The 44,506-nt window shown below is 68.7% G+C and carries 29 protein-coding genes and 3 pseudogenes (1 of these 32 cut by a window edge); 22 read left to right on the top strand and 10 right to left on the bottom strand.

The window, feature by feature from the left end; all coding sequences use genetic code 11:
* A partial coding sequence (locus J7E87_RS14630; protein WP_215093866.1) for an SUKH-4 family immunity protein occupies window positions 1-1,340 on the top strand: 1,340 nt, incomplete at its 5' end.
* Window positions 1,341-1,541: 201 nt separating this feature from the next.
* The gene (locus J7E87_RS14625; protein WP_215093864.1) at window positions 1,542-2,432 is read left to right on the top strand and encodes a cellulose-binding protein; all 891 of its coding nucleotides are present in this window, start codon (window positions 1,542-1,544) and stop codon (window positions 2,430-2,432) included.
* A gap of 7 nt (window positions 2,433-2,439) precedes the next feature.
* Here the strand turns inward: J7E87_RS14625 and J7E87_RS14620 are convergent, their stop codons facing one another.
* Window positions 2,440-3,915, bottom strand: coding sequence for an MFS transporter (locus tag J7E87_RS14620; protein WP_374195172.1), 1,476 nt, complete (start codon window positions 3,913-3,915; stop codon window positions 2,440-2,442).
* 589 nt (window positions 3,916-4,504) lie between these two features.
* Here J7E87_RS14620 and J7E87_RS14615 point away from each other — a divergent pair.
* The 8 genes from J7E87_RS14615 to J7E87_RS14580 all read left to right on the top strand — a co-directional run bounded on the left by J7E87_RS14615 (window position 4,505) and on the right by J7E87_RS14580 (window position 26,143).
* Window positions 4,505-5,293 (top strand): ABC transporter ATP-binding protein, encoded by a 789-nt coding sequence (locus tag J7E87_RS14615; protein WP_215093860.1) that lies wholly within the window; start codon window positions 4,505-4,507, stop codon window positions 5,291-5,293.
* Entirely contained in the window at window positions 5,290-7,860 is a 2,571-nt protein-coding gene (locus J7E87_RS14610) for an ABC transporter permease (protein WP_215093858.1), read from the top strand. Before J7E87_RS14615 ends, J7E87_RS14610 begins: the two co-directional genes overlap by 4 nt.
* A gap of 1,165 nt (window positions 7,861-9,025) precedes the next feature.
* Window positions 9,026-12,556, top strand: a complete 3,531-nt coding sequence (mfd, locus tag J7E87_RS14605) for a transcription-repair coupling factor (RefSeq protein ID WP_215093856.1) — start codon at window positions 9,026-9,028, stop codon at window positions 12,554-12,556.
* A gap of 292 nt (window positions 12,557-12,848) precedes the next feature.
* On the top strand, window positions 12,849-13,634 hold the full coding sequence (locus J7E87_RS14600) for an HNH endonuclease family protein (protein WP_215093854.1): 786 nt from the start codon (window positions 12,849-12,851) through the stop codon (window positions 13,632-13,634).
* A 279-nt stretch (window positions 13,635-13,913) separates the two neighbouring features.
* The gene (locus tag J7E87_RS14595) at window positions 13,914-14,231 is read left to right on the top strand and encodes a hypothetical protein (RefSeq protein WP_215093852.1); all 318 of its coding nucleotides are present in this window, start codon (window positions 13,914-13,916) and stop codon (window positions 14,229-14,231) included.
* Window positions 14,228-14,842 carry a BMP family ABC transporter substrate-binding protein gene (locus J7E87_RS14590; protein WP_215093850.1) on the top strand — a complete coding sequence of 205 codons (615 nt, stop codon included), beginning with the start codon at window positions 14,228-14,230 and terminating at the stop codon, window positions 14,840-14,842. Before J7E87_RS14595 ends, J7E87_RS14590 begins: the two co-directional genes overlap by 4 nt.
* A gap of 235 nt (window positions 14,843-15,077) precedes the next feature.
* Entirely contained in the window at window positions 15,078-25,685 is a 10,608-nt protein-coding gene (locus J7E87_RS14585) for a LamG-like jellyroll fold domain-containing protein (RefSeq protein WP_251017426.1), read from the top strand.
* The gene (locus J7E87_RS14580; RefSeq protein WP_215093846.1) at window positions 25,664-26,143 is read left to right on the top strand and encodes a hypothetical protein; all 480 of its coding nucleotides are present in this window, start codon (window positions 25,664-25,666) and stop codon (window positions 26,141-26,143) included. The genes J7E87_RS14585 and J7E87_RS14580 overlap by 22 nt, the downstream gene beginning before the upstream one ends.
* Window positions 26,144-26,421: 278 nt before the next feature.
* Here the strand turns inward: J7E87_RS14580 and xerC are convergent.
* The 3 genes and pseudogenes from xerC to J7E87_RS14565 all read right to left on the bottom strand — a co-directional run.
* A pseudogene (gene xerC, locus J7E87_RS14575) lies at window positions 26,422-27,159 on the bottom strand (tyrosine recombinase XerC); the annotation flags it as partial.
* Window positions 27,159-27,383, bottom strand: a complete 225-nt coding sequence (locus J7E87_RS14570) for a helix-turn-helix domain-containing protein (RefSeq protein WP_215093844.1) — start codon at window positions 27,381-27,383, stop codon at window positions 27,159-27,161. The pseudogene xerC and the gene J7E87_RS14570, both read right to left, overlap by 1 nt.
* Complete coding sequence (locus J7E87_RS14565; protein WP_215093842.1) at window positions 27,383-28,813, bottom strand: replication initiator; 1,431 nt, start codon at window positions 28,811-28,813, stop codon at window positions 27,383-27,385. Before J7E87_RS14565 ends, J7E87_RS14570 begins: the two co-directional genes overlap by 1 nt.
* 490 nt (window positions 28,814-29,303) lie before the next feature.
* Here J7E87_RS14565 and J7E87_RS36145 point away from each other — a divergent pair, with 490 nt between their 5' ends.
* Window positions 29,304-29,462 (top strand): hypothetical protein, encoded by a 159-nt coding sequence (locus J7E87_RS36145; protein ID WP_308312936.1) that lies wholly within the window; start codon window positions 29,304-29,306, stop codon window positions 29,460-29,462.
* A gap of 9 nt (window positions 29,463-29,471) precedes the next feature.
* Here the strand turns inward: J7E87_RS36145 and J7E87_RS36140 are convergent.
* The 4 genes and pseudogenes from J7E87_RS36140 to J7E87_RS14545 form a co-directional block, all read right to left on the bottom strand.
* A pseudogene (locus tag J7E87_RS36140) lies at window positions 29,472-29,660 on the bottom strand (DUF2637 domain-containing protein); the annotation flags it as partial.
* A gap of 78 nt (window positions 29,661-29,738) precedes the next feature.
* Entirely contained in the window at window positions 29,739-31,127 is a 1,389-nt protein-coding gene (locus J7E87_RS14555) for a cell division protein FtsK (protein ID WP_215093840.1), read from the bottom strand.
* A gap of 1 nt (window position 31,128) precedes the next feature.
* Window positions 31,129-31,317: a hypothetical protein gene (locus tag J7E87_RS14550; RefSeq protein WP_215093838.1), complete on the bottom strand. Its 189-nt coding sequence runs from the start codon at window positions 31,315-31,317 to the stop codon at window positions 31,129-31,131.
* A complete protein-coding gene (locus J7E87_RS14545; protein ID WP_251017424.1) occupies window positions 31,314-31,490 on the bottom strand; it encodes a hypothetical protein in 177 nt (58 codons plus the stop codon). The genes J7E87_RS14550 and J7E87_RS14545 overlap by 4 nt, the downstream gene beginning before the upstream one ends.
* Before the next feature lie 118 nt (window positions 31,491-31,608).
* Here J7E87_RS14545 and J7E87_RS14540 point away from each other — a divergent pair, with 118 nt between their 5' ends.
* The 7 genes and pseudogenes from J7E87_RS14540 (at window position 31,609) to J7E87_RS14510 (ending at window position 37,714) form a co-directional block, all read left to right on the top strand.
* The gene (locus J7E87_RS14540) at window positions 31,609-32,856 is read left to right on the top strand and encodes a helix-turn-helix transcriptional regulator (protein ID WP_215093836.1); all 1,248 of its coding nucleotides are present in this window, start codon (window positions 31,609-31,611) and stop codon (window positions 32,854-32,856) included.
* A 158-nt stretch (window positions 32,857-33,014) separates the two neighbouring features.
* Window positions 33,015-33,353, top strand: coding sequence for a hypothetical protein (locus J7E87_RS14535; RefSeq protein ID WP_215093835.1), 339 nt, complete (start codon window positions 33,015-33,017; stop codon window positions 33,351-33,353).
* On the top strand, window positions 33,346-33,633 hold the full coding sequence (locus J7E87_RS14530) for a hypothetical protein (RefSeq protein ID WP_215093834.1): 288 nt from the start codon (window positions 33,346-33,348) through the stop codon (window positions 33,631-33,633). Before J7E87_RS14535 ends, J7E87_RS14530 begins: the two co-directional genes overlap by 8 nt.
* Before the next feature lie 1,280 nt (window positions 33,634-34,913).
* A pseudogene (locus J7E87_RS36435) lies at window positions 34,914-34,985 on the top strand (HNH endonuclease); the annotation flags it as partial.
* Window positions 34,985-35,467 carry an SMI1/KNR4 family protein gene (locus J7E87_RS14520; protein ID WP_215093831.1) on the top strand — a complete coding sequence of 161 codons (483 nt, stop codon included), beginning with the start codon at window positions 34,985-34,987 and terminating at the stop codon, window positions 35,465-35,467. The pseudogene J7E87_RS36435 and the gene J7E87_RS14520, both read left to right, overlap by 1 nt.
* 1,180 nt (window positions 35,468-36,647) lie before the next feature.
* Entirely contained in the window at window positions 36,648-37,067 is a 420-nt protein-coding gene (locus J7E87_RS14515; protein ID WP_215093829.1) for a hypothetical protein, read from the top strand.
* Window positions 37,068-37,393: 326 nt separating this feature from the next.
* Window positions 37,394-37,714, top strand: coding sequence for a hypothetical protein (locus J7E87_RS14510; protein ID WP_215093827.1), 321 nt, complete (start codon window positions 37,394-37,396; stop codon window positions 37,712-37,714).
* 167 nt (window positions 37,715-37,881) lie between these two features.
* On the opposite strand, the gene J7E87_RS14505 is transcribed toward J7E87_RS14510, so the two are convergent.
* Window positions 37,882-38,811, bottom strand: a complete 930-nt coding sequence (locus tag J7E87_RS14505) for a class I SAM-dependent methyltransferase (protein ID WP_215093825.1) — start codon at window positions 38,809-38,811, stop codon at window positions 37,882-37,884.
* A gap of 277 nt (window positions 38,812-39,088) precedes the next feature.
* Window positions 39,089-41,458: a YfhO family protein gene (locus J7E87_RS14500; protein ID WP_215093823.1), complete on the bottom strand. Its 2,370-nt coding sequence runs from the start codon at window positions 41,456-41,458 to the stop codon at window positions 39,089-39,091.
* Between the two features lie 124 nt (window positions 41,459-41,582).
* Here J7E87_RS14500 and J7E87_RS14495 point away from each other — a divergent pair, with 124 nt between their 5' ends.
* The 4 genes from J7E87_RS14495 to J7E87_RS14480 all read left to right on the top strand — a co-directional run.
* Complete coding sequence (locus tag J7E87_RS14495) at window positions 41,583-42,560, top strand: glycosyltransferase family 2 protein (protein WP_215093821.1); 978 nt, start codon at window positions 41,583-41,585, stop codon at window positions 42,558-42,560.
* On the top strand, window positions 42,557-42,982 hold the full coding sequence (locus J7E87_RS14490; RefSeq protein WP_215093819.1) for a GtrA family protein: 426 nt from the start codon (window positions 42,557-42,559) through the stop codon (window positions 42,980-42,982). The genes J7E87_RS14495 and J7E87_RS14490 overlap by 4 nt, the downstream gene beginning before the upstream one ends.
* 154 nt (window positions 42,983-43,136) lie before the next feature.
* The gene (locus J7E87_RS14485) at window positions 43,137-43,787 is read left to right on the top strand and encodes a SurA N-terminal domain-containing protein (RefSeq protein ID WP_215093817.1); all 651 of its coding nucleotides are present in this window, start codon (window positions 43,137-43,139) and stop codon (window positions 43,785-43,787) included.
* Between the two features lie 22 nt (window positions 43,788-43,809).
* Window positions 43,810-44,506, top strand: partial view of a nucleoside triphosphate pyrophosphohydrolase gene (locus tag J7E87_RS14480; RefSeq protein WP_215093815.1) — the 5' portion only. The gene runs 317 nt beyond the window's last position; only the first 697 of its 1,014 coding nucleotides appear in the window; it begins with the start codon at window positions 43,810-43,812; its stop codon lies beyond the right edge, outside the window.

Genomic DNA, 44,506 nt, shown 5'->3' with positions numbered 1-44,506 from the left:
GTGCTCCGCAGCCTCCTGGTCCGCCCGGCCCGCCCGGTGGCACGCCGCCGCCCGGTGGTGGCGCGCACCATGCCGCGACGATGCTGGCGGACCCGAGCCGGCTGGGCGGCCCCGGTGCGCCGCAGCCCCCCGGTCCGCCCGGCGCTCCCCGGGCACCGGGGCCGCCCGGTGGTGCGCCGACGCCTCCGGGTCCCCCCGGTACGCCCGGTGGCGGCGTGCACCATGCCGCGACCATGCTCGCCGGACCCGCCCAGATGGGCCCCGGCGCGCAACAGCCTCCCGGCCCGCCCGGCCCGCCGCCGGGTCCCGTACAGCATGCGCCGCAGCCGCCCGCGTACGGCTATCCGCAGCAGCCGCCGTCCGGCATGCCGACCGTCGGCCCCGGCTACCAGGCCGTTCTGCGCTACCGCGCGCCCGACGGCTCCGAGGCCCAGCTGATCCGCCGCTCGGCGCCCGGCACTCCGCACCCGGAGTGGCAGATCCTGCATGAGCTGCGCGCCATGAACGTGCCGCCGCAGCAGGTGCTGGAGCTGCACACCGAGCTGGAGTCGTGCGAGCTGCCCGGCGGCTACTGCGCCCGGATGATCCGGGAGACCTGGCCGCAGGTGCGGATCACCTCCGTCGCCCCGTACGGCAGGGATCACGCCAGCCGGCAGCAGGGTATGCAGCATCTGCTCACCCACCAGGGCGAGTTGCACCAGGTCGCGGACGGCCCGGCGCGCCCCGCCCCGATGCGGGCGCCGCTGCCGCAGGTGGCGCCTGCCCCGCCGATCCCTCCGGAGGGGGTCGCGCAGGAACTGGTGGGCGCGTTCGGGCCGCAGGGCATCTGCCGGTTCGACCAGCGGGCCGTCTCGCGTCAGGGAGTGCCGGACACTGTCGCGGCCACGCTGGTGTGGGCGGGGCTGCCGGGCGACTTCAACCCGTTCTTCTGGGCGCAGCCCGCCCAGCCGGTCGTCCCGACCCTCGCGGAACTCGCGGCGCAGCGGCAGATTCAGCCCGCCTCCGACGCGGGTTCGTACCTCGTGGTGGGCAGCGACTTCGGCCGGGCGATCTGCGTCCAGTACGGCACGGCGCACATCGTGGCGGTGCCGGTGGAGGCGGGCCCGGGCGGTCAGCCGGTGGCGCCGCAGTTCGTGAACAGCGGGCTGCCGGAGTTCACCCGCTGCCTCGCGCTGCTCGGCCGGATGTGGCGGCTGCGCTTCGGGCTCAACCCGGAGCAGGCCGGCCGCTGGACGGTCGACTTCCAGGCGCAGCTCGCCGCGCTGGACCCGGCGGCGCTGGCGTCGCCGGAGAGCTGGTGGTCGGTGCTGCTCGAGCAGATGTGGGACGGCCTGCTGTAGCGCCGTACGTGACGAATCACCGGGGCGCCCGGCCCGCACATCAGGCCGGGCGCCCCGTCGTTTCTCCCTATTCCGACTTCTTTCGCAAAGTGCCGCTTACCTGACCGATGTGCATGGGTGGAGTGTCGCGTTTTGGGCACTTCACTTTGGTCCGGGAGGATGTGCCCCAATCGCGTTGTGTGTCGGAGAGGGGCTTGAAGGATGAGTGCTGCGTCGGGGTCACCTCATGGATTCACCGCCGTACGTGGCCGTGGCTACCGGGCGGAGGAGACCGACGCCTATGTCACCTCCCTGTCCCGGGACCGCGACGACGCCTGGGAACGCGCCGCGCGCCTCACCGTCCTCGCGAGGGAGATGGAAGCGGAGGCGGCCGGCCTGCGCGAGAAGGTGGCGGCGCTCGCCCCGCAGACGTACGAGGCACTCGGCCGGCGCGCCGAGTATCTGCTGGCGCTGGCCCTCGAGCAGTCCGAGGAACTGCGGGCCACGTCCCAGGAAGAGGCCCGAGCCCTGATCGACGCGTCCGGCGCGGCCGCCCGCCAGGCGCGCGACGAGGCTCGCGACTACGCCGGTTCGGTACGGGCGGACGCCGAGGCGCGGGCCCAGCAGATCCTCCTGGCCGCGCAGGCGACGGCGGACGAGACCCGTATCGAGGCCCGCCGCGAGGTCAAGGAGCGGCGCGGCGAGGCCGTCGCCGCGGGCAAGGAGATGCGCCTGCGCGCCGAGAGGGCGCTGGCCGAGCTGCAGACGGAGCAGGCCGCCCGCTGGGAGGCGGTGGAGCGCGAACTGGCGGACCGCGAAGCCCAGTTGGACGCCCGCCACGCCGAACTCATCGCCCACGCGGAAGCCTGCCTCGCGGAGGCCAAGTGCACCCTCGCGGAGGCGGAGGAGGGCACCCGCCACGGCCAGGAGGACGCGGAGGCCCGAGCCGCCGAGTTGTTCGCCGAGGCCCGGGCATGCGCGGAGCGGATCGCGCGCGAGACGGAGCGGCTGTTGCGGGAACACGATGAGTCCCGCGAGGAGATGGAGGCGCACATGACGCACATCAGCAACAGCCTGGCGGCCCTGACGGGCCGCGCGGCGGCGGAGGGCTGACAGCCGGTCAGTTGTGTTCTCCGAGTACGGGGAAGCGACGCGGGGCGACGAAGAGCAGCGCCAGCAGGGCCAGTGCGGCAGCCCCCGCCGCACCCACGTAGACGTAGTCGACCGCAGTCGCGACCGCGCGCCGCAGGTTGTCCGCCGACTCGGCCGTCGCCAGTGTGCGCGCCACCGAGTCGAGGTCGCCGCCGCCGAGGCGGGCCACCAGTACTCCGTTCGCGATCGCGCCGAAGAGGGCCGCGCCCACACTCTGGCCGACCTGGCGGCAGAAGAGGACGGACGCGGTTGTCGTACCCCGCTCCGACCAGGGGACCGTCGACTGGACGCCGACGATCAGGGGGAGTTGGAAGAGGCCGAGCGCCGCGCCGAGGAGGAGCATGATCAGGGCCGGTTGCCATGGTTCGGCGGGGTGGGGGAGCAGCGGGAAGGCCAGCAGGATCAGCATCGCGAGGGTGATCCCGACGATCGCGGTGAGCCGGAAGCCGATCCGTGTGTAGACCCGGTTCGACAGCGCCGCCGAGATCGGCCAGCTCAGTGTCATGACGGAGAGTACGAAGCCCGCGGCGATCGGCCCGAGGCCGAGCACCGACTGCGCGTACGTCGGCAGGAACACGGTCGGGGCCACCATGAGCAGGCCCAGCGCCCCGAGTGCCAGATTGACCGCGGCGATTGTGCGGCGGCGCCAGACCCAGCCGGGGATGATCGGCTCCGCGGCCCGCCGTTCGATGACGACGGTCACCGCGAGGAGGACCGCGCTGCCACCGAGCAGCGCGAGCGACGGGGTGGAGAGCCACGGCCAGGCGATGCCGCCCTGCACGAGCGCGAAGAGCAGCAGGCTGCCGGTGAGGAAGACGGCCAGTGCGCCGGGCCAGTCGATACGGGGGCGGGGGCCCCGTTCCCGTACCGGCTCGGTGAGATGGCGGGCGACCAGCCACAGAGCCACCGCCCCGACCGGCAGGTTGATCAGGAAGATCCAGCGCCAGTCGGCGTACCCGGCGAGCAGCCCGCCGACGGCCGGACCCGCCACCGCCGAGACCGCCCACACCGTGGACAACTTCGCCTGGATCTTGGGGCGTTCCTTGAGCGGGTAGAGGTCGGCGGCGATGGTCTGCACCGTGCCCTGGAGCGCCCCGCCGCCCAGGCCCTGCACGACCCGGAAGGCGATCAGCGCGGCCATGTTCCAGGCCGCGGCGCACAGCAGCGAGCCGGCCAGGAAGAGGATGATGCCGGCGATCAGGACCGGCTTGCGGCCGAAGGTGTCGGAGAGTTTCCCGTAGACGGGGAGCGAGACGGTGACGGCGAGCAGATAGCCGGAGAAGAGCCAGGAGAAGACCGAGAACCCGCCGAGGTCGCCGACGATCTGCGGTACGGCGGTGGAGACGATGGTGCCGTCCAGCGCGGCGAGCGCCATGCCGAGCATGAGGGCGGCGACGACCGGGCCGCGGCGTTCGCGCGGGGCGGTTGCCGCGGATGCCTTCAACGCGGATGCCTTCAACGCAGCTGCCCCGGATGCAGATGCTGCGGATGCCCCCGATGCAGATGCCGCGGTTGCCCCCGATGCGGATGCTCCGGACGCGTCGTTTGCCTCCGACGCGGATGCCTTGGACGTCTCTGACGCCGCGGTCGCCGACCCGCTCGCAGACCCGCTCGCCGCCCCGGACGACTCACCGTCGGCGCTGCCGGCGCCTGTGCTGCCCGTACTGCCGCCCGTGGCGCTCACCCCTGAATCCTTTCCCCATGCATCTATTTCCCGGGCCAGCCTCTCACTTGAGCCTCACGCGGGGGGAGGGGGCAGGCTCGACCCGTGCCGGTCCGCCCGGAGGTGGAGTCCCCCTAGGGGCTCCTCCTTACTGATGGCCAGGGGTGGTTCGTTCCGGGGGACGACGAGGTGGCGGGCATCGATTCCTTAGCTTGGTCTTACGGCCGCAGCTGAGGCCCGCGCCACCGGGGGGTGGGGAAAACCCCCGGTTCAAGACTGCGCTGCGCACCAGCGCGCCGGACCGCTTCCGCCGACAGACTCGAATCCGTACGCGGCGACACCCGCTTAGCACTGACTTAGGAGACATACCGTGACAACGGCTGTGACCATTCCCCGGCATGGGGACACCGGAGGGCGTACGGCCGTCGCCGCGCGAGGGCGGCAGGTCGTCAAGGCCTACGGCTCCGGGGAGACCCGCGTCGTCGCGCTCGACCATGTCGACGTCGACATCGCCCGCGGGCAGTTCACCGCGATCATGGGCCCTTCCGGGTCCGGCAAGTCGACGCTGATGCACTGCCTGGCCGGCCTCGACACCGTCACGTCGGGCGAGATCTACCTCGACGAGACCGAGATCACCAAGCTCAAGGACAAGAAGCTCACGCAGCTGCGCCGGGACCGGATCGGCTTCATCTTCCAGGCCTTCAACCTGCTGCCGACGCTCAACGCCCTGGAGAACATCACGCTTCCCATGGACATCGCCGGCCGTAAGCCGGACTCGGCGTGGCTGAACCGGGTCGTCGAGACGGTCGGCCTCATCGACCGCCTCAAGCACCGGCCCACCCAGCTCTCCGGCGGCCAGCAGCAGCGGGTCGCCGTGGCCAGGGCGCTCGCCGCCCGACCCGAGATCATCTTCGGCGACGAGCCGACCGGAAACCTCGACTCCCGTGCGGGCGCCGAGGTGTTGGGCTTCCTGCGCCGCTCGGTCGACGAGCTGGGCCAGACCATCGTGATGGTCACGCACGACCCGGTGGCAGCCTCGTACGCGGACCGTGTCCTCTACCTCGCCGACGGCCGGATCGTCGACGAGATGCTCCGGCCGACCGCCGACGCCGTTCTCGACCGTATGAAGGACTTCGACGCGCGGGGGCGGACGTCGTGACTGTGTGGAAGACCTCGATGCGCAACTTCCTCGCGCACAAGGGGCGAATGGCGCTCTCGGCCGTGGCGGTGCTGCTGTCGGTGGCCTTTGTGTCGGGGACGCTCGTCTTCACCGACACGATGAACACGACGTTCGACAAGCTCTTCGCCGCGACCGCGTCCGATGTCTCCGTCAGCCCCAAGGGCTCCGGCGACGACGACAACCCGGGGACCGGCAAGCCCGAGTCGCTGCCCGCCTCGCTCGTCGAGAAGGTGGCGAAGGCCGACGGCGTGAAGTCCGCCCAGGGCGCGGTCTCCAGCATGAGCGTGACGGTCGTCAACTCCAAGAACAAGGACATGGGTTCCAGCAGCGGCGCTCCCACGATCGCCGGCAACTGGACCGAGAACGCCCTCAAGTCGATGGAAATCACCTCCGGCCACGCACCGCGCGGCCCCACCGAGGTGATGGTCGACGCCGACACCGCCGAGAAGCACGGCCTGCGGCTCGGTGACGAACTGCGCACCATCGCCGTCACCGGCGACCTCACCGCCAAGATCTCCGGCATAGCCTCCTTCAAGGTCACCAACCCGGGTGCGGCCATCGTCTACTTCGACACCGCCACCGCGCAGCGTGAACTGCTCGGCAAGGAAGGCCTCTTCACCCATATTTCCGTCACCGGCACCGATGGCGTGAGCGACGAACAGCTCAAGCGGAACGTCGCCGCGACCCTCGACGGGCCCTTCAAGCTGCAAACGGCGAAGGAAGCGGCCGACGCGGGCCGCGAGGAGGTCGGCTCCTTCCTCGGCGTGATGAAGTACGCGATGCTCGGCTTCGCCGGTATCGCGCTCCTCGTGGGCATCTTCCTGATCGTCAACACCTTCTCGATGCTCGTCGCTCAGCGCACCCGCGAGATCGGCCTGATGCGGGCCATCGGCTCGAGTCGCAAGCAGATCAACCGTTCCGTGCTCGTGGAGGCGCTGCTGCTCGGCATCGTCGGCTCGATCGCGGGGGTCGCCGCCGGCGTGGGCCTGGCCGTCGGCCTGATGAAGCTCATGGGCTCCATGGGCATGCAGCTGTCCACCCAGGACCTGACCGTGAAGTGGACCACCCCGGTGGTCGGACTCGTGCTGGGCATCGTCGTCACCGTTGTCGCCGCGTATGTCCCGGCCCGCCGGGCCGGCAAGGTCTCCCCGATGGCCGCACTGCGCGACGCCGGTACGCCGGCGGACGGCAGGGCCGGCTGGATCCGGGCCGGGATCGGCCTCCTCCTCACGGCGGCCGGCGCTGCCGCGCTCCTGGTCTCCACTCAGGCCGACAAGGCGAGCGAGGGCTCGATGTTCCTCGGCCTGGGCGTGGTGCTCTCGCTCATTGGCTTCGTGGTCATCGGCCCGCTGCTCGCGGGCGTCGTGGTGCGGGTGATCAGCGTGGTCGTCCTGCGGATGTTCGGCCCGGTCGGGCGGCTCGCGGAGCGCAACGCGCTGCGCAACCCGCGCCGCACGGGAGCGACCGGCGCCGCCCTGATGATCGGGCTCGCCCTGGTGGCGTGCCTGTCGGTGGTCGGCTCCTCCATGGTCGCGTCGGCGACGGACGAACTCGACAGGTCGGTCGGCGCGGACTTCATCGTCCAGTCGGGCAAGGGCCAGCTGATCATGCCGCAGGTCGAGAAGGCGCTGAAGTCGGCCCCGCACATCGAGCACGTCACCAGCTACAAGGGTGTGGAGGCGAAGCTGACCGCGCCCGGCGGCAAGGCGGAGGACGAGGAAATCGTCGCCGCCGACCCGACGTACGCGCAGGATCTGCGCCGGGAGACCGTCGCGGGCGAGCTCTCGGCGGCGTACGGCAAGAACGCGATGTCGGTGGGCGAGGCCTACGCCAAGAGGCACGGCGTCAAGGTCGGCGACACGATCAAGGTCGCGTTCAAGCACGGCCGGACCGCCGGGCTGAAGCTCGCGGCGATCACCTCCGACGACGGGAACGTCGACAAGGGCGCGATGTACACCAACATCACGACTGCCGCGCAGTACGTCCCCGCCGACAAGATGCCGCAGAACATGATCATGTTCGCGAAGGCGGAGGACGGCAAGGAGAAGGAGGCGTACGCGGCGCTCAAGGCGTCGGTCGCCGAGTACCCGCAGTACAAGGTGCAGAACCAGACCGACTTCAAGCAGGACCTCAAAGACCAGATCGGCCAGCTGCTGAACATCGTCTACGGCCTGCTGGCGCTCGCGATCATCGTCGCGGTGCTGGGCGTGGTGAACACCTTGGCTCTGTCTGTGGTCGAGCGGACCCGGGAGATCGGCCTGATGCGCGCGATCGGCCTCTCGCGCCGCCAGCTGCGCCGCATGATCCGCCTGGAATCGGTGGTCATCGCCCTCTTCGGCGCGCTGCTGGGCCTGGGCCTCGGCATGGGCTGGGGCATGACGGCACAGAAACTGCTGGCGCTGGAGGGCCTGGGGGTCCTGGAGATCCCGTGGCCGACGATCCTGACGGTGTTCGTGGGCTCGGCGTTCGTGGGCCTGTTCGCGGCGCTGGTACCGGCGTTCAGGGCGGGCCGGATGAACGTGCTGAACGCGATCGCGACGGAGTAGGGGGACGGCGGCGCGTTACGGCACGGGGGGCCCCGGGGGCGGTTTCGGGTGGCGGCTCAGGCCGGCCGTGGGGTGCGGGCGTCCGCGGTGGGGGGCGCGGGCGTCCGGGGCGGGGGGCGCGGGCGTCCGGGGCGGGGGTCTTGGGGTTGCCCGGTGGCGTGGGGTGCGGGTTCCGGTGGCCCCTCCGGGCTCGACTCCTCGGGGTCGGCGGCGAAACGGGGTTCGTATTGGTCACTGGGTCCGGCCGCCGATCCCCTGCGGGGACGACCCTGCACGGCCCCTCCCCGGCGGCATGCCACAGACCCCGTCACCCCGGTGGCGTGGGGTGCGGGTTCCGGGGCCCCTCCGGGCTCGACTCCTCGGGGTCGGCGGCGAAACGGGGTTCGTATTGGTCACTGGGTCCGGCCGCCGATCCCCTGCGGGGACGACCCTGCACGGCCCCTCCCCGAAGCGATGCCACTGAGGTGCGGGGGCGCCGGGCCTGGGGGTTGCCCGGTGGCGTGGGGTGGGGGTTCCGGGGCCCCTCCGGGCTCGACTCCTCGGGGTCGGCGGCAAAACGGGGTTCGTGTTGATCACCGGGTTCGGCCGCCGATCCCCTGCGGGGACGACCCTGCACGGCCCCTCCCCGACCCGATGTCACAGACCCGGTCGGCCCGAGGGGTAGGCAGCCCGCGTTGGTGCCGGGGGTCGGGCGGCGGGGGTCGCTGGCCCCCGCTTTCGTGGGCCCCCAGGCGTAGCCGGAGCGGTCGGCGGCGTCGGCTCTGCCTTTCTGGGCCGTGCGCAGCTGTCGCGTGGTTTGTCCACCCCCCTTTACCGCGCCGCGAAGCTGCCCCCGCGTTCCCCTTCCCCCCTGTGGGGGGAGGGCGGGGTGAGGGATGAGTCCCGGCCCGCGCCCTGCTTACCCCTCCAGCCGGGATACGCCCACCTCACGCGGCGGAGCCGCAAATGGCCTCGGGCACGCGGCCGGGGGATTGTCCGCCCGCACCCCGCACCCCGCACCCCGCACCCCGCCCACCGCCACCGCCCCCACCGCCCCCACCGCCCCCACCGCGAGGATTCCGGACGCAGCTGTCACAGCCGCGTCGTACGCTGGAGACCCCCGGCCCGTTTGACGTGTCGGGTGGTTCGCGTTGCCCACCCCCCGCCCCCGGATGGAAGCACCTTCATGAGCCTGCACGGTCTGCTCGATGCCGTCGTACGTGACCCGGCGCTTGTCGGCGCGGTGAAGGCTGCCGGCGACGGCCACCGTATGCATGTCGACCTGGTCGGCCCGCCCGCCGCCCGCGCCTTCGCGGTGGCCGCGCTCGCCCGCGAGACCGGGCGGCCGGTGCTGGCCGTCACCGCGACCGGGCGCGAGGCCGAGGACCTGGCGGCGGCGCTGCGCTCGCTGCTGCCCGAGGAGGGCATCGCCGAGTACCCCTCGTGGGAGACGCTGCCGCACGAGCGGCTGTCGCCCCGTTCCGACACCGTGGGCCGCCGACTGGCCGTGCTGCGCAGGCTGGCCCACCCGGAGCAGGACGACCCGGCCGCCGGGCCGGTCTCGGTCGTCGTCGCGCCGGTCCGTTCCGTACTGCAGCCGCAGGTCAAGGGGCTCGGCGACCTGGAGCCCGTGGCGCTGCGCACCGGGCAGCAGGCCGATCTGAACGAGATCGTGGACGGCCTCGCCGCCGCCGCGTACTCCCGGGTCGAACTGGTCGAGAAGCGCGGCGAGTTCGCCGTCCGCGGCGGCATCCTCGATGTCTTCCCGCCCACCGAGGAGCACCCCCTTCGGGTGGAGTTCTGGGGCGACGACGTCGAGGAGATCCGTTACTTCAAGGTCGCCGACCAGCGCTCGCTCGAGGTCGCCGAGCACGGGCTCTGGGCCCCGCCCTGCCGTGAGCTGCTGCTGACCGACGATGTACGGCAGCGGGCCGCGGCCCTCGCCGAGCTCCACCCCGAGCTGGGCGAACTGCTCGGCAAGATCGCCGAGGGAATCGCGGTCGAGGGCATGGAGTCCCTCGCTCCGGTCCTCGTCGACGAGATGGAGCTGCTGCTCGACGTCATGCCGAAGGGCTCGATGGCTGTCGTCTGCGACCCGGAGCGGGTACGGACGCGGGCCGCGGACCTGGTGGCGACGAGCCAGGAGTTCCTGCAGGCGTCCTGGGCGGCGACCGCGGGCGGCGGGGACGCTCCGATCGACCTCGACGCGGCCTCGCTGTGGGGGATCGCGGACGTACGCGACCGGGCGCGCGAGCTCGGCATGATGTGGTGGTCCGTTTCCCCGTTCGCCGCGGACGAGGAACTGTCGGACGACACGATCAAGCTCGGGATGCACGCCACGGAGATGTACCGCGGCGACACGGCCCGCGCGCTCGCCGACACCAAGGGCTGGCTGGCGGACGGCTGGCGCACGCTGTACGTCACCGAGGCGCACGGCCCCGCGGCCCGTACCGTCGAGGTGCTTGGCGGCGAGGGCATCGCCGCCCGCCTGGACGCCGACCTCGCCGAGATCGCCCCGTCCCTCGTCCATGTGGCCTGCGGCTCGATCGACTACGGCTTCATCGACCCTGGCCTCAAGATCGCGGTGCTGACCGAGACCGATCTCTCCGGCCAGAAGGCGGCCGGCAAGGACGGTCAGCGGATGCCGGCCAAGCGCCGCAAGACGATCGACCCGCTCACCCTGGAGACGGGCGACTACATCGTCCACGAGCAGCACGGCGTGGGCCGCTACATCGAGATGGTGCAGCGCACCGTGCAGAACGCGACCCGCGAGTATCTGCTCGTCGAGTACGCCCCCGCCAAGCGCGGCCAGCCCGGCGACCGGCTCTACATCCCTACCGACCAGCTGGAGCAGGTCACCAAGTACGTCGGCGGCGAGGCTCCGACCCTGCACCGGCTCGGCGGCGCCGACTGGACGAAGACCAAGGCGCGCGCGAAGAAGGCGGTCAAGGAGATCGCCGCCGACCTGATCAAGCTGTACAGCGCCCGGATGGCCGCCCCCGGCCATGCCTTCGGCCAGGACACACCCTGGCAGCGGGAGCTGGAGGACGCGTTCCCGTACGTCGAGACGCCCGACCAGCTCTCCACGATCGCCGAGGTCAAGGAGGACATGGAGAAGACGGTCCCGATGGACCGGCTGATCTGCGGCGACGTCGGCTACGGAAAGACGGAGATCGCGGTGCGGGCCGCGTTCAAGGCCGTCCAGGACGGCAAGCAGGTCGCGATCCTGGTGCCGACGACGCTGCTGGTGCAGCAGCACTTCGGCACTTTCTCCGAGCGCTACTCCCAATTCCCGGTGAATGTACGGGCGTTGAGCCGATTCCAGTCGGACGCGGAGGCGAAGGCGACGCTGGAGGGCCTGCGGGACGGCTCGGTCGACATCGTCATCGGCACGCACCGGCTGTTCTCGTCCGAGACCAGGTTCAAGGACCTGGGACTGGTCGTCGTCGACGAGGAGCAGCGCTTCGGCGTCGAGCACAAGGAGCAGCTGAAGAAGCTGCGCGCCAACGTCGACGTACTGACGATGTCCGCGACACCGATCCCCCGCACGTTGGAGATGGCGGTCACCGGCATCCGCGAGATGTCGACCATCACCACGCCGCCGGAGGAGCGCCACCCGGTGCTCACTTTCGTGGGGCCTTACGAGGAGAAGCAGCTGGGCGCGGCGATCCGCCGTGAACTGCTGCGCGAGGGCCAGGTCTTCTACATCCACAACCGCGTGGAGTCGATCGACCGGGCGGCGGCCCGGTTGCGCGACATCGTGCCCGAGGCCCGCATCGCGACCGCCCACGGCCAGATGCCCGAGTCGGCGCTCGAGCAGGTCGTGGTGGACTTCTGGGAGAAGAAGTTCGACGTGCTCGTCTCCACGACGATCGTCGAGTCCGGGATCGACATCTCCAACGCGAACACTCTGATCGTCGAGCGCGGCGACAACTTCGGTCTCTCGCAGCTGCATCAGCTGCGCGGCCGGGTGGGCCGGGGCCGCGAGCGCGGTTACGCCTACTTCCTCTACCCGCCGGAGAAGCCGCTCACCGAGACCGCCCACGAGCGCCTCGCGACGATCGCGCAGCACACCGAGATGGGTGCGGGAATGTATGTCGCGATGAAGGACCTGGAGATCCGCGGCGCGGGCAATCTGCTGGGCGGCGAGCAGTCCGGCCATATCGCGGGCGTCGGCTTCGACCTGTACATCCGCATGGTGGGAGAGGCGGTGGCGGACTACCGCGCCGCGGTCGACGGTGGCGTGGAGGAGGAGCCTCCGCTCGAGGTCAAGATCGAGCTCCCGGTCGACGCGCATGTCCCGCACGACTACGCACCGGGCGAGCGGCTGCGCCTGCAGGCGTACCGCGCGATCGCCTCGGCGAACTCCGAGGAGGACATCAAGGCGGTCCGTGAGGAACTCACCGACCGCTACGGCAAGCTTCCGGAACCGGTCGAGAACCTGCTCCTGGTGGCGGGCCTGCGGATGCTGGCCCGGGCGTGCGGGGTCGGCGAGGTCGTGCTGCAGGGCTCCAACATCCGCTTCGCGCCGGTGGAGTTGAGGGAGTCGCAGGAGCTGCGGCTCAAGCGCCTCCACCCGCGAACGGTCATCAAGCCGGCGGTCCGCCAGATCCTGGTGCCCCGCCCGACGTCGGGCAAGGTCGGCGGGAAGCCCGTGGTGGGGCGGGAACTGCTGGCGTGGACCGGCGAGTTCCTCACGACGATCCTGGGGTCGTGATGGTGTGAGGCGCCCCGTTCGCGGGCCCCGGGGCGTGGCACCGCCCGCGGGGGCCGGCTCGGCTCCGCGGGCGGTGGGTGTGCGTGTGTATCGGTATGTGTGTGTATCGCTGTCGTAATGAGATGCCTTCCGCAGGGGGTCGGGACACTTTCGACGCTACGCGCACCGTCTCCCTCCCGCGCGCCGGAACCTCGCCCGGTCCATGACATAGCGGCGGATGGCAGGGCAAAAGTCAGCAAATGCACCGAATGGCGTTGCTGCGCAGGCCACTTGGGCTCAGTAGGCTACGAAAGTGAACAGACCCGGGGAACGAATATCGCGCGCGCTCGCGGCCGTACTGACGAGTGCGCTCACCGCGGCGCTCCTCACCGGCTGCGACGGCGGGCTCCCGGGTGACGCCAAGCCCTCGGATCCCGGCGCGGGTTCCGCGCCGTCCGCCGCCGGCAGTGGCACCAGCCCGCTGGCCAACCCCGAAGGCACGAAGCCGGGCCTGGCCCCGCTCACCTCCGAGCCGGACAGGGCCGCCGCCCGCCGGTTGATCGAGAAGGTGCCCACCAAGGGCCGCGGCCCCAAGACCGGCTATGACCGCGACCGCTTCGGCTACGCGTGGATGGACACGGCCGACGGCGTCCCGCTGGCGAGGAACGGGTGCGACACCAGGAACGACTTGCTGAAACGTGATGGCCAGAGCATCCAGTTCCGTACCGGTTCCGACTGCGTCGTCGTCTCGATGAACCTGCACGACCCGTACACGGGCAAGGAGATCGCCTGGAAGAAGGCGAAGGCGACCGAGGTCCAGGTAGATCACATGGTGCCGTTGTCGTACGCCTGGCAGATGGGCGCCGCCCGGTGGGACAAGGCCAAGCGACAGCAATTCGCCAACGACCCGCTGAACCTGCTGCCCGTCGACGGCCCGGCCAACAGCTCCAAGAGCGACTCGGGCCCGGCGTCCTGGCTGCCGCCGATCAAGCGGATCCGCTGTTCGTACGCGGTGCGGATCTCCCAGGTCGCGGTCAAGTACGACCTGCCGGTGACGGCGGCGGACAAGAAGTCGATGCTCACGCAGTGCGGCGGATAGCGGCGGTTGGCGTGCGCCCGGTGGAGGCGCCGGGAGCGCTGAGGCCGGTGCGCTGCGACACGGAGCGCGGGTGCGCGGTGATCGTGGAGCCCGACGTGTGGGTGCGGCACCGGGTTTGACGCACGGCCGAGACGCGAAGGAGGCCGCCCTGGGCACCCGGGGTCGGCGGTGTCCGGCGCTGGATGTACGGTACGGCCGTCCTGCCCGTATCCGTACGTACGTTCCCGAGAGGTATCGATTGTGAACCCCGCCGTTGCCGACGTGAGTGCAGCTCACTTGATGAAAAGGGCCGTCCCCGGGTTGCTCCCCAGGATGCTGCTGGCGGCCGTGCCGGTGGTGAGCCTCGGGATGTTGGGCGCGGTGCCCTCGCTCGTCATCGCCTTCCGCCGACGCACGCGCGCCGACTGGCTGGGTGCTGTTCTCTTCACCGCCCTCACCGTCGGCTGGGTACTGCAGGCCGTGCTCACGCCGGAGGACACGCACGGCTGGCAGTTCGCGACCGACCTGCTGCTGCTGTCCCTCTCCACGTTCGGGGCGGCGCTGCACTGTCTGTACGTCCTGTCCGTCCGCAGACCGTTGGCCGGTGAGTCCCGATGAAGACGGTGAAGACGCGGCGTATGTGGCGTCAGGCGAGGGAGCGTCCCGAGTCCGGGCGCGCGGCGCGGCTCGGCAGGGCGCTTGCCGCGGCGGCCGGTTCGCTGCGCGGCCACGCGGGCTGGGCGGCCGGCAGCGCCGCCGTGCTCGTGCTCGGGATGGTGGCCGCCTGGCTGTTCCTCGGCGGCGAGGAGTCCGGGCCGCCCGACCCGAGGGCCCGCCAGTACAAGGAGTTCGACGCCTGTCTGCTGACGGACGAGAAGGGGATCCTGGCGGGCACGCCCGCCGCGCCGGTGTGGGAGGGGATGCAGCAGGCATCCCTGGACACACGGGCCCGGGTCAACTACGTACCTGTCATGGGGGAGCAATCGGCTCAGAACGCCCGCCCGTTCTTCAACAGCCTGATGCAGCGCCAGTGCGAGGTCGTCCTGGCGGTCGGCGCTCCTCAGGTGGAGGTCACAGAGGCCGGGGCGAAGCAGTACCCCAAGGTCCACTTCGTGGTGGTCGACGGCGCCGAGAAGGCCGGAAATATCACTGTCGCGAAGTCCGGTGATGGGCTCAAGGAGACGGTGGCCGAGGCGATCAGACGGGCCGTCAAGACGTCGGTAGGGTAACGCTCAAGCATCGGGTTCCGCGTGTCAGGTAAAGGTCAAATAAAATGATCAATCTGAAGTGGAACTTATGTGCGCTGGTCGTGCAAGCTCGCGAAGCTCTGTAGGTTTCGTGTAAGCAAAGGCTTCGCCCATGCGCGCTCAATGGGTCCGTAGCCCCCGCCTGTTTCCGCTGGGTCGTACCGGCAGACGCAGAGCGAGGGCTACGGCTCTTTCCGTCCTCGTTTTCTTCTCCTGCATGCTCACGACTGAGACAGCGATGGCCGCCGGGGCCACACTGCCGCCGCTGAGAATGCCCGAACTGTCCGTATCCGGTCTGTGGGAATGGGCCAACAAGTCCCCGCTGGACACTCCTGACCAGCAGGGCGGCACCGCCCGTGGCAAGAGCCACCATGCCTCGGCCGAGGCCACCAGCGCCGAGAACGCCGTCGGCCGCAAGCCCGGCAAGGGCAAGGGTGAACTCGACCCGTACAAGCGGTACGTCGACCAGTCCGTGACGGCCACGACCGGACCGGCCCGCGGTACGGCGAAGAGCTTCAACGCCGAGACCAGCAAGCGGGACGCCAAGAAGTCCACGGCGACGTCGGACTACTACGTCAACGCAGACAGTTCCACCACGGTCCGGCACTTCCCCGGCCGCACCAACTTCAAGGGCGACGACGGCACCTGGAAGCCGATCGACACCCGGCTGGTCGAGGACAAGGACGGCAGGCTCCAGGAGCGGTCGAACTCACTCGACGTCGAGTTCGCCCCGAACGCCGCCGATCAGCAGCTCGCGTCCGTGGACTTCGGCTCGGGCCGCAGTCTCGCGTACGCCCTGCGCGACGCCGCGGAGACTGAGCCGTCCCTGGCGGCCAACGGCACAGTGACCTACGCCGCTGTGCTGCCCCACACCGATGTGCAGCTCGTGCCGCTCGCCGAGGGTTTCAAGGAGAACATCGTCCTGCACTCCGCGGACGCGGCGAACTCCTGGACGTTCCCCCTGGACATCAAGGGCCTCACGCCACGCATCGCGGACGACGGCGACGTGGAGTTCACCGACGCGGACGGCAAGGTGACCGCAACCATCCCGCACGCGTTCATGGAGGACTCCAAGGTCGACCCACGCTCCGGCGATGCCGCGCAGTCCCGGGCCCTCCGCTATGAGCTGACCTCCGTGGACGGCGAGCCGGCCCTGCGGCTGACCGCCGACCGGGCGTGGCTGGACGATCCCGAGCGGGACTACCCCGTCACCGTCGACCCGACCGTCACCGCGAGCAACTCCACGTACACGCAGAACACGATCTCCGGTGACCACTCGACCGAGAACCAGATCAAGGTCGGCTCGTACGACTCCGGCACCAACAAGACGAACTCGTTCCTGCAGTTCTCCTCGCTGGGCACCACTCTGAACGGCCAGAAGGTCTCCGCGGCCACCCTCAACGTGTACGCGCTGTGGTCCGCGACCTGCGTCGCGCAGGACTTCTCGGTCCACCCGGTGACGCAGTCGTGGACCCCGTCGGGTGTCACCGCCTACCCGGGCCCGGCCTACGGAGCGGCCATCGGTTCGGCGACCCCGGCGCCCGGAGCCTCCTGCTCCAACACCGACGGCGGTACGGACGTCGGTGTGAAGATGCCGGTGTCCCTCAGCACGAGCTGGTTCACCCAGGTCGCCACCGGCGGCGCCAACTACGGCCTCGCCCTGACCGCGCCGACCACCGACGGCCTGCACTGGAAGAAGTTCCACTCCGACAACTCGGCGACCGCCGCCTGGCGCCCCGCCCTGGACCTGACCTACGCGCCCAACACCACCCCGCAGGTCAACGCTCAGTACCCGCCGGAGAACTTCCAGGCCAACACACTCCAGCCGGAGCTGCTCGTCTACGCCAGCGACGCCGACAAGTGGCCGCAGGCGCTGAAGTACACCTTCGAGGTGTACGACGCGGACAGCGAGAGCACCACCCCGGTCGTCACCTCCGGTGCCACCCCGCTCACCAAGGGCTCCTGGAAGATCCCCGCGGGCAAGCTCAAGTGGAGCAAGAACTACGTCTGGTACGTGGGCGTCAGCGACGGCTTCGAGGAGGTGACGCACTCGAGCCGCTTCGCCACCGCGGTCCCGCAGCCGCCGGTCACCTCGGGCCTGGCCCAGAACACAGACGGCCATGAATTCGACCCCAGCGACGGCAATTACACCACCGAGGACACGGACGCGGACGTACCGGTCGTCGGCCCCTCGCTGGAGATCGACCGCTCGTACAACAGCCTCGACCCGCGCCTCGACAGCGCCTTCGGCGCCGGCTGGTCCACCGTCGTCGACATGAAGGCCGCCGAGACCAAGGACGCCGCCGGCACGGTCACCAGCGTGGTGATCACCTACCCCGGTGGTGAACAGGTCGCTTTCGGCCGCAACACCGACGGCACCTTCGTGCCCCCGCCGGGCCGTTACGCCCGTCTCCAGTCCGTCACCGGCGGCTACACGTTGACCGACAAGGACTTCACGGCCTACAAGTTCGCCACGGCGACCGCGAAGGCAGGAACCTACGCGATCACCAGCATCACGGACTACGCCGGCCGCGCGGAGACGTTCACCTACACCTCCGGCAAGCTCACGAAGATCACGAACACCACGTCCAACCGGTCGCTGACCCTGGTGTGGCAGACCCCGTCCGGCACCACCCTGCCGCACGTCGCCACGGTCACCACCGATCCGTCGACTGCGGGCGACTCCAACACCGCCCAGGAGTGGCGGTACACCTACACCGGTGACCAGCTCACCAAGGTCTGCCCGCCGGCCGACTCGACCAAGTGCACGGTCTACGGCTACGCGACCGGCAACCACTACCGCACCACCGTCCTGGACGCGGACCCGTTCGCGTACTGGCGCCTCGGTGAGGCGGCCGGTGCGACCGTCGCCAAGGACGCGATCGACCTCAACCAGGGCAAGTTCAACGGTCTGTTCCGCAATGTGACCCTGGGCGGCACCGGTCCGCTGGCCGGCTCCACGCAGAAGGCCGCGAGCTTCAACGGCACCACTTCGTACGTCGAGATGCCGAGCGCCCCCGGCGCGACGCCGTCGTACATGTCGGTGTCGCTGTGGTTCAAGACCAGCCAGTCCGGAGGTGTCCTCTTCTACTACGGCGACAAGCCGCTGAGCGGAACCGACCCCGTCGGCACGACCACGAAGAACACCCCCGCGGTGTACGTGGGCACGGACGGCAAGCTCCGCGGCTGCCTCGCCATGTCACCGGGCTGCATGTCGACGATCACCTCCACCGCCTCGGTCAACGACAACCAGTGGCACAACGCCGTCCTGACCGGTGTGGCCAACAGCCAGACCCTCTACCTCGACGGCGTTTCGCAGGGCTCGCTCTCCGGCACCATCAACGACTGGGAGCAGCCGTACATCTCGCTGGGCGCCGGTGTGAACACCGACGGCTGGCCGGCGATGAACGCCAACGACAAGCTCGGGCACTTCGCGGGCCAGATGGCAGAGGTCGCCATCTACTCCGAGCCGCTCGACCCGTCGGTGATCACCGCCCAGTACACGGCGGCCAAGGGGTCCGCCGGGCTGCTCAACCGGATCACCACGCCGGGCGGCAAGACCCAGTCCTCCGTCGTCTACGGCACGACCGACGACCTGGTCCTCCAGGCCACGGACGGCGACGGCGGCACCTGGAAGCTCACCCCGGCCACCGTCACCGGCTCCTCGCAGGTCTACCGCTCAGCCGTGATGGGCTCCGCCCCGTCCGGCTACTGGCGCCTCGACGACACGCAAGGTGCGCCACAGGCGGCCAACGAACTGCACACCGGCTTCGGCACGTACAACACCGTCACGCAGGGGGTGGCGGGTCCGTTCGGCACCGGCGATGTGACGGCGGCGTCCTTCAACGGCACGTCGTCGTACGCGGAGATCCCGTACGCGACGCTGCACGCCAAGCCCAGCCGGTCGGTCGAACTCTGGTTCAAGACCACCAGGGCCGGCGTGATCATGAGCGACCAGTCCCGGGCCCCCAATGACCCGCTGGGCGCCGGCGGCTCCTACTCGCCGCTGCTGTACGTGGCCGCGGACGGGAAGCTGCGCGGCCACTGGTGGAGCGCGTCGGGCAGCGGTATGACCGCCTTCGGTTCCAACACCACGGTCACGGACAACGCCTGGCACCACGCCGTGCTCTCGGCGTCCGGCACCACGCAGACGATGTACCTGGACGGCGTGAAGCAGGCCGACTACACGGGCGCCGCGGGCGACCAGTCGACCACGCGCACCTTTGTCGGAGCGGGCTTCACCAAGAGCTGGATCAGCTCGCCCTCCGACGTCAGCTACTTCACCGGCTCCATCGCCGAGGTCGCGGTCTACCAGACCGGGCTCACCGCGGACCAGGTCGAGCAGCACTGGTCCGCGTACAAGGCGTCCTCCGGCATCGCCCCGGTGCGCACGGTCAATCTCACCGACCCGACCGACAAGACGCTGACGTATGTGTACGACGCGGAGATGGGCAACCGTCTGCTGGCCGCGATCGACACCAACGGCAAGCGGACCACCTACGGCTACGACACGGCGGGCTTCATGCACACCGTGACCGACGCCAATGGCAACCGCAGCATCACCGGCCACGACATCCGCGGCAACACGGTCTCCCAGACCGACTGCCAGGACACCGCGGCCGACAAGTGCGCGACCGAGTACTACACGTACTACCCGGACGCTACAACGGCGTTCCCGCCGATGGACCCGCGCAACGATCTGCCGCTCACCGAGCGGGACGCCCGTTCCTCCGGTCCGACCGACAACGCCTACCTCACCAGCTACACCTATGACACGGCCGGCAACGTCACCTCGGTGACCACCCCGTCCGTGGCCGGTCACCCGGGCGGCCGCACGGCCTCCACGACCTACACCACCACCGCCACCGTGGCGGCGGAGGGCGGCACCGCCAGGGCGCCGGCCGGTCTGGTCGACACGGTGACGACGCCGGGCGGCAAGAAGACGAAGTACACCTACTTCGCCAACGGTGATGCCGCCGTGGTGACCGACGCCAACGGCGCCTTGGCGAAGTCCACGTACGACAACCTCGGCCGGCAGATCACCGAGACCGAGATATCGGACGCCCAGCCGGGCGGACTGACCACCGCGTTCACCTATGACAAGAACGACCAGGTCGCCACCGAGACGAACGCCTCGGTGACCAACCGCGTCACGGGCGCGGTGCACCAGGCCAGGACGACCACGTCGTTCGACGCCGACGGCAACGTCCTGACGCAGACCGTCACCGACCTCACCGGCGGCGACGCGGCCCGTACGACGACGATGACGTACGACGCGTACAACCGCATGGCGACCAGGACGGACCCGGGCGGTGACACCACGTCGTTCGAGTACGACGTCTATGGCAACAAGGTGAAGGAGACGGACCCCGCGGGGACCGTCAACACCTACGCCTTCGACGCCGAGGGGCGTCCGCTCACCACCAGTCTGCTGAACTACACCGGCGACCCGAACAACCCTTCGGCGCCGACCACTCTGGTGCAGGAGTCCCGCGCGTACGACCCGGCGGGCCGGCTCGCGTCGATCACCGACGCGATGGGCTGGGTGACCGCGTACACGTACACCGACGACGGTCTGGCGGCGAGCGTCGTACGCAAGGACCCGGCGAACGGCAAGTCGTTCACCGAGCAGGCCAACACCTACGACATGGCCGGGAACCTGATCAAGCAGGTGACCAACGACGGCGCGACCACGACCACCTTCGCGGTGGACGCGGCAGACCGCACCACGTCGTCGGTGCTCGACCCGAGCGGAGTCAACCGCGCCACCACGGTCTCCTACGACCCGGACGACAATGTCGTGTCGGAGACGGAGAACGACCCGGCGACGGGTGACGTCAGCACGTCGGACACGACGTACGACAACCTCGGAAACGTCACCGGTACCACCGTGCACGACGGCACCACCGCTCCCGTGGCCCGCTACAAGCTCGACGAGACGACGGGGTACTCCGTCGGCGACTCCTCGGGCGCGAACCATACCGGTACCCACGGCACCGGTATGCACTGGAACACCGACCGGGGCGGCAGCGCTGTCTTCGACGGCAACGCCAACTCGTGGGCGCAGACAGATGGATCGGTCGTCAACACCGGCGGCAGCTTCACCGTCTCCGCGTGGGTCAAGCTGAACTCGACGGCGTCGAACTACACGGCGGTCGGCCAGGACGGTGACCACCATTCGGGGTTCTACCTGGGCTATGTCCAGTCGGCGAACAAGTGGGCCATCCGCTTCCCGACCCGCGACGACGCCTCGGGCACCCTCGGCGACCAACTGGTGTACTCCACCGCTGCTCCGGTCACGGGACAGTGGACACACCTGACGTCCGTCTACGACGCCACGACCGCCAAGATCTCGCTGTACGTCAACGGCACCCTCCAGGGCACCGACGACCGCACAGCGCCCTGGTCGGCCAACGGCAATCTGCAGATCGGCCGGGTCAAGTACGCGGGCGCGTACGACGGCTTCTGGCCGGGCGGCATCGACGACGTCCAGGTCTACGGCCAGGCGCTGTCGGCATCGCAGGTATCGGGCGTCCAGGGCGGCACGCTGCCGGCGGCGGGCAGTTCGGTCCGGTCCATGACATGGAAGCTGGACGATCGCGGTCTGCCGGTGTCGTCGACCGACACCAACGGCAACACGACCGACTACGGATACGACGAGGCTGCCCAGCAGACCACCGTCACCGAACCGGCCGTCAACGCGGAGCAGAACGGCGGGACTCCGGTCTCCGTCCGCCCCGTGTCGATGACCGGTTACAACACGTACGGCGAGGCCACCGAGAACTCCGATCCGCTCGGCAATGTCTCGGTCACGGCCTATGACGCCGAGGGCCAGGAGTCCTCGACGACAATGCCCGGCTACACCGCGCCGGGGTCCGCGACGCCGATTACGCCCACGGCCTGGAACGAGTACAACCGCCTCGGCCAGGTCACGGCGGAGGTCGACCCGATGGGCAGCCGCACCACGTACGCGTACACGCAGCTCGGCGATCTGGCCTCGGTCACGGAACCGGGTGGCGGTACGACGACGTACAACTACGACACCAACGGCGACCAGCTGTCGGCGACCCGGCCGAACGGTGCCCGTGAGGAGACCACCTGGGACTACCTGGGGCGCCCGGTCACCAGCACGGACGTCGTACGCCAGCCGACGCAGCGGGCGTTCACGGCCATCAACGAGTACAACGCTCCGGGCGGCGAGCTGTCCCGGACGGTGAGCCCGACCGGTGTGGCGGAGTCGTACAAGTACAACGCGATCGGCGAGACCACCGAGGTCACCGACGGTGCCGGCAACGCGTCCACGTTCACCTATGACATGGACGGCCAGGTCCTCACCACGAGGGGCCCGGACGGCACCAGCAGCAAGAACGCGTACGACGGCTTCGGCCAGCTGGTCACCACCAGTGACCTGGACGCGACCGGCGCGGTGCTGCGCACCAGCAGCGGCACGTACGACCGCGGGGGCAACCCGCTGACGGTGACCGACTTCCGCGGACACACCACCACGATGACCACCGACGCCACAGGTCTGGTCACCAAGGCGGTGCAGCCGGTCTCCGCGACCGAGTCGATCACCGCGACCTTCGGGTACGACGCTGCGGGTAACCGGACGCGTTTCACCGACGGGCGCGGCAATCCGTTCCTGACCACCTACAACAACTGGGGGCTTCCCGAGTCCGTGATCGAGCCGTCCACCCCGGCTCACCCCGATGCGGCGGACCGCACCTTCACCACGGTGTACGACGCCAACGGGCGGCCCGGGGAGCAGCGTTCTCCCGGCGGCGTGGTCACCACCAACGAGTACGACGTCAAGGGCCGCCTGACGACGCAGACCGGTACGGGTGCGGAGGCCGAGACGGTCGCCCACACCTACGCGTACGACTCCGACGACCGGATCACGGCGGTGGCGGGTGCCGGTGAGGAGAAGAACACTTTCACCTACGACGACCGCGGCCTGGTGCTGTCGGCTTCCGGCCCCTCGGGAGACTCGTCCTTCGCCTACGACGGCGACGGCGCGATCACCTCGCGGACCGACGCCTCCGGTACGTCGACCTTCGGCTATGACACCGCAGGTCGGCTGAAGACGGTCAACGACGGTGTCACCGGCTCTGCGATGACCTACGGCTATGACGTCAACAGCCAGGTCACCTCGGTCGACTACGGCGCGGGGAAGTCCAAGCGAGCGTTCAGCTATGACGCTCTGGGGCGGCTGTCCAACGACAAGCTGACCTCACCGACCGGCAATGAACTGTCATCGATCACCTACGGCTACGACGCGAACGACAACGAGACGTCGAAGACCACGTCCGGATTCGCCGGTGCAGGCACCAACACCTACACCTACGACTGGGCGAACCGTCTGGCTTCCTGGAACAACGGGACCGCGACGGAGCAGTACGGCTACGACGCGTCCGGCAACCGGACCCGCGTCGGCGGTGACACCTATACGTACGACGCCCGCAACCGGCTCACGTCGGACGGGCACAGCACGTATGCGTACACCAAGCGCGGCACGATGAGCTCGGTGACGGCCGAGGACGGCACCCAGACGGCCGTCAAGGCCGACGCCTTCAACCGTGTGATCAGCGAAGGCGACCGGACGTACACGTACGACGGTCTGGACCGCGTCCTGAACGCCAGCGACGAGACCGGAAGCCCGCTGCACTCGTTCAAGTACAGCGGTGCCGGCAACGATGTGGCCTCTGACGGTGTGACGTCATACAGCCGCAACGCGGACGGTTCGTTGCTGGGTATCAAGACCGCCGTGTCGGCGGTGCTGGCCATGACGGACATGCACGACGACGTGGTGGGGCAGTTCACCGCCTCCGGTGAGGCGCTGACCGGATCGACGACCTACTCGCCATTCGGCAAGGTCGTCGAGTCGGCGGGCATGCTCGGGCAGCTGGGCTACCAGTCCGGCTGGACCGACCCGGACACGGCCAAGGTCAACATGGCCGCGCGCTGGTACTCACCGGAGACCGGCCAGTTCAACAGCCGGGACACGGTGGGCCTCGACCCGCTCCCGGCCTCGATCACCGCGAACCGCTACGCATACGCGGACGCCAACCCGATGACGGCGACCGACCCGACCGGTCACTGGAGCTTCAGCGGCGCCTGGAAGGCGGTCAAGAAGAAGGTCAAGAAGACCGCCAAGTCGGCCTGGAAGAAGACCAAGAGTGCCGTCAAGAAGGTCGCCAAGGTCGTCAGGAAAGCCGCCAAGAAGATCAAGCGGGCGGTCAGGAAGACGGTGCGGAGGGCCTACCGGGCGGTCCGCAAGACCGTGCGTTACGTCTCCGACAGCGTCAAGAGGGTCAAGAGATACGTCAAACGCACCTATAAACGGGTCAAGCGCTACGTCCACAGGGTCGTCAAGCACGTCAAGAAGACGGTCCGGAAGATAGCCAAGGCCGTCAAACACGTGGCGAGGAAGGTGGTCAAGGCAGCCAAGAAGGTCGGCAGAGCCGTCAAGAAGGCAGCCAAGGCAACAGCCAACTTCGTCAAACAGCATGCGGCGACCATCGCCTCGGTCGCGGTGGGTGTCGTGGTCTTCGCGGGCTGCACCGCCGCCACAGGCGGTGTCGGTGTGATCGCCTGCGGCATGGCAGCCGGTGCGGCCGCCAACGCGGTGGGCTACGCGATGAGTGACGGTCCCAAGTCCGTGGGCGGCTTCCTCGGCGCGGTCGCCATCGGCGCCGCGACCGGAGCGCTCGGCGGCGCTGCCGGCGGCATGGCCGCCGGTGCGGTGGGCCGCCTGCTCGCCGGCGTCGGCGGCAAGGCCCTGAACGGCGCCGCGATGGGTGCCGCGGGCGGTGCCGCGGAAGGCGCGGTCGGCTACGGCGTCTCCTGCGCGGCCAGCGAGGAAGGCTGCAGCGTCAGTGGCGCGGCCAAGGCCACGGCGGTGGGCGCGGCGACGGGCGGCGTCTTCGGCGCGGCGGCGAGCAGGTTCGGCCCCAAGTCGAAGCAGCAGCCGGAGCCCGACGCGAAGCCGTCCGCTCCGCGTCCGACCGGGTGCCGCGTGCGAACTCCGCACAGCTTCACGGGTCTGACCGGCGTGCTGATGGCCAACGGCATTACCAAGCCCATATCCGAGGTCAAGGCCGGGGACTACGTCCTGACGGCCGAGCCCGGTAAGAAGAAGAAGGAGAAGCACCGGGTCAAGGAGGTGATCGTCACCAAGACCGACCGGAACTACGTCGACGTCGTCGTCGCCACGAAGGCCGGTCCGAAGACGATCCAGACCACCAAGCACCACCAGTTCTACGAGGCCAGTCGTGATGCCTGGACCCAGGCGGGCGACCTCAAGGCCGGCCAGAAGCTCCAGAACGGCGAGGGTGCCCTGACGGCCATCGTCGAGGTCAAGTCGTACACGGCGCAGCGCGTCACCTACGACCTGAGCGTCGACCGCCTGCACACGTACTATGTGCTGGCGGGGTCCACGCCGGTCCTCGTTCACAATTGTGGTGGATCACAACCAGGGCACTCCGATCTTTGCAGGTGCGACCCGGAGAAGCCCCGCAGCGAGGTTGTCCTGGACACGGACTCGTTCGAACAGGCCAGAAACCAGGCCCTGGACACCGTGGGGCCCATCGACACCGGTTCGTGGCAGCGTCGGCAGGGGACGATGGAGTCCGCGGTCGACACCTTCGGCAGGGATACCGGGTTCACCGCGACCAGCGGTGGGGAATACAGGTCGTTCCGCCTGGATACCGACGACAGAATCGGCCCGCACATCAATGTGATGACGGGTAAGGGCGCGTCGGTTCGAAAATGGGCGATAAGGTTCCCTGGCGGGAGCATTTCGACGTGGTTGAGGCGGAACGTATGACCGGCGGTAGTTCTTATGGGAGTCATCCGGAATACCTTCCGGACTTCATGAACGACCCCCGTGACGATGACGGCCGGCAGGTGGTGAAGCTGGATCTCGCCGAGAACCGCGCACTGGCGGCAGCGACGCTGAGCAGATTTCCGGCTGCCACCGGCGACGTGATCGACTTCGAGTCCACTCCGTTCGAAGACCGCCTCTGGTGGGACGATGAGGAACACTGGACGAGGATGGCGGCGGAGCTGCTCTCCTCGTACGTACAGCGGGGTGAGCGGATCGCCGTCATCTGGGGCAACTACCTGATGCCGGCCGTGACCATGCCTGCGGATGTCGCGGTGCGACATGCGCGGGACATCCTGGACGCCGGGCCGCACTTCTGGATCCACCCGCTTGGCGGTTCGGTGCTCATCGAATGCCTAATGGATGGACAAGTGACGGTCGTGACGATTCCGTCACGCTAAGTACAGAACCAGCGAGAACGCCCCGCCGAGGAATCGGCGGGGCGTTCTCGCTCGTTTCCACACGTAACGCTGATATTTGATGTGCCGATGGGTGAGTGTGCTGGCATCCGTATGGACAGGGTGGGCCATCTGAAAAGAGGGCGATGCAGACGGATATAGTATCGATTAAGTCTATGAATGACGTGCCATGGGCCTTATAGTCCGGCGGCGAAGGCTGCTAATTCTGAATCGCTGTTTGCGGCCAGGCGGCCAAGCGGCAAGATTCGGAATTGCCTGAGCAGGAGTTCGCCCTTGCGGAGTCCGGTGCGCAGGGCGAGTTCGTACAGCGCGTGGAGCCGGTCGCCGCTGGCGGTCTGGAGGAACTGCCGTGCCTCGCTTGCGGTGAGGGGCTGGAAGCGCCGGGGGCGGGGCGCGGGGGTCTTGACGTTCCGGGCGACGTTGCGGGGCAGGTCGTCTTCGCGGACGGCGTGCTCCAGGGCGGACTTGAGGACTGAATGGACGTAGGTCACGGTCAGCGGTGAGAGCCGCTTGTTGCAGCACTGGCCGATGGCGCAGCAGGGGCGCCGGTTGGTGTCCCGTTCCTGGGTGCAGCACTGGCAGGTGGTGCGGAGGGCGTCGAGGAAGGTGCGTACGTCGCGGGCCGTGAGCCGGGCGAGCTTCTTCGCGCCGAGTCCGGGGATGAGGTGGAGGCGGATACAGGAGGCGTAGCGGGTGTGGGTGTTCTCCCGGATCTGGTGGACGGCGATGCCGTTCAGCCAGTACGTCAGGTAGTCGCTCACGGTGCTGTCAGCCGCGGCGACGGGCAGGCCGAGGTTGCTGGCGGCGATCTTCTCGGTGAGCTTGGCGAGCGCGTCTTTGCGGGTGGTTCCGTAGACGCGAACGCGCTTGCGGGTGTTGCCGGGGGCGAGGACGTATCCGGCGGCTTCCCAGCGGCCGTCCTTGCGCGGGTAGACGGTTCCGTCTCCGTTAGCGCGGGAGCGGCTGCGGCGGGAGGCGGCGGGGCGTGGCGTGGTCATCAGGTGGCTTCCTGTTCGAGGCGGGTGCGGATGAAGTCGGCGAGGGTGTGGGTGGGGATGCGGCGGGCGCGGCCGAGGGTGATCGAGGCGAGCCGGCCGGTGCGGAGCAGGTCGTAGACGGCGGAGCGGCCGAGCTGGAGGCGGTCCATGACTTGGGGGACCGTCAGCAGTTCCGGCGCCAGGCTCGGACCCGGGTGGAGGGCGGCGGCTGAAGGCGGGGCCATCAGCAGCCGCCTTCGGCCGCGAACTTTCGTTCCAGTTCCTTGCTGTGCCAGACGTGGGCGGCGAGGAGTGCGGCGCCGGGGCTGTAGCCCGAGCCGAGGTAGTCCCAGTGGCCGACGACGAGAGTGGTCGTCGGGTCTTGATCGGGCAGGCTGGCGTGGGTGCGGGCTTGTTCGGTGCGCCAGGCGCGGCGGGCATCGCGCAGCGCGCCGAGAGTGACGGAGTAGCGGCGGGACTTGGTGGAGAAGTGGCCCCGGAAGCCGAGCATGTGCGCCCACTTCCAGAGCTTGAGGTCGGCGAACTCCGGCAGCCTGCCCAGGTCCCAGCAGGTGCGGATCATCTGCCGCACGTGCCGGGCGACCGCCAGCCGGGGCAGCGGCCGGGCTTGTCCGGTGCCGTCGCAGGCGGTGCAGGGGAGCGGGGTTCCGTGGGGCAGGAGGGTGTCGCCGCGGCCCTGGCAGGGGCGGCAGAACAGGGCGTGGTCGAGGGTGCCGGAGGCGTCGGCGGACTTGGTGGCGTACTTGGCCACGTAGGCGGCGACCGCCTGGTCGGTCAGTTCGCTGTCGGTGCCGAAGGCGGCGATCTCGCGTACGTCGAGCTGTTGGCCCCAGGTGAGTTCGCGTTCGCCGACCGCGTCTGACACGAGCGTGATGCGGGCGCGGGGTGCGGCGGCGCGGATGGCGTCGGTGAGGAGGGCGCTGGTGGCGTACGGGGGTGGGGGCTGGATGTTGCCGTCGGGGCCGTCGAGCCGGATCACGGCGTGGAAGTGGACCAGCCCGCGCTTCTGGTACTCGGCGACCTTCGCGAAGGACACCCGCAACACAGCGCGGGCAGCCTTCTGGGTCATTCCGAGCCGGGTGGCGAGCGCCCGGCGCAGGTAGATGGTGAAGCGCGCCCACAAGGCTCCGGCGTGGGCGTTGAACAGGACCGCGCCCGCATAGTCGTACGTCGCCGGATTCAGCGGCGTACCGAGCATCGGGTCCGTGCGCTCGTGGCGGGTGCCGCAGCGGCAGGGCCGGACGGCGGGGCGGTTGTGGACCGGGCCGAAGGAGGGGGCGGTGAGGGTGGCGAAGACGCGGGGGTGGGTGCGGACGGTGTCGGGGACGGTCTTGCCGCCGGAGAGGCCGGCGCGGATGAGGTGGTAGGTGTCGGTGGCGTAGATGCGGGAGCAGGCCGGGCAACGGGAGGAGCGCCGGTTGCCGCACGCGGTGAGCAGGCTGCCCGTGGGTTCGTCGGAGGTGGTGTAGGAGCGCAGTACTTCGCCGGTCGTGGTGTCGAGGGTGGTGGTGTGGCCGGTCAGGCGGACGGGTTCGGTGCAGCCGCCGAGGTGTTCGATCTGCTGTTGTGCGCGGTCGAAGTCGGGGCGGTTGACTATGTGGAGCAGGTCCCGCACGGCGGGGCTTGCCACGTGGCGCAGGTCCAGGGTGACCATTCGGGGCGTGTCCCTTCTGTCGGGTGGGTGGTCCCGAGCAGCAACCAGCCAGGCAGGAAGGCGAGTTGATGCTGCTCGGGGCATGACGAACCAGCCCATGGGCGGGGGTGGGTTCAGCTCGGGGTGATGCGGACCGCGTGGGCGCGGGGCTCAGAGTTGAGCGAGTGCGGCGGTGGCCACCGGAAGGGCAACGCCCATGCGCGTTCCCAGATGGGCGGCGGTGATCGGGGTTCCGTGCTCTGCGCGGTGGGTGTCCGTCCAGCAGGGCGGCAGGCAGGGCCGGGCCGGAGGCGGGTCGGGTCGTCTTGGCGACAGTGATGGGCGGAGTAGCGGCCGGGGTCGGAGTCGGAGCGGGTTGTGGTTCCTCGGCCGGGGAGTCGACGACGACCGGGGCGGGCGTCGCGGGTGTCGCTTCGGGTGTGGGCGCTTCGTCGGGCACCGGTTCGGAGATGGGGGTGGGCGTGGCCTCCAGGTGCGGGGTGGGGCGGGTGTGGGTGTGGAACTGGGCGAGGAAGGCGGGGCCGACGTGGCCCCAGCCGAGCAGCAGGAGCGGGGCGACGGTGTCCAGGCAGGCGCGGCCGTAGCGTCCGGTCAGCAGGGGTTCGGCGGTGTTCAGGGCGAGGGTGAGCAGTCCGCACAGGTGCAGTAGCCGGGTGCCGGCCCGCAACTCCGCCTTGGAAACGCCGCGCAGGGCCAGGAACCGCAGGGCGACCAGGAGCCCGACGACGGACAGGTCCACCATGGGCGCGATCAGCGGCGCGATCGGGTGCGGAACACCGAGGCGCAAGGCAAGTGCCCAGACGTTGCCGAAGGAGAAGACGAAGGCCAGGGCCGCGATGACCGCCATGACCACGGTCACGGTGCGCCGGGTGAACCGTTCCTCCGCCATGATCTCAACCTCCTCTCGGGTACGGGGTGTTCGGGACTACTTGGTGAGCGGAACAGAGGTGTCGTCGAGTGCCGTACGGCCAGCGGTGTCGAGCAGAGCGTCCAGGAGGAAGGCGGGATCGGCGGTCAGGTGCGAGGTGGCTTCGGCGATACGGGCGGCGTCGGTGTCGGCGACGTAGGGGGTGCGGATGCGGGTGTAGCCGGGGCGGCCCTGCATCGCCATCACGGCGACGCCGACGTAGGCGGGGTCCTGCAATGTGACCGGGCTTGCGTCGGGCCAGTTGCGGATGTCCTCGCCCAGTGCGGCTACCGCGGCTTCCACGGTCTTCTGGGCGAAGGACAGCCCGATGGGGCACACGTCGCGGATGAATGTGGGGATGGCGTCGCCGGTGGTCTTCTGGCTGATGAGGATCACCAGGATGCCGACGCTGCGGCCCTTCTTGACCAGGTCCTCCACCAGCCGGGCGTTCTCCGCCGTCAGCGCGGCCAGACGTTTGGTGGTCGGGTCGTTGCCCTTGTACTCGCGGAAGTACGTGTGTGCCTCATCGATGATCAGGACCGTGAGCGGCCATTGAGGTGAGGGGCCGACGTGCCACAGGTTCTTCACGCCCAGCACGTCCCGGATGGTCGCCGAGCGCCGCTTGCGCAGTTCCACCAGGCGCTTGAACAGCGCGTTGGCTTCGTCGAGGTCGTCACCGCAGAACGCGAACATTCGCTTGACCAGGTCGGCATAATCACCTTCGGGGGCCCGCGATACCTTGCCGTCCGCCGTCGCGATCTGCACGGCTGCCGACGGCGCGAAGTCGCAGACGAACTTGTTGACGCCCGAGGTCTTGCCCGCGCCGGGGACGCCGGCCACGGTCACTCCGGGCACGTTGGCCAGGGACACGCACACCTGGGCGGCGTACTCGTCGATGCCCAGCTCCCAGTGCGTCAGGTCCGTGGGCGGGTGGCCGGTGGGCCGGTGGGTGGTCGGCGGGTCGGAGCGCACGCCCCGAATCGCCACCCGCCCGGGGCCGTCCGGCAGGACGGAGACCCGCGTGCACCGCCAGGCATCCGCCAGGAACCGCGCCGACTTCTGGTACTCCTCCAGCCCGACCTGCGGCAGCGTCCGGGCTCGGACGATCACGCCGAACCGATCCGGCGTCACCTTGATCCGGGGAGTGAGCACCCGGGGCGCGGGGGCGGGGCCGTCCTTCTGCGCAGTGATCTGCGCGAGCAGGCCCGGGGTCTTGTCGGTGACTGTCAGCCCCGCCATCCGCGCGAGCCGTACCCAGCCCCAGCGCACCCGGACGGCCTGCCACATGCTGACCCGCGTGCGCTTGTCAGCCCGCACATAGCGCACCACCGTCACCAGCAGCCACACACTGACCAGCACGGCCACGACCAGCAGTGCGTCCGACGCGTACTCCTTCACGGCTTCCATGTCACGCCCCCTCTTCGCGTATCAGGCGGAGCACGTGGTCCAGGTCCAGGCGGGCCGCCTGCTGCGGACTCAGGCCGAGCAGATCGAGCACCGCCGCCGAGGCGGCGAACGTGGCCTTGCCCTCGGTCCCCGGCAGGGGCCGGAGCGGGTACAACTCCCGCTCCGGCACGGGGCTTTCGAGGCGGATCACTGGGCCGCCTCCACCGTCACCAGCTCCAGACGGGCGGCCCGGTAGGCGACGCCGTCGGAGAGCTGGCCGTTGAAGATCCGCGCCCACGGGGTGGCGAACAGCTCCACCGGCCGCACCATCGCCCCCGGCTTGAGCCCGGCCGCCAGGCCCGTCTCCGGAACCGTGATCTTCATTCAGGACCTCAGCCCGGCCGTCCTCCATGAGCATCACGGCCCCTGGGCGGGTGTCTGCCGGTTGGCCCCCGGTTGATGTGCCGGCCGGGCGTACCGTGGAGTGGGAGGTGGTGAGTTGATGACTACGGAGTTGGCCGACAACGTCCGTAAGTACCGGCGTCGTGCGGGGATGAGCCAGGAGGAACTGGCCCACGCCGCGGGCGTATCGCCGGGCACGGTGCGCAAGGCCGAGCAGGGTGGCACCATCCGCATGGAGACCTTGCACACGCTCGCCCGCGCGTTGGGGGTGACCACGGCCGCGCTGATGGCCTCGGATGCCCCGGAGCCCGTGGGGCGGGCCGAGGAGCCGAACCGGGTCAACCTGATCCAGCTCCGCGCCGCCCTCACTCCGGCCGTCGGGCTCGTGGACCAGGCCGCCGAAGCCGTGGGCGAGGAACCGAACCTGCGCATCTTCCGGCGGACGCTGCAAGACGCACGGGTGTTGTACTTCTCCGACAGCTACAAAAGCGTCGCGGCTCAACTGCCGGGCCTGCTGCGCGATGCCGCACAAGCCGTCGCCTACTACGACAGCGGGGACGAGCACCGGCAGGCCCTGCTGGCCCGCGCCGAGGCGCTGCGTCTGGCCGGCACCTACCTCACCCAGGTACGGCAGTACGACATCGCGTACGCCGCCGTGCGCGGCGCCATCATGGACGCCCGCCAGGCCGGAGACATGCTCGCGGCGGGCTCCGGGGTCGGCTGCATGTGCTGGCTGCTGGTGAGGCAGGGAAGGTTGGACGAGGCGGAACAGGTCGCCGCCCAGAGCATGGACGCGGTGGAGCCGAAGATCACAGGGGCCGAGCCGGACCACTACGCGGTGTGGGGCGGCCTGGCGATGGAGGCCGCCGCCGCAGCCGCGAGGAACAACCGTCCCGACGAGGCGAAGGAATACCGTCAAGCCGCCCGGGTCGCGGCAACCGCTGTCGGGACGGCGCATCGCAATGTCTCCCGGCACTGGTCCGTCTTCGGGCCGGTCACCGTCGCGGTCAAGGCACTTGAAGATTCCCTGGTCATCGGCGACGTCCGCGCGGTGGTGCGCAAGGCAGGCGAGCAGGAGGAGTTGTCGCCCAAGGCGTGGAAGCGCTTGGGCAGGCCCAGCACCAACGACGGGAACCGCTTCACCCTCGATGTGGCGCGCGCCCACACCCGGACCGGCGACCTGTCCGCCGCCATGGACGAGTTGACCCGTGCCAGGGAAGCCGCCCCGCAGTGGCTGCGGCACCAGAACGGGGCCGCCGAGACCATGCAGGAGATCCTGGGCAAGCGCAAGCGCACCCTCACAACGGAGATGCGCGAAATGGCCGACTACCTGGGCGTCGTCGGGTAGCTGCCACGCAGCGTGGCAGATCGTGAACCAAGAGTCGCGAACTGCCATGGCTCCCACCTGGGGGTGACGGTCTGTCAGAGCCTACGGTCACTGTGTCCACCGTCAGTGACCCAGGCCGGGGGTGCCCAGTGAGCCAGCCCAGGAGCGATGCCGACCGCATGCGTCGCAGAGAGTTGTACGACGCCGCGTCGGGTGGGGGAGGTCCCCGCTTACTGCCGTGGACCAGCCCGGAGGGGAAGCCCTGCTACCTGAGCACCGATGGCCGGGGCTACATCTCCACGCTCGCCGACAGCATCGAGACGGTACAGCTCAGCATGGGCCAGGAACTGTTGGACTACGCCCGCGAGGCCACGGCGCCCGGCGCGAAAACCCTGTCGGCGACGGAGTATCGCTGGCTGGCCTGCCGGTTGACAGAAGCCCTGGCGGACGCGCTCAGGGTTGCGGACTCGCGCGGACAGCGCATCCCGGATCAGGAAGAAGCGGCCGAGGATGCCTGACTCTCCGAGCGCCGGCGCACCAGTACGCAACGCCTCTCGGGGGCGCTACCGCTTCCGCGAGTACCACGTGACCACCGTTCCCGACCCCATGGCACTGCCCGCCTTCATGGCGGTCTGCGTCACCGGCGAAGAACGCAACTGCGGTGCCACATCAGGCACGCTGCGCACCCCGGACGAGCAGACCCGTTGGATCGCCGGACACTGCGCCCAGACCGGCCACGAACTGTACGAGCAGACCGTCCGCGCTCTCGTCCGTGCCGAGCCTGGCGAGTGGCAGTAGAGTCCCGCTGCACCGACACCAGGCAGCGGCGGCACAACCGTGTGCCCCGAGCCGTTAATGGCAGTAGCGACGGCAACACCCACGGATTTCCCCGCATAACCACGGAGGCCAGCGGAACGCGAATCACGCGCTGACCTGCGAAGAAGCAGGTAGGGAGGGGTCGCGTAGCACACGTACTATGTGCTGGCTGGGGCCACTCCAGTCCTCGTTCATAATTGTGGTGGCAGTGACGTAAGTGGAACTTACGGAAGCCTTAGACCTGCGGGCGCCGGCAAAGAGATGCCTGCCATTAAGGGACAGAAAGCAGATGGAGTGACCGCTGAACGCGGTGATATTGTCCTGGCTCACGAGCAGCGGATGATGAACGAGTTCGGTGACCGAAATGGCTGCGCTTCATGCGGGGCGACCAAATTGGGGTACAAGGACGGCCACTGGACTGGTGACCATAATCCACCGAATAAGCTCGCTCCCAACGGTCCGTGGACTCTATATCCGCACTGCAAGGCATGTTCCAAGCAGCAGGGCGGGATCGTGCGCACGCTACTCAAGGAGTACTATGACTTCCCGGTGTGGAAACCATGACGGCAGGTGGATTCAATGATGCTCTTCGCCTCGTGTACGACGAGATTTGCGCATGGCCTCGTTGTTGCTGCCGCACCCGGGAGCGTTGACACGCATGAAAGTTGGGACCCTTCGACCGATGTTGTTCACGGTGGTGCGGACTCCCTGTTCATCTCGATTCAGCAAACTGCCAGTGGTCCAGCGTCAGTCCAATGCGTGCAAGGGCCTTACCAGCCGGGCGACAAAATCCTTGTGTACTCGGGAAAATTGGTACTTTCTCAGGCGTCTCTTGAGATTTCGGATCCGAATGAATCGGTGAGGTTGCTGATTCCCGTTCCGAATGTAGAAAATCGAGTCGACGTCTACGGAGACGGTACCGATGAGCCCGATGAGGTAATGATCGTTCTGACTGGCGACGAATCGTGGTAATCCACAGTTCCTGACGATGGCAGGTCAGTCCGGTAGGTTGCGAGGGCGTCACGCTGAGTTTCCTTTCGGCGTGGCGCCCTTCGTCCTGCGAGGTCGCAATGGTGGTCGCGCCTACTTCCGGGATATCGACGATGATATGCAGATTGTCGGGAAGGCTGATAAGTCGAATGAGTTAAAGGTAATCATTTTTGGTGTTGACTCGCCGTCAAAGTCGGCCCAAATACTTCAGGCTGGCCAATCAGGCGGCTGGACTGAGCGAGACTCCGACTGGCTATACATGACACCATCATCAAGATCGTGGGCTCATGCAGCTTATTGATAGACAGGTCCATGCCGACACTGGGCATACGGGAGGTTTCTGATGGCGGAGCTATTCGAGGATAGCGACTACTACACCGGACCTCCCCTCGACGACGACATGATCCGTCGAGCCGAGGAAGATCTTGGCGTGCGCCTGCCCCGCAGCTACGTTGAAGTGTTGCTCCAGCGGAACGGAGGGACCCCGCGGCGCCGCTGCTGCCCCACGACGTTTCCGACGTCGTGGGCCGACGATCACTTCGAGATCAGCGGGATTCGGGGAATCGGCGGAGCCTGGGGAATCGACTCCTCATCCGGTGGGGGCAGCTCGTACCTGATTTCGGAGTGGGAGTATCCAGATATCGGGGTAGTGATTTGCGATACGCCTTCTGCTGGTCATGACACCGTGATGCTCGACTATTCCGAGTGTGGCCCTGAGGGCGAACCAGCCGTCGCCTACATCGATGAAGACCGCATTCCTCGCCGCGCGGCTCATTCTTTTGCTGAGTTTCTCGCGCAGCTAGTTGCTTGCGGTTCACTCGCATAGGCGTCGATAGATTCTGCCCGTATTGATGGGCAGACTGATTCTCTCGGCTGCATAATTGAAGGCCCCCTCCGCATTGCTGCTGCGAAGGGGGCCTTTGGTGTTCTGGCGGCAACGGTGACGGCAACGTCAGCGGACGGTGGCTGTGATGGGCGGGTCGTCGTTGTCCGTGCTGAGTGCGCCTGCCCTGCAGAGGGCTCCTGCACTATGATCCGCACAAAAGGGAATCCGTCAGCTCTCCCCGAATCTGCAAGAATGGCCTACACGGCAGATGTCGTTGATGGTGGAGTCGCACTCCAGGGCGATCGGCTCTCGAAGTTGAGTAGGCCTCAAATAATGTTGACCATGAGCTGTGGGTGATGACGATGAAGTACGTGATGGCAGCGTCATCGGATAGGCTCATCCAAGAGTGCCAGCAAATGCTGGGCCATATCCCCGGAATTGAGTTTCGTATGGGCTCGGTGTCGGGAACTGGTTGGGATTGTGATGCCGCAGTCCTGAATTCTCCCCTCGCTCACGAGCGATATGGAGGTTCTCCGCAGATCGGAAAAGTGCAGGTCCTCGTAAATCATCGAGAAGACGGGGCTCCTGGAGTCATCCTGGCAGCGGCGCCGATCAGCGCTAACAGTGCGGTTGCTGACCCCAGCGATGAAGAAATTGAGGGCTACGCACTAGACACCCTCGACTCGTGTGTTTCGGCTTTCGTACGGGACTTCCCGAATCGCGCCGAAGAGGCGTGTATTCTCGTGCACCTTGAGGGGGCTGGGATCGATCGTCGCGACATCGGAGTTCCACTGAGGGGCGTGCTGAGATTCTTGGAGGGCTCCCAAGGGGGGTAGCTCATCTTCCCTGGATGGCAGGTCAGCAGCAATCCGCTGCTGCCGTCTAAGTTCTCTCAGACGTCATCGAAACTGCCCTGGGGGTTGCACGGTTTCGGCCCGTGGTGCGCGGCTTTTGACGAGCTGGCGATCTGGGCCAACCGGAATTCCCCTTCAACGGGCTTGGGGCGGGCCAGTCGGCTTTCGCCCAGTCCCCGCACCCAGACCAGGGCTTAAGACGCCCATCGAGACCGCTAAACACAGCAAGACCGGGCACACCGTGCCGACCATTATGCCCGACTCGGGGCAGCCGGAGGCAATCTATGCCAAAGAAATGCGATAAGGGTGACGTTCTCGTCGTTCCTGTGGGCGATGAGAATATTGCCGTCGCCCAGATCGTGGAGAAGTCGCGCGGGAACGTTCTGCTTGCTGTATTTTCCGCGCTGCTGGGCGCCGGCGACGCCGTCGAGGTCGAAAAGCTGAAGCTCGACGACCCGATCTTCCTCGCGGAGACGATGGATCTGCGGCTCAAGGAGGGCGTGTGGCGCGTTCTGGGGAATCGTGAGATTTCCTCCGCCATTCCCGTGCCCGCCTACAAGGTCTGGGTGGAGCCGCCGGGCGAATACCGTCGCCAGGACATTCACGGCAAAGTGGGGGAAGTGATTTCCCCGGAAGAGGCGGCGACCCTGAAGCTTCAGAAGTCGTTCTCTCCGGCGGTCATCGAAACTGCCCTCCGGGGGTTGCACGGTTTGGGCCCGTGGCGCGCGGCTTTTGACGAGCTGTGAATCTGACCAACCGGAATTCCACCTTCAACAGAAACGTCCCGTCGTAGCGAGTTGCGGCGGGACTTTTCCGCGTGCTGGGGACGGGTCACTCGGCCTTCGCCCAGTACCCGCACCCCGACCAGCTTCCGACCACGAAAGACGCTCGGCTGGGAAATCCCGGCCGAGCGCCTGCGCGGCCTGCTCACGCAGTACAAGCGGGTCCTGTCACTTTGCCCCGTCGAGCTGTGGCTCGGCGGGGCAAAGGCACGTGGAGGGGCGGTGTGAGCTATCGGCCGGGCCAGGTCCAGGACGACGCTGCTCTGATTCCGGGGTACGAACCGCTGTCAGTGCGCGATGCTGCCGGTGTGAAGGCGTTGTACGGCGACGGAGACCCCGTTCTCGGAGATCGATGGATTCCGCTGCTCGGAACCGGCGGTGGCGATTTCTACGCGGCTGTGTACGAGGCACGATCGCCATCGTCGCGCGTGGCCAGCGTCGTGATCGGCGGTGAGTCGAGAATGGCGTATGACAGCGTCGAGCAGATGGTGAACGCGTTCCGGAACTTCTTCAGGACCGGAGTCTTCTTCATCGCCGACGACGGGACCCTGGACGCGGACGACGATCTCTGGATCTCTTCCGAGACCGGGTCCGGGCGAGAGAGCGCCTGAATGCGTCGACTCTGTCGATAACCGAGGGGAAGCCCCAGCCGACATGCGGCTGGGGCTTCTCCGTGTATGGACGACATGGGTCTTCCGGCAGTCGCCCGGGCGGCGACGTGCGCTCGACCGGCAGCGGCAGTTCCACAGCGGGTGACCCCGAAACGGTCCCCGAACGGTCAGCTCGCGCGCAGATACGCCGAGGTGGACACCCGCCCCAGCATGGTCAGCCGCGAAGTCCCGCCGGCCAGATGCTTGTCCAGGGCGTCCTGCACCCCGGGCCAGGCCTTGTCGCCGTAGTCGTCGAGCACCACGATCCCGCCCGGGGCCACGATCTCCTCGACCCATTCCAGATCGGCCCGCACCCCCTCCATGGAGTGATCGCCGTCCACCACGATCACCCCGTACTCCCGGTCGGAGACGGCGGCGCGCACCTCCGGATCACCGGAGAAGCCCTGCTGGATTCGCGCGTCGATCACCGAACCGACGCCGCCGAGTGCCAGGTTGGCGCGTACGACGTCCTCGCGCACCGGCGTGCCGGTGGGGTCCGCGCCCTGCTGGGAGGCACCGGGCTGCAGCTGCGCGCCGGCCAGCGGATCGACGATCGTCAGATGGGGTTCTGCCCCGGCCCTGTGCAGCATCCGCAGCAGTCCCGCGGCGAACATCCCGTACAGGGTGCCGATTTCGAGGACATTGCCGTTCGGCGGGGAGAGCAGTGGCACTGTGGCGAGCTTTCCGCACACGTTGGAGGTGGACCCGGCCAGTCGGCCCACGCCGAGTGACTCCAGGGCTATCACCGTGCGATAGGCGACGGTCACATTGCGCAGAGCGTGTTCACTGCCGTCCGCCACGCCCTGGATCTGGCGCGCGAGGGTGTCGATCTGGGCGGGGGTGGGCGTTCGGTGGCCGCTTCGACCTGTCCCGTTGACGAGCAGGCCGAGTCCGTACTGCGGATTCTGCAGTGCGGCCACTTTTTGGTGGACGGCGTCGAGATCGGCCTGCAAGGCCTGCGTGGCACGCTTCACATGCTGCTCGATGCGCCGTTCGATCATGGTGTCGGCCGGGCTCAGGATCCACTTCGCCAGCCGGTTCCGAAGGAGAGAGGGCATGCCGGGGAAATTACGCGGGAGCGCCGCCGCGCGGGCCAAGGCGGGATGCTGCGCAGATGAAGTCCTGACGGCCCTGCGGCGACGGAAGTGTGAAGTAGTTACGACGGAATCCCGCGTCCCGCTTGCGTGGCTCCGCCACGTTCCCCGGTTCCGAGGCGCCGGAGGGGCTGGATGCGCCCGTTTGTCCGCTCGGCCCCTCGTCCGGCCCGCCCGCCCGGCCCGCCCGTCCGGCGCGCGCCCGCCCGGCCCGCCCGTCTGCCCCGCCCGCCCCGGATCGCTACGCGGGGCGGCGGCGAAGGCGCGACCGCAGCAAGGGCAGCAAGGGGAGGCCCCCGAGCGTCAGCAGCCCCGCGGCCCCGATCGCCGCGCCCGCCTTCAGACCCGGCGGGCGGAACGAGCAGTCGACCGTCGTCGTCCTTCCGTCCAGTGGCACGGCGACAAGCCCCTGGTAGGAGTCGGCCGGCTTGCCGTTGCAGCTCCAGCCGGCGATCCGGGGCGCGGCGATGACCGCCCGGCCGGTTGCTCCCGGCGGTAGCTCGGCTCGTACACCGCTGTCGGTGACGTCGACCGACACCGCGCCGGTCCGCTTCAGCCCGTCCACGGCGGCGGTCAGCTTGGCGTGGTCCAGGCAGCCCAGGGTCGTGCGCCGGGGGTCCTTGCTGTACGCGACCCTCTCGCCGGGCGAGTTCACCTTGCCGAGCGAGGTGAGCGCGGCACGCCGCTTGGGCTGTCCGCCTCGCAGCGTCACCTGCTCGTTGTCGCCGAGGCGGGCCTTGCCGGTGTAGTTCGGCGCCCAGAGGAAGACCTCGGTGCCGACCGGGCAGGAGCCGTCCACCGGATCGCCGTAGACGTCCGAGCCGAGCAGCAGTTCCTGGTTGCGGAAGGGGTTCCAGTCGTACGCGGCCTCCGCCCCCGCCGGGCGTACGGTCACCAGCCCGGGTGTCGCGGCCGCCCGCGTCACCTCCGGGTCGTTGCTGGGCGCGGTCCGCACCCGCGCGCCGACGGCGAAGATCGCGTCCGTGACCGGGTTGTCCAGGGACTGCACACTGCGTCCGTTGGATGTCCAGCCCGCGCCGAGCGCGGCCATCGTGCGCGTGAAGACATCCGGTGTGTGGCTGCTGTAATAGCCGCCGCCCTGGCCGCCCAACAGGATCGGATCGTTGCCGGTGATCTGGTCGCGGCCCACATCGGTGCGGTAGCGCGGCCAGCCGTCGGCCTTCGCCACGGCCGCCGCCCGCTCGCTGTGCGCCTCGCCCCAGGCCGGGTAGTCGTCCAGCCTGCCGAGCCGCTGCCGGTCGGCGTACGCGGTGGTCGCCGCCGCCTGCCCGACCAGCGCGCCACTGAGGAGCAGCGCGGCGACCACGGCGTACTTGCCGCGCCGGGCGAGCAGCAGGCCGCCCACCACCGCCGCGATCCCGGCCGCGAACAGCGGGAAGGTCCAGGCGGTGACGAGGTCACTGGTGGAGGCGGCGAGTGCGATCACGGCCACCACCGCACCGCCGCCGAGCAGGGCGCGCCGACCGGGCCAGTCGTACGAGAGGCAGATCCAGGCCGCGATCACGAGTATCCCGGCGAAGACGAAAGTCTGCCGGTACGGGCTGCCGTTGGGCGTCGCGAAGACATGCCACACCAGATGCGTCGGCGCCCACTGCAGTGACACCAGGGTCGCCGCCGCGAGTCCCGTCCACACCCACCGCTCGCGCCGCGGTACCGCGCTGTTGAAGGCGAGCGTGCAGGCCAGCAACAGTGCGCCGCTGCCGAGGAAGACCGCGGGCGTGAAGAAGCTGTACGTCGCCGGCAGCGTGCGGGCGAACACATCGGCCCAGCCGGCCGGCGCGAACTCCTTCGTCCACCCCGGATAGGCGTGCTTGGAGCCGAGGAAGACGGGGATCAGGACGGGCGTGGCGAGCGCGATGCCGAGCAGTACGGCCCTGGCGGCCCGCAGGAGCGCCCGCATCCGGTCCCGTGCCCCGCGCTCCTGCAGCAGCAGCTGGACCACAAGCACCAGTGCGGCCCCGATGGTCGCCATGTATGCGGTGTAGAAGTTGGCGATCCACGCCACCGCGACGACCACCGGGCCGAGAACCGGCCGCCGTGCCGTGCGCGCCCACTCGCCGACCAGGCACAGCAGCGGGAAGGCGACGAGGCCGTCCATCCACATCGGGTTGTACGAGGCCTCGACGACCGACCAGCCGCACAGCGCGTACGAGCCGCCGAGCACCGCCGCCATCCACCAGCGCCCGCCCTTGTCCCCTCGCAGCGACAGCAGCAGCCAGGTCATGGCCGCGGCCGCGGCCGCCATCTTCAGCAGCGTGATGACATAGACGGCGAGGTCGATGCGGTCCCGTGGGAAGAGCCCGACCAGCATCGAGTACGGGCTGGTCAGATAGGTCCCGAGGTCGGGCAGAAAGCTGGTGCCGTACCCGGACTGCCAGTTCAGCAGCAGTCCGCCGTCGGCCCGTCCGTGCAGCAGATCCCACAGATGCGCATGAAACGGCACGAACTGATTGCCGAGGTCGTTCACGCTGCGGGTGTGCGGTCCGAAGGGGAAGCTGCGGGCGACGGCGTCACCGGCGCACAAGGCGCTCACGGTGATCAGCGCGGCGAGGGCTGCGGCGCGGCCGCGCGCGGTTGGCAGAGTCGACATGATTCCTCGAATATGCCAGCGTTGACGGTGAAATCAGCTCGTGGGAAGACCAGTTCACGAAATGGTCGCCTGCGCGTCATGCGGGGAATCCGCACGGGACATTCGGGTGGGTTGTTGTTCTTCCGTGCTGATCTCGATAGTTGTTCCGTGCTTCAACGAAGAGGAGATCATCGGCCGCTTCCATGAACACGTGACCGCGGAACTCTCCCTGCTCGGGCGGGAATTCGAACTGGTCTATGTGGACGACGGAAGCCAGGACCGGACGCTCCCTCTCCTCGAGGAGATCGCCGAGGCCGACCCTCGTACCCGCTATGTCTCCTTCAGCCGTAACTTCGGCAAGGAGGCGGCGATGCTCGCCGGGCTCCAGCATGCCGAGGGCGACGCCGTGGTCATCATGGACGCCGATCTCCAGCACCCACCGGAGCTGGTCAGGCGCATGCTGCAGCTGCACGAGGAGGGCTTCGACCAGGTCATCGCCCGCCGCACGCGCAAGGGCGACCGGGTCACCCGCACCGTCTCCGCCCGCGCCTACTACTGGCTGATCAATCGGCTCGTCGACGTCGAACTCGTCGACGGCGTGGGCGATTTCCGGTTGCTGTCGCGCCGTACCGTGGACGCGATCCTCGAACTCACCGAGTACAACCGCTTCTCCAAGGGCCTGTTCGCCTGGGTCGGTTTTCGCACCACGACCTTCGAGTACGAGAATGCGGTGCGTGAGCAGGGCCGTTCCAAGTGGAGCTTCGGCAAACTGCTCAACTATGGCCTCGACGGCCTGCTCTCCTTCAACAACAAGCCGCTGCGGGCCGCCGTCTATCTCGGGCTTCTGCTAGTCACGCTCGCCATGGCGTATACCGCCTGGATTGTCGGTGTCGCGCTGGTGAACGGCGTGGACACTCCCGGGTATGTCACCCTTCTGGTGGCGGTCACGGCACTGGCGGGTGTGCAGATGCTGATGCTGGGGGTGGTCGGCGAGTACGTGGGCCGTATCTACTACGAGGTGAAGCGGCGACCGCACTTCCTGGTGAAGGCCACCAACGCCGGCCTTCCGCATCAGCAGGAGGGGGAGCGGCAAAAACGCGACGGGGAGCTCGTAAGACGATGACGGTCCAGGTCCAGCTGGTCAGGTTCGCCCTGGTGGGGGTGGTGAACACCGGGACGTACTACGGCCTGTACCTGGTCCTGCTCACCTGGCTGCCCTACGTGGCGGCGCATGTCGTCGCCTTTGCGCTCAGCATGGTCGGGTCGTTCTTCCTGACCTCGTACTTCACATACAAGACCCGCCCCACCTGGCGGAAGTTCCTGCTCTTCCCGCTCACCAACGCGGCGAACTTCATCGTCACCACGAGCGGCGTCTATCTGCTGGTGGACGTGCTGCACTTCGGCAGCCGGTACGCCCCGCTGATCGCGGCGGCGGCGGCGATACCGATCACCTTCGTCGTCTCCCGCACGATCATGCTGCGCCCGGAGCCGGCCCGGCGGGCGGCGCAAGTCGAACGCGATGTGAACGTCAGCCGGGTCGGCTGACGGCTGCCTGGTGCATTGCCACTTCAGGGCTCATCACAACTTCAGGCGAATCGTCAGTCGAATCAGTGGCCCAGACCACGGAGACTGCCTAACATCGATCACCGCAGGGTCTTGTGCATCGCCGCACAAACATGCCGCACGCCGGGAGGCTCCTTTGCACCGCCGCCGTCGCACCGCGCTCACCGTCAGTGCCGCGCTCCTCGCCGTCGCGCCCCTCCTCGCCGCCTGCGGCAGTGAGGCTCACCCCGGGGCCGCCGCCATCGTCGGTGGGGAGCGGATCGAGGTGTCCACTGTCCAGGCGAAGGTGAAGGACGTGCGCGCCGCCCAGCAGCGCTCCCCCCAGTCCGCACAGCTCATCAAGGACAGCGGGCAGCTCAGCCGCGCCAAGCTCTACGACCTGATCGTCGAGCGCGTCGTCCAGCGCGCCGCCGACGACGCCGGGGTCAAGGTCAGCCGCAAGGAGATCCAGGAGGGGCGGGCCGCCCTCGTGCAGCAGTCCGGTGGCGAGGAGCAGCTCGCGTCCATGTATCTGCAGCAGCGCGGCATCGCCCCCGACCAGCTGAACGACGTCGTACGCCGCGACATCCTGGTCAGCAAGCTCGCCGAGGACCTCGGCGCGACCAACACCCCCGAGGGCCAGCAGAAGCTGAACCAGGCGTTCACCGCCGCCGCCAAGGCGCTGCACATCGACGTCAACCCCCGCTTCGGCGCCTGGGACGACCGCAAGCTCGAGCTCGCCAACTACAAGGCCCCGTGGATCGCCCAGGTCAGCAAGGAGCCGGAGCCCGTCGAGGCGGGTGCGTAGCGACGCGAGGTAGGTTCGAGGGGTGACCACAGAAGCACCTGTCGCCCCCGGCCGAATCGTTTTGCTCACCGCCAGCCACCGCGTCGCGCCCGGGCTGCTGTCCTGGCCCGCGTGGCAGACGCTGCAGGCCGCCGACCGGGTGCTCTGCGCCGACGAAGCCCACCCTCAGCTGCCGTATTTCCGTGAGGCCGGCGTCGGCGTGGAGATAGCGTCCGTCACCGCGCAGGAGCTGGTCGACGCCTGCGCCGGGGGTACCTCCCAGGCCGGAGGCTCTGGGGGAGGTCGTACCGTCGTGGTCGTCTCCTCCGGCGAGGGCGACACCGCCCTGACCGACGGGCTCGCCCGGCTCGCCGGGTCCGGACGCGTGCAGATGCCGGACCTGGAGCTGCTCCCCGGCTCGTACGACCTGCCCGGCGCCCGTCTCCTCGACCTCGTCCAGGTCATGGACCGGATCCGCACCGAGTGCCCCTGGTCGTCGACCCAGACCCACGCGGGCCTTGCCAAGTACGGCATCGAGGAGGCGTACGAACTCGTCGAGGCGATCGAGGACGGCGACCGCGACGAGCTGCGCGAGGAGCTCGGGGACGTACTCCTGCAGGTCGTCTTCCACGCTCGCATCGCGCAGGAAGGCCGCGATGAGGACGGCGCAGAGCCGTTCTCCATCGACGACGTCGCCGGGACGATCGTCGAGAAGCTGATCCACCGCCACCCGCATGTCT

The sequence above is a fragment of the Streptomyces sp. ISL-1 genome (genome assembly GCF_018614585.1).
Lineage (GTDB): Bacteria > Actinomycetota > Actinomycetes > Streptomycetales > Streptomycetaceae > Streptomyces > Streptomyces maoxianensis.
The sequence above is the reverse complement of the archived record's forward strand: the minus strand, read 5'-3'. Positions and strand labels throughout refer to the sequence as shown.

What these genes read in the sequence shown, in the direction of transcription:
- J7E87_RS14625 (WP_215093864.1), top strand. Translation starts at nt 1,542, where the DNA reads ATGAGTGCTGCGTCGGGGTCACCTCATGGATTCACCGCCGTACGTGGC.
- mfd (WP_215093856.1), top strand. Translation starts at nt 9,026, where the DNA reads ATGAGCCTGCACGGTCTGCTCGATGCCGTCGTACGTGACCCGGCGCTT.
- J7E87_RS14595 (WP_215093852.1), top strand. Translation starts at nt 13,914, where the DNA reads ATGAAAAGGGCCGTCCCCGGGTTGCTCCCCAGGATGCTGCTGGCGGCC.
- J7E87_RS14590 (WP_215093850.1), top strand. Translation starts at nt 14,228, where the DNA reads ATGAAGACGGTGAAGACGCGGCGTATGTGGCGTCAGGCGAGGGAGCGT.
- J7E87_RS14585 (WP_251017426.1), top strand. Translation starts at nt 15,078, where the DNA reads ATGCTCACGACTGAGACAGCGATGGCCGCCGGGGCCACACTGCCGCCG.
- J7E87_RS14570 (WP_215093844.1), bottom strand. Translation starts at nt 27,383, where the DNA reads ATGGCCCCGCCTTCAGCCGCCGCCCTCCACCCGGGTCCGAGCCTGGCG.
- J7E87_RS14565 (WP_215093842.1), bottom strand. Translation starts at nt 28,813, where the DNA reads ATGGTCACCCTGGACCTGCGCCACGTGGCAAGCCCCGCCGTGCGGGAC.
- J7E87_RS14555 (WP_215093840.1), bottom strand. Translation starts at nt 31,127, where the DNA reads ATGGAAGCCGTGAAGGAGTACGCGTCGGACGCACTGCTGGTCGTGGCC.
- J7E87_RS14545 (WP_251017424.1), bottom strand. Translation starts at nt 31,490, where the DNA reads ATGAAGATCACGGTTCCGGAGACGGGCCTGGCGGCCGGGCTCAAGCCG.
- J7E87_RS14540 (WP_215093836.1), top strand. Translation starts at nt 31,609, where the DNA reads ATGACTACGGAGTTGGCCGACAACGTCCGTAAGTACCGGCGTCGTGCG.
- J7E87_RS14535 (WP_215093835.1), top strand. Translation starts at nt 33,015, where the DNA reads ATGCGTCGCAGAGAGTTGTACGACGCCGCGTCGGGTGGGGGAGGTCCC.
- J7E87_RS14530 (WP_215093834.1), top strand. Translation starts at nt 33,346, where the DNA reads ATGCCTGACTCTCCGAGCGCCGGCGCACCAGTACGCAACGCCTCTCGG.
- J7E87_RS14520 (WP_215093831.1), top strand. Translation starts at nt 34,985, where the DNA reads ATGGCGGAGCTATTCGAGGATAGCGACTACTACACCGGACCTCCCCTC.
- J7E87_RS14505 (WP_215093825.1), bottom strand. Translation starts at nt 38,811, where the DNA reads ATGCCCTCTCTCCTTCGGAACCGGCTGGCGAAGTGGATCCTGAGCCCG.
- J7E87_RS14500 (WP_215093823.1), bottom strand. Translation starts at nt 41,458, where the DNA reads ATGTCGACTCTGCCAACCGCGCGCGGCCGCGCCGCAGCCCTCGCCGCG.
- J7E87_RS14490 (WP_215093819.1), top strand. Translation starts at nt 42,557, where the DNA reads ATGACGGTCCAGGTCCAGCTGGTCAGGTTCGCCCTGGTGGGGGTGGTG.